This is a genomic window from Actinoplanes sp. 13 (assembly GCF_056134165.1).
Genome location: NZ_JBVYOQ010000021.1, coordinates 57,467 through 113,042 on the forward strand (window position 1 = coordinate 57,467; position 55,576 = coordinate 113,042).

55 protein-coding genes, 1 pseudogene and 2 riboswitches (2 of these 58 cut by a window edge) are annotated in these 55,576 nt (G+C 71.4%); of the genes and pseudogenes, 12 read left to right on the top strand and 44 right to left on the bottom strand.

Translation table 11 applies throughout. The annotated features are described in order from the left end of the window. The 6 genes from AC0NH5_RS31210 to AC0NH5_RS31235 all read right to left on the bottom strand — a co-directional run. Nucleotides 1-1,145, bottom strand: partial view of an ROK family transcriptional regulator gene (locus AC0NH5_RS31210; protein ID WP_474410399.1) — the 5' portion only. Its footprint begins 34 nt before the window's first position; only the first 1,145 of its 1,179 coding nucleotides appear in the window; it begins with the start codon at nucleotides 1,143-1,145; its stop codon lies beyond the left edge, outside the window. Between the two features lie 25 nt (nucleotides 1,146-1,170). Continuing rightward, on the bottom strand, nucleotides 1,171-2,427 hold the full coding sequence (locus AC0NH5_RS31215) for a sugar ABC transporter permease (RefSeq protein WP_474410400.1): 1,257 nt from the start codon (nucleotides 2,425-2,427) through the stop codon (nucleotides 1,171-1,173). After that, nucleotides 2,424-3,227, bottom strand: a complete 804-nt coding sequence (locus AC0NH5_RS31220) for an ATP-binding cassette domain-containing protein (RefSeq protein ID WP_474410401.1) — start codon at nucleotides 3,225-3,227, stop codon at nucleotides 2,424-2,426. The genes AC0NH5_RS31215 and AC0NH5_RS31220 overlap by 4 nt, the downstream gene beginning before the upstream one ends. 165 nt (nucleotides 3,228-3,392) lie before the next feature. Beyond that, a complete protein-coding gene (locus AC0NH5_RS31225; protein ID WP_474410402.1) occupies nucleotides 3,393-4,499 on the bottom strand; it encodes a sugar ABC transporter substrate-binding protein in 1,107 nt (368 codons plus the stop codon). 331 nt (nucleotides 4,500-4,830) lie between these two features. After that, a complete protein-coding gene (ybaK, locus tag AC0NH5_RS31230) occupies nucleotides 4,831-5,313 on the bottom strand; it encodes a Cys-tRNA(Pro) deacylase (protein ID WP_474410403.1) in 483 nt (160 codons plus the stop codon). Between the two features lie 52 nt (nucleotides 5,314-5,365). Beyond that, nucleotides 5,366-6,550, bottom strand: a complete 1,185-nt coding sequence (locus tag AC0NH5_RS31235) for a class I SAM-dependent methyltransferase (RefSeq protein WP_474410404.1) — start codon at nucleotides 6,548-6,550, stop codon at nucleotides 5,366-5,368. 216 nt (nucleotides 6,551-6,766) lie between these two features. On the opposite strand from AC0NH5_RS31235, the gene groES reads away from it, so the two are divergent. Both groES and groL read left to right on the top strand, forming a co-directional pair. Beyond that, nucleotides 6,767-7,081, top strand: coding sequence for a co-chaperone GroES (groES, locus tag AC0NH5_RS31240; protein ID WP_430780500.1), 315 nt, complete (start codon nucleotides 6,767-6,769; stop codon nucleotides 7,079-7,081). A gap of 72 nt (nucleotides 7,082-7,153) precedes the next feature. Further along, on the top strand, nucleotides 7,154-8,806 hold the full coding sequence (groL, locus tag AC0NH5_RS31245; protein ID WP_474410405.1) for a chaperonin GroEL: 1,653 nt from the start codon (nucleotides 7,154-7,156) through the stop codon (nucleotides 8,804-8,806). Between the two features lie 65 nt (nucleotides 8,807-8,871). On the opposite strand, the gene AC0NH5_RS31250 is transcribed toward groL, so the two are convergent. From AC0NH5_RS31250 to AC0NH5_RS31305, 12 genes are read right to left on the bottom strand one after another with little or no spacing between them, the layout of a single operon-like run. Next, on the bottom strand, nucleotides 8,872-10,629 hold the full coding sequence (locus AC0NH5_RS31250; protein WP_474410406.1) for an ABC transporter ATP-binding protein: 1,758 nt from the start codon (nucleotides 10,627-10,629) through the stop codon (nucleotides 8,872-8,874). Beyond that, the gene (locus tag AC0NH5_RS31255; protein ID WP_474410407.1) at nucleotides 10,626-12,404 is read right to left on the bottom strand and encodes an ABC transporter transmembrane domain-containing protein; all 1,779 of its coding nucleotides are present in this window, start codon (nucleotides 12,402-12,404) and stop codon (nucleotides 10,626-10,628) included. Before AC0NH5_RS31255 ends, AC0NH5_RS31250 begins: the two co-directional genes overlap by 4 nt. A gap of 42 nt (nucleotides 12,405-12,446) precedes the next feature. After that, on the bottom strand, nucleotides 12,447-12,701 hold the full coding sequence (locus AC0NH5_RS31260; protein WP_474410408.1) for a hypothetical protein: 255 nt from the start codon (nucleotides 12,699-12,701) through the stop codon (nucleotides 12,447-12,449). Between the two features lie 8 nt (nucleotides 12,702-12,709). Beyond that, nucleotides 12,710-13,762 (bottom strand): tRNA (adenosine(37)-N6)-threonylcarbamoyltransferase complex transferase subunit TsaD, encoded by a 1,053-nt coding sequence (gene tsaD / locus AC0NH5_RS31265; protein ID WP_474410409.1) that lies wholly within the window; start codon nucleotides 13,760-13,762, stop codon nucleotides 12,710-12,712. Further along, on the bottom strand, nucleotides 13,755-14,198 hold the full coding sequence (gene rimI / locus AC0NH5_RS31270; RefSeq protein WP_474410495.1) for a ribosomal protein S18-alanine N-acetyltransferase: 444 nt from the start codon (nucleotides 14,196-14,198) through the stop codon (nucleotides 13,755-13,757). Before rimI ends, tsaD begins: the two co-directional genes overlap by 8 nt. Next, nucleotides 14,198-14,896: a tRNA (adenosine(37)-N6)-threonylcarbamoyltransferase complex dimerization subunit type 1 TsaB gene (tsaB, locus tag AC0NH5_RS31275; RefSeq protein WP_474410411.1), complete on the bottom strand. Its 699-nt coding sequence runs from the start codon at nucleotides 14,894-14,896 to the stop codon at nucleotides 14,198-14,200. Before tsaB ends, rimI begins: the two co-directional genes overlap by 1 nt. A gap of 10 nt (nucleotides 14,897-14,906) precedes the next feature. After that, nucleotides 14,907-15,590: a uracil-DNA glycosylase gene (gene ung, locus AC0NH5_RS31280; RefSeq protein WP_474410412.1), complete on the bottom strand. Its 684-nt coding sequence runs from the start codon at nucleotides 15,588-15,590 to the stop codon at nucleotides 14,907-14,909. Beyond that, entirely contained in the window at nucleotides 15,587-16,036 is a 450-nt protein-coding gene (tsaE, locus tag AC0NH5_RS31285) for a tRNA (adenosine(37)-N6)-threonylcarbamoyltransferase complex ATPase subunit type 1 TsaE (RefSeq protein ID WP_474410413.1), read from the bottom strand. Before tsaE ends, ung begins: the two co-directional genes overlap by 4 nt. Beyond that, a complete protein-coding gene (locus AC0NH5_RS31290; protein WP_474410496.1) occupies nucleotides 16,033-17,100 on the bottom strand; it encodes an alpha/beta fold hydrolase in 1,068 nt (355 codons plus the stop codon). Before AC0NH5_RS31290 ends, tsaE begins: the two co-directional genes overlap by 4 nt. Next, on the bottom strand, nucleotides 17,097-18,218 hold the full coding sequence (gene alr / locus AC0NH5_RS31295) for an alanine racemase (RefSeq protein WP_474410414.1): 1,122 nt from the start codon (nucleotides 18,216-18,218) through the stop codon (nucleotides 17,097-17,099). Before alr ends, AC0NH5_RS31290 begins: the two co-directional genes overlap by 4 nt. A gap of 29 nt (nucleotides 18,219-18,247) precedes the next feature. Further along, nucleotides 18,248-19,699, bottom strand: a complete 1,452-nt coding sequence (locus AC0NH5_RS31300; protein ID WP_474410415.1) for an NAD(P)H-hydrate dehydratase — start codon at nucleotides 19,697-19,699, stop codon at nucleotides 18,248-18,250. Between the two features lie 21 nt (nucleotides 19,700-19,720). Then, nucleotides 19,721-20,089 (bottom strand): holo-ACP synthase, encoded by a 369-nt coding sequence (locus AC0NH5_RS31305; protein WP_474410416.1) that lies wholly within the window; start codon nucleotides 20,087-20,089, stop codon nucleotides 19,721-19,723. Between the two features lie 209 nt (nucleotides 20,090-20,298). Here AC0NH5_RS31305 and AC0NH5_RS31310 point away from each other — a divergent pair, with 209 nt between their 5' ends. Beyond that, nucleotides 20,299-20,586, top strand: a complete 288-nt coding sequence (locus AC0NH5_RS31310; RefSeq protein WP_474410417.1) for a hypothetical protein — start codon at nucleotides 20,299-20,301, stop codon at nucleotides 20,584-20,586. Then, nucleotides 20,583-22,049, top strand: a complete 1,467-nt coding sequence (locus tag AC0NH5_RS31315) for an alpha/beta hydrolase (RefSeq protein WP_474410418.1) — start codon at nucleotides 20,583-20,585, stop codon at nucleotides 22,047-22,049. The genes AC0NH5_RS31310 and AC0NH5_RS31315 overlap by 4 nt, the downstream gene beginning before the upstream one ends. Here the strand turns inward: AC0NH5_RS31315 and glmS are convergent. Then, on the bottom strand, nucleotides 22,036-23,880 hold the full coding sequence (gene glmS / locus AC0NH5_RS31320) for a glutamine--fructose-6-phosphate transaminase (isomerizing) (RefSeq protein ID WP_474410419.1): 1,845 nt from the start codon (nucleotides 23,878-23,880) through the stop codon (nucleotides 22,036-22,038). The genes AC0NH5_RS31315 and glmS overlap by 14 nt on opposite strands. A 247-nt stretch (nucleotides 23,881-24,127) precedes the next feature. Here glmS and AC0NH5_RS31325 point away from each other — a divergent pair, with 247 nt between their 5' ends. After that, the gene (locus tag AC0NH5_RS31325; protein WP_474410420.1) at nucleotides 24,128-24,991 is read left to right on the top strand and encodes an MmpS family transport accessory protein; all 864 of its coding nucleotides are present in this window, start codon (nucleotides 24,128-24,130) and stop codon (nucleotides 24,989-24,991) included. An 8-nt stretch (nucleotides 24,992-24,999) separates the two neighbouring features. Further along, nucleotides 25,000-26,172 (top strand): pyridoxal phosphate-dependent aminotransferase, encoded by a 1,173-nt coding sequence (locus AC0NH5_RS31330; protein ID WP_474410421.1) that lies wholly within the window; start codon nucleotides 25,000-25,002, stop codon nucleotides 26,170-26,172. Between the two features lie 153 nt (nucleotides 26,173-26,325). On the opposite strand, the gene glmM is transcribed toward AC0NH5_RS31330, so the two are convergent. The 3 genes from glmM to rplM all read right to left on the bottom strand — a co-directional run bounded on the left by glmM (nucleotide 26,326) and on the right by rplM (nucleotide 28,814). Next, nucleotides 26,326-27,678 carry a phosphoglucosamine mutase gene (gene glmM, locus AC0NH5_RS31335; RefSeq protein ID WP_474410422.1) on the bottom strand — a complete coding sequence of 451 codons (1,353 nt, stop codon included), beginning with the start codon at nucleotides 27,676-27,678 and terminating at the stop codon, nucleotides 26,326-26,328. Nucleotides 27,679-27,843: 165 nt separating this feature from the next. Further along, nucleotides 27,844-28,350 carry a 30S ribosomal protein S9 gene (gene rpsI, locus AC0NH5_RS31340; protein ID WP_474410423.1) on the bottom strand — a complete coding sequence of 169 codons (507 nt, stop codon included), beginning with the start codon at nucleotides 28,348-28,350 and terminating at the stop codon, nucleotides 27,844-27,846. Nucleotides 28,351-28,370: 20 nt separating this feature from the next. Then, a complete protein-coding gene (gene rplM / locus AC0NH5_RS31345) occupies nucleotides 28,371-28,814 on the bottom strand; it encodes a 50S ribosomal protein L13 (protein WP_122976267.1) in 444 nt (147 codons plus the stop codon). A gap of 617 nt (nucleotides 28,815-29,431) precedes the next feature. Between rplM and AC0NH5_RS31350 the strand changes: the two genes are divergently transcribed. Next, entirely contained in the window at nucleotides 29,432-30,727 is a 1,296-nt protein-coding gene (locus AC0NH5_RS31350) for a uroporphyrinogen-III synthase (RefSeq protein ID WP_474410424.1), read from the top strand. Between the two features lie 260 nt (nucleotides 30,728-30,987). On the opposite strand, the gene AC0NH5_RS31355 is transcribed toward AC0NH5_RS31350, so the two are convergent. Genes AC0NH5_RS31355 through AC0NH5_RS31375 form a run of 5 tightly spaced genes read right to left on the bottom strand, consistent with a single transcriptional unit; the run spans nucleotide 30,988 to nucleotide 36,152 of the window. Next, nucleotides 30,988-31,530 carry a GNAT family N-acetyltransferase gene (locus AC0NH5_RS31355; protein ID WP_474410426.1) on the bottom strand — a complete coding sequence of 181 codons (543 nt, stop codon included), beginning with the start codon at nucleotides 31,528-31,530 and terminating at the stop codon, nucleotides 30,988-30,990. Nucleotides 31,531-31,540: 10 nt separating this feature from the next. Then, nucleotides 31,541-32,173 (bottom strand): GTP-binding protein, encoded by a 633-nt coding sequence (locus AC0NH5_RS31360; RefSeq protein WP_474410428.1) that lies wholly within the window; start codon nucleotides 32,171-32,173, stop codon nucleotides 31,541-31,543. After that, nucleotides 32,154-32,516 (bottom strand): DUF742 domain-containing protein, encoded by a 363-nt coding sequence (locus tag AC0NH5_RS31365; protein WP_474410430.1) that lies wholly within the window; start codon nucleotides 32,514-32,516, stop codon nucleotides 32,154-32,156. Before AC0NH5_RS31365 ends, AC0NH5_RS31360 begins: the two co-directional genes overlap by 20 nt. A 43-nt stretch (nucleotides 32,517-32,559) precedes the next feature. Beyond that, a complete protein-coding gene (locus tag AC0NH5_RS31370) occupies nucleotides 32,560-32,967 on the bottom strand; it encodes a roadblock/LC7 domain-containing protein (RefSeq protein ID WP_474410432.1) in 408 nt (135 codons plus the stop codon). Then, nucleotides 32,964-36,152, bottom strand: coding sequence for a sensor histidine kinase (locus AC0NH5_RS31375; RefSeq protein WP_474410434.1), 3,189 nt, complete (start codon nucleotides 36,150-36,152; stop codon nucleotides 32,964-32,966). The genes AC0NH5_RS31370 and AC0NH5_RS31375 overlap by 4 nt, the downstream gene beginning before the upstream one ends. A 588-nt stretch (nucleotides 36,153-36,740) precedes the next feature. On the opposite strand from AC0NH5_RS31375, the gene AC0NH5_RS31380 reads away from it, so the two are divergent. The 4 genes from AC0NH5_RS31380 to AC0NH5_RS31395 all read left to right on the top strand — a co-directional run bounded on the left by AC0NH5_RS31380 (nucleotide 36,741) and on the right by AC0NH5_RS31395 (nucleotide 41,869). Then, complete coding sequence (locus AC0NH5_RS31380; RefSeq protein ID WP_474410436.1) at nucleotides 36,741-38,294, top strand: hypothetical protein; 1,554 nt, start codon at nucleotides 36,741-36,743, stop codon at nucleotides 38,292-38,294. 117 nt (nucleotides 38,295-38,411) lie between these two features. Continuing rightward, entirely contained in the window at nucleotides 38,412-38,831 is a 420-nt protein-coding gene (locus tag AC0NH5_RS31385) for a ribonuclease domain-containing protein (RefSeq protein ID WP_474410438.1), read from the top strand. A 200-nt stretch (nucleotides 38,832-39,031) separates the two neighbouring features. Beyond that, a riboswitch (cyclic di-GMP riboswitch) is annotated at nucleotides 39,032-39,106 on the top strand. A gap of 16 nt (nucleotides 39,107-39,122) precedes the next feature. Beyond that, the gene (locus AC0NH5_RS31390; RefSeq protein WP_474410440.1) at nucleotides 39,123-39,566 is read left to right on the top strand and encodes a hypothetical protein; all 444 of its coding nucleotides are present in this window, start codon (nucleotides 39,123-39,125) and stop codon (nucleotides 39,564-39,566) included. Nucleotides 39,567-39,655: 89 nt separating this feature from the next. Beyond that, entirely contained in the window at nucleotides 39,656-41,869 is a 2,214-nt protein-coding gene (locus AC0NH5_RS31395; protein ID WP_474410442.1) for a DUF5305 family protein, read from the top strand. Nucleotides 41,870-41,878: 9 nt separating this feature from the next. Here AC0NH5_RS31395 and thiC read toward each other — a convergent pair whose 3' ends face one another. From thiC to AC0NH5_RS31440, 9 genes and pseudogenes are all read right to left on the bottom strand, one after another. Then, entirely contained in the window at nucleotides 41,879-43,408 is a 1,530-nt protein-coding gene (gene thiC, locus AC0NH5_RS31400; protein ID WP_474410444.1) for a phosphomethylpyrimidine synthase ThiC, read from the bottom strand. Nucleotides 43,409-43,479: 71 nt separating this feature from the next. Then, nucleotides 43,480-44,247 (bottom strand): bifunctional hydroxymethylpyrimidine kinase/phosphomethylpyrimidine kinase, encoded by a 768-nt coding sequence (gene thiD, locus AC0NH5_RS31405; protein WP_474410446.1) that lies wholly within the window; start codon nucleotides 44,245-44,247, stop codon nucleotides 43,480-43,482. Between the two features lie 143 nt (nucleotides 44,248-44,390). Next, nucleotides 44,391-44,945 (bottom strand): annotated as a pseudogene (locus tag AC0NH5_RS31410) (thiamine phosphate synthase); the annotation flags it as partial. Further along, entirely contained in the window at nucleotides 44,939-45,688 is a 750-nt protein-coding gene (locus AC0NH5_RS31415) for a thiazole synthase (RefSeq protein WP_474410448.1), read from the bottom strand. The pseudogene AC0NH5_RS31410 and the gene AC0NH5_RS31415, both read right to left, overlap by 7 nt. Before the next feature lies 1 nt (nucleotide 45,689). Then, complete coding sequence (gene thiS / locus AC0NH5_RS31420; RefSeq protein WP_474410450.1) at nucleotides 45,690-45,890, bottom strand: sulfur carrier protein ThiS; 201 nt, start codon at nucleotides 45,888-45,890, stop codon at nucleotides 45,690-45,692. Next, the gene (gene thiO / locus AC0NH5_RS31425; RefSeq protein WP_474410452.1) at nucleotides 45,881-46,954 is read right to left on the bottom strand and encodes a glycine oxidase ThiO; all 1,074 of its coding nucleotides are present in this window, start codon (nucleotides 46,952-46,954) and stop codon (nucleotides 45,881-45,883) included. The genes thiS and thiO overlap by 10 nt, the downstream gene beginning before the upstream one ends. After that, entirely contained in the window at nucleotides 46,951-47,535 is a 585-nt protein-coding gene (locus tag AC0NH5_RS31430) for a thiamine phosphate synthase (protein WP_474410454.1), read from the bottom strand. The genes thiO and AC0NH5_RS31430 overlap by 4 nt, the downstream gene beginning before the upstream one ends. After that, nucleotides 47,529-47,639, bottom strand: a riboswitch (TPP riboswitch). (Overlaps the previous gene by 7 nt.) 34 nt (nucleotides 47,640-47,673) lie before the next feature. Continuing rightward, nucleotides 47,674-49,320, bottom strand: a complete 1,647-nt coding sequence (locus tag AC0NH5_RS31435) for an ABC-F family ATP-binding cassette domain-containing protein (protein WP_474410456.1) — start codon at nucleotides 49,318-49,320, stop codon at nucleotides 47,674-47,676. A gap of 28 nt (nucleotides 49,321-49,348) precedes the next feature. Next, entirely contained in the window at nucleotides 49,349-49,966 is a 618-nt protein-coding gene (locus AC0NH5_RS31440; RefSeq protein ID WP_474410458.1) for a class I SAM-dependent methyltransferase, read from the bottom strand. Between the two features lie 95 nt (nucleotides 49,967-50,061). Here AC0NH5_RS31440 and AC0NH5_RS31445 point away from each other — a divergent pair, with 95 nt between their 5' ends. Next, a complete protein-coding gene (locus tag AC0NH5_RS31445) occupies nucleotides 50,062-50,850 on the top strand; it encodes a hypothetical protein (protein ID WP_474410460.1) in 789 nt (262 codons plus the stop codon). Between the two features lie 128 nt (nucleotides 50,851-50,978). On the opposite strand, the gene truA is transcribed toward AC0NH5_RS31445, so the two are convergent. The 8 genes from truA to infA form a co-directional block, all read right to left on the bottom strand. Then, complete coding sequence (gene truA, locus AC0NH5_RS31450; RefSeq protein WP_474410461.1) at nucleotides 50,979-51,794, bottom strand: tRNA pseudouridine(38-40) synthase TruA; 816 nt, start codon at nucleotides 51,792-51,794, stop codon at nucleotides 50,979-50,981. A gap of 93 nt (nucleotides 51,795-51,887) precedes the next feature. After that, complete coding sequence (rplQ, locus tag AC0NH5_RS31455) at nucleotides 51,888-52,481, bottom strand: 50S ribosomal protein L17 (protein WP_474410462.1); 594 nt, start codon at nucleotides 52,479-52,481, stop codon at nucleotides 51,888-51,890. A 77-nt stretch (nucleotides 52,482-52,558) separates the two neighbouring features. Next, complete coding sequence (locus AC0NH5_RS31460; RefSeq protein WP_014440749.1) at nucleotides 52,559-53,581, bottom strand: DNA-directed RNA polymerase subunit alpha; 1,023 nt, start codon at nucleotides 53,579-53,581, stop codon at nucleotides 52,559-52,561. Nucleotides 53,582-53,665: 84 nt separating this feature from the next. Then, nucleotides 53,666-54,292, bottom strand: coding sequence for a 30S ribosomal protein S4 (gene rpsD / locus AC0NH5_RS31465; protein WP_474410463.1), 627 nt, complete (start codon nucleotides 54,290-54,292; stop codon nucleotides 53,666-53,668). 13 nt (nucleotides 54,293-54,305) lie between these two features. After that, nucleotides 54,306-54,713 (bottom strand): 30S ribosomal protein S11, encoded by a 408-nt coding sequence (gene rpsK, locus AC0NH5_RS31470; protein ID WP_014440747.1) that lies wholly within the window; start codon nucleotides 54,711-54,713, stop codon nucleotides 54,306-54,308. 17 nt (nucleotides 54,714-54,730) lie between these two features. Next, nucleotides 54,731-55,111 (bottom strand): 30S ribosomal protein S13, encoded by a 381-nt coding sequence (gene rpsM, locus AC0NH5_RS31475; RefSeq protein ID WP_474410465.1) that lies wholly within the window; start codon nucleotides 55,109-55,111, stop codon nucleotides 54,731-54,733. A gap of 182 nt (nucleotides 55,112-55,293) precedes the next feature. After that, nucleotides 55,294-55,410, bottom strand: a complete 117-nt coding sequence (gene rpmJ / locus AC0NH5_RS31480) for a 50S ribosomal protein L36 (RefSeq protein WP_014440745.1) — start codon at nucleotides 55,408-55,410, stop codon at nucleotides 55,294-55,296. A 116-nt stretch (nucleotides 55,411-55,526) separates the two neighbouring features. Then, on the bottom strand, nucleotides 55,527-55,576 hold the end of the coding sequence (infA, locus tag AC0NH5_RS31485) for a translation initiation factor IF-1 (protein WP_007073013.1). The gene runs 172 nt beyond the window's last position; 50 of the gene's 222 nt are visible here — the last part of the coding sequence; its start codon lies beyond the right edge, outside the window; the stop codon is at nucleotides 55,527-55,529.

Sequence of the window (55,576 nt, forward strand, 5' to 3'; positions counted from 1 at the left end):
AAGGCCAGCTCGGCGGCGCCGATCAAGGCGGCGTCGGTGCCCAGCTCCGGGGTGCGCAGCCGGACGTGTTCCCGGCAGGCGGGCAGGCCGACCGCGTTGAGCCGGCTGCGGATCTGCGCGGCGGCGCCCAGATAGATGTCGCGCAGGGTGCCGCCGAAGATGACGACCTCCGGGTTGAAGATGTTGACCAGGTTGCCGACACCGAACCCGAGCCAGTCGCCGACCTGCCGCAGCGCGTGCTGGGCCTGGCTGTCGCCGCGCATCGCGGCGTCCACCACCTCGAGGACCGCGTCCCGGCCGGCGCGGTCGGCCCGCCCGGCGAGCCGGAGCAGCGCGTGTTCGCCGATCTCGGTCTCCCAGCAGCCCCGCGAGCCGCAGGAGCACGGCCGGCCGTACGGGTTGACCACCATGTGGCCGACCTCGCCGCCGTAGCCGCCGTGTCCGGTGACCCGGCGCCCACCGGCCACGATCCCGGCGCCGACGCCCACGTCGCCGTAGAGGTAGATGACGTTGTCGCAGTTCACCGCGGCGCCCCGGTTGTGCTCGGCGAGCGCACAGAGGTCGGCGTGGTTGCCGACGCTGAGTCGGCCGGACTCCCCCAGCTCGGCGCGGAGCGCTGCGCCGACCGGCTCCTCGACCCAGCCGATCGTCGGCGCGAGACGGACCACGCCGTCCTCGCGCCGCACCATGCCGGCCACCGCGAGGCCACTGCCCACGCACCGGGCGCCGTCCGGCACCGAGGCGCGCATGGTCCGGATGAATCCGGCGAGCGGCTGCACCGCGTCGCCGGTGCTCATCCCGGGCGGCCGCTCGGTCTCGTGCTGCTCCAGGATCCGCCCGCCGAGACCGACGCGGGCCGCACGCACCCGGTCCACCTCGATGCTCAACGCGTAGGCGTAGACCCGGTCCGACTCGGGCCGGACGACCAGTGATGGTCGCCCGGCCCGGCCGGTCTCGCGTGGCGCCGCCTCGGTGACCAGCCCGGCGCTGATCAGTTCGGCGGTCAGGGCCCCGATGGTGCTGCGGTTGAGGCCGAGCCGGCTGGTCAGCTCCGCCCGGGACGTCGCGCCGTGCATGTGCACGTAACGAAGGAGCGTTCCGAGGTTGTGCCGGCGTACCTCTTCCTGACTGGGGCCGGCGCGCATCAGCGCACCGTCCCCGCGTTCTGCCTCATCGGTTTCCGGTGGCGGCTGCCCTGCGTCGGGCGAGGGCGTCGACGCTCGCCGCAGCGAGCAGGATCAGGCCGGTGAAGATGTACTTCTGGCCGGAGCTGAAGCCCATCAGGCCCATGCCGTTGTCGATGACCGCGATCACCGCGCCACCGATCACGGCGTTGATGATCTTTCCCTTGCCGCCGAAGAGGCTGGTGCCGCCGATGACCGCGGCGCCCACCGAGTAGAGCAGGATGTTGCTGCCACCGGTGTTCGGGTCCACCGAGCTGGCCCGGCTGACGATCAGGATGCCGCCGATCGACGCCATGAACGAACCGATCACGAAGACCGAGATGCGGATCCGGTCGACCGGGATACCGGCGCGGCGGGCCGCCTCGGCGTTGCCGCCGACCGCGTAGACGTGCCGGCCGTAGGTGGTGCGGCTGAGCACGAAGGTCCAGATGACCACCGCCACCGCGACGATCGGCACCACGATCGGGACGCCCTTGAGCGAGTTGATCGCCGGGTTGATCGCCCGCTCCTGGGTGAGCACCGCAGTCGCCGCGATCATGAGGGCCGCGAGCCCGGCGATGCGCAGCAGGACGATGCCGAGAGGGTCGGTGATCAGCTTGCGACTGGCCCGGCGGCGGTACCTGTTGAGCTGGACCGCCGCGAAGCCGACCACCGCGACGACGGTGAAGAGCCAGCTCCACAGCACCGGCATGTTGTCGTTGTTGAGTGCGCGGACGAACTCGTCGGTGATCGAGACGTTCTTGCCGCCGCCGAGCATGGTGAGCAGCACGCCCTGGAAGCCCAGGAACGCCGCCAGCGTCACCACGAACGACGGGATGCCGAGCTTGGCCACCAGCAGGCCGATCGCGAGACCGATGAGCAGGCCGGTGAGCAGGGCCGCCGGGATCGCGACGTACCACTCCATGCCCCGGTTGGTGAGCAGGATGGCCATCACCGCGCCGCAGACACCGCTGGCGAAACCGGCGGAGAGGTCGATCTCGCCGAGCAGCAGCACGAAGACCAGGCCCATGGCGATGAAGGTGACCTGGGCGGCCTGGTTGAACAGGTTCGCGAAGTTGAGCGGGCTGAGGAACGTCTCGCTGCGGGCGGTGCTGAAGATCAGGGCGAGCACGAGAAGGCCGAGCACGGCCGGGAGGGTGCCGAGGTCGCCGCCGCGCACCCGGGCCCAGTAGTCCCGGATGTGGCTGCCCACGGTGGGCTTGACGGCCTGGATGCCGCCGGCGGTCGTGGTTGTCGTGGTCACTTGTCGTCTCCCGGCGTGATGTCGACGAAGTCGGACGGCTTCTCGGGCGGCAGGCCGAGATTGCCGCTGCGTCCCCCGGTGATCAGCTCGACGATCTGGGAGTGGGTGACGTCGGCGGCCTTGACCTGCGCGGCCATCCGCCCGAGGTAGAGCGCCGCGATCCGGTCCGAGACCGCGAAGACGTCGTTCATGTTGTGCGAGATCAGCACGACGCCGAGACCGTTGTCGGCGAGCCGGCGGACCAGCTCGAGGACCTGAGCGGTCTGCGCGACGCCGAGGGCCGCGGTCGGCTCGTCCAGGATCACGATCCGGCTGTTCCAGAGCACGGCCTTGGCGATCGCCACGGTCTGCCGCTGGCCGCCGGAGAGGCTGGAGACGAGCTGGCGCAGCGACTTGACGGTCCGCACCGAGAGGCTGCGCAGCGTCTCGCCGGCCATCTCCTCCATGGTGTCCTCGTCGAGGACGATGCCGTTCTTCTTCTCCCGGCCGAGGAACATGTTCTGGACGATGTCCAGGTTGTCGCAGAGCGCAAGGTCCTGGTAGACGACTTCGATGCCCAGGGCGGAGGCGTCCCGGGGACTGTTGATCGTCACCTCCTTGCCGTCGAAGGTGACCGTGCCCGCGTCGATGTTGTAAATGCCGCTGATGCACTTGACCAGCGTGGACTTGCCGGCGCCGTTGTCGCCGACCAGAGCGGTGACCTCGCCCGGGTAGACGTTGAGTCCGACGTCGTGGAGGACCTGGACGGGACCGAAGCTCTTGTCGATCCCGCGCAGTTCCAGAAGGGGTGTCGCGGCCACGGGATGGTTCTCCTTTTTTCGGTGACCGGGTTCGTCGTGGCGCCACCACTTCGTCGTGGTTCGCCGAGGCGCGGAGGGGCTGTCGCAACCGACCCGGCGCCGCCCACGTAGTACGTGGGCGGCGCCGTCCTCAGCCGTGAAGGTGCGGGCTTGCGTCAGCTGACGTCAGCTGATGCCGGCCTCCGTGCAGGCCGCGGCGAAGGCGGCGGTGCACAGCTCTTCCTTGGTGACGTACCCGTCCGTGACGACGTCCTTGACGTTGGCCTTGGTGATCGAGACCGGCTTCAGCAGGACCGCCTTGACGTCCTTCTTCGACTCCGGGTCCTGGACGGTGCTGGTCGCGGTGGTCGGCGCCTGCTGCTTGGCCAGCGCGATCGCCAGGTCGGCGGCGGCGGCGGCCTCCTGCTTGATGGCCTTGTAGACCGTCATGCACTGGTCACCGGCGAGGATGTTCTGCAGGCCCTGCACGGTGGCGTCCTGGCCGGTCACCGGGACCTGGCCGTTCAGCTTGTTCTTCTTCAGCACCTGGATCGCCGCGTTGCCGAGACCGTCGTTCGCCGCGAGGACGCCCTTGATCTCCTTGTTCGTGGTGAGCATCTGCTCGAAGATGGTGCCGGCCTGGGTGTTGTCCCAGTCCGGGACAGCCTCGTCCGGGCCCTTGACGAACTCGTTCGCGTCGAACTTCGGCTTGATGACCGAGTCGTAACCCTGCTTGAACAGCGTGGCGTTGTTGTCGGTCGGCGAGCCGTTCAGGTACGCGACGGTCGGCTTGGTGACCTTCTTCTCGGCGAGGCAGTCGACCAGACCCTGGCCCTGCAGCTTGCCGACCTCGACGTTGTCGAACGACACGTAGTAGTCCGCACCGCCGTTGAGGGTCAGGCGGTCGTAGTCGATGGTCGCGATGCCCGCGGACTTCGCCTTGTCGAGCACGGCCTTACCGGTGCCGGAGTCCAGGTTGACGATCATCAGCACCTTGACGCCGCTGGAGATCATGCCGTCCGCGAGCGTCTGGAACTGGGTCTTGTCGCCCTGCGCGTTCTGAATGTCGGCCTCGACGCCGGCGGCCTTGAACGCGTCGGTCAGGTACTTCAGGTCGGCGGTCGCCCAACGGGCCGAGCTCTTGGTGTCGGGCAGGATCACACCGACCTTGCCGGCCGACGAGCCGCTGCCGCTGCCGGTGTCGCCACCGCCCTCGCTGTTGTCGCCACACGCGGCCATGCTTCCGGTCGCCATGAGGCCGACCGCGGCAAGGGCGAACAGTCCCTTACGCATTCCTTATGTCCTTTCGGGGGGTAAATCCGGGGCCTTGGTTCGGATTTGTCAGGGGCGGGTGCATGCGATGAAACTGCTGCTCCCCTGTGACGCCGAGGGATCAGGAACCGGTTTGTTGTGCCCGGCAACGTATTCCTCAAGTGGCCGAGAACACAAGCGGCAATGGAGGTCTATCTCGTAACGAGGGATAACAATCCGGCAACACGCCAGGTGCCCAAGCCCTCGTAGAACGCCTCGAAGATCCGCTACTGCGTCGCACGATGTAACGCTAAGTAATTTCGGTGCCGCGGGTGACCAGAAGTCGTAAGAACAGACCTTTACGGCAGGTCAATCAGCCGCGCAGCGGCGCCACCGTCGCTCCGGTGAGCCGGATCAGGTCGGCGGGGGCGAGCGAGACCTGCAGGCCGCGGCGACCGGCGGAGACGTACATCAGCTCCAGCGCGGGCGCCGAGTCGTCGATCACGGTCGGCAGCCGTCTGCGCTGGCCGAGCGGGCTGATCCCGCCCCGCACGTACCCACTGCTGCGCTCCGCGGCGGCACGGTCGGCCAGCACCGCGCGCTTGCCCCCGGCGGCCGCGGCCAGAGCCTTCAGATCCAGGTCGCCGGTGACCGGCACGACACCCACCACCAGCCGTCCCCCCACGTCGGCGATGAGGGTCTTGAAGAGCCGCTCCGGCTCGACCGAGAGGGCCTGCGCCACCAGCGCGCCGTAGTTGGGCGCGTCGGGCGACACGTCGTACGGATGGAGGGTGTGCGCCACGCCTTCCGCGGACAGCAGGACAGTGGCCGGCGTGCCGGCCGCTTTCTTGGCCATGCGCGCACGCTACTCCCGCGGGTGATCGGCCGGCACGCCCCGCACCGCGGCGTTACGACGTCGTTGTCAGCAGGGCCACCGGAGCCCCCTCGATCCGGGTCAGCACCAGGCCGGCGGCGTTCGGGCCGGCCAGTCGCAGGTCCTTGCGCAGCTGATCCGGCACCAGCGCCGAGCCGCGTTTGCGGATCTCCAGCGTGCCGACGCCACGGTCGCGCAGCAGCGCCCGCAGCCGCTTCAGCGAGAACGGCAGCACGTCGGTGACCCCGAGCCGGCGGCCGAACCGGGTGCCGGCCGGCTCGTCGGTGTAGACGTACGCGATCGCCGGGTCGGCCAGCCACCCGCCGATCGAATCGGCGAACTCGGCCACCAGGTGCGAGCGGACCACCGCCGGGTCCGGGTCGTAGAGCCAGGCGCCGACCGGGCCGACCGGCGCCTGGACGACGCCGGAGCCGGTCAGCTCGGCGACGTCCGTGCCGATCAGGGTGGCCCGGCGGGGCGCGGCCGCCAGCGGGCCGCACCAGAAGGCGGCCTCGACCAGGTCGCCGCCGACGCTCACCCACTCCCCCTCGGCGCCGCCCGGCAGCAGGGCGTGGTCGATGCCGGGGGCGAGTTTCAGAACCGTCAGCGGCACCCGGCCGGCCAGCCCGGCCACGAAGTCCCAGGGCGGCGAGTACGCCTTGGGGTCGAACACCCGGCCCCGGCCGGCCTGTCGCCGGGCCGGGTCGCAGAAGACCGCGTCGTACCGCTCCACCTCGACGGTGGTGGCGTCGGCGCAGGTCACGGTGACCAGGTGGGACAGCCCGGCGGCCTCCGCGTTCGCCGCCGCCAGGGCCGCGGTCAGCGGGTCGGCTTCCACCGCGTACACCCGGATGCCCTGCCGGGCCGCCGCCAGCGCGTCGGAGCCCAGCCCACAGCCCAGGTCGGCCAGGGTCCGGACCCCCGCCGCCGCCAGGCGCGCCGCCCGGCGGTCCGCCACCACGGCTCGCGTCGCCTGCTCCAGCCCGGCCCGGGTGAAGAACATCTGAGCCGCGTCCGGGCCGAACTTCATCGCCGCGCGCCCGCGCAAACTAGCCTGGGTCAAGGCGGCCGCGGCGAGCTCCGCGCCGATGCCCCGGGCCCGGACGGCCGAGGCGGCGGCGAGCGGCTCACCGCCGCCGACCTGCGCCGCCACGGCCAGGGCTTCCGTCCCTTCCGGGGAACGTAACTGCGACAGCAACTCAGGGGTCACACCAGGCATTCTCCACGGCGTGACAGGTTGGCACTCTGGTTGACGGAGTGCTAGTTCCGGAATAGTCTCCGGTTAGCACTCTCAACATGAGGGTGCCAGCCGCCCGGCCCGTCCGTGGCGGTTAGGCACCAGGCGGACCGGCACCCGCGACGACGGCCCCGCCCGGTGGCATGAGGCATCAGACCGGCCTGGTTCAAGGCCGGCGAAACCTGTACCCAGGAGGGTATGCCCGTGACTACCGCGACCAAGGTTGCGATCAAGCCGCTCGAGGACCGCATCGTGGTCCAGGCGAACGAGGCCGAGACCACGACGGCGTCGGGCATCGTGATCCCCGACACCGCCAAGGAGAAGCCGCAGGAGGGCACCGTCCTCGCTGTCGGCCCCGGCCGGATCGACGACAAGGGCAACCGCGTTCCGCTCGATGTGAGCGTCGGCGACGTGGTCCTCTACTCGAAGTACGGCGGCACCGAGGTCAAGTACGCCGGCGAGGAGTACCTGGTGCTCTCCGCCCGTGACGTCCTCGCGGTCATCGAGAAGTGACCTACTGACAGTGCTGACCGCCTCGGCCCGGAGTCTTCCGGACCGGGGCGGTAGTGCGTGAAGGGACCATAAATGGCGAAGATCCTGAGTTTCTCCGACGACGCCCGGCACCTGCTGGAGCACGGCGTCAACACGCTCGCCGACACGGTCAAGGTCACCCTCGGCCCGCGCGGCCGCAACGTCGTCCTGGACAAGAAGTTCGGCGCTCCCACGATCACCAACGACGGCGTCACCATCGCCAAGGAGATCGAGCTCACCGACCCGTACGAGAACCTTGGCGCCCAACTGGTCAAGGAGGTGGCGACCAAGACCAACGACGTCGCCGGCGACGGGACCACCACGGCCACCGTGCTCGCTCAGGCGCTGGTCCGTGAGGGCCTGCGCAACGTGACCGCCGGTGCCAACCCGATCGGTCTCAAGCGGGGCATGGACCAGGCCGCCGAGGCCGTGTCCAAGGCGCTGCTGGCGAAGGCCGTCGAGGTCGCCGACCACAAGGCGATCGCCAACGTGGCCACCATCTCGGCGCAGGACGCCACCATCGGCGAGCTGATCGCCGAGGCGATGGACCGGGTCGGCCGCGACGGTGTCATCACCGTCGAGGAGGGCTCGGCGCTGCAGACCGAGCTCGAGGTCACCGAGGGTCTCCAGTTCGACAAGGGCTTCATCTCCCCGAACTTCGTGACCGACGCCGAGTCGCAGGAGGCGGTGCTGGAGGACGCGCACATCCTCCTCACCACCCAGAAGATCTCCAGCATCGAGGAGCTGCTCCCGCTGCTGGAGAAGGTGCTGCAGACCGGTAAGCCGCTGCTGATCGTCGCGGAGGACGTCGAGGGCCAGGCCCTGTCCACGCTGGTGGTCAACTCGCTGCGGAAGACCGTCAAGGTCGCCGCGGTGAAGGCGCCCGGCTTCGGTGACCGCCGCAAGGCGATCCTGCAGGACCTGGCGATCGCGACCGGCGGCGAGCTGATCGCCCCCGAGCTGGGTTACAAGCTCGACCAGGTCGGCCTCGAGTCGCTGGGCAGCGCCCGGCGGATCGTCGTCGACAAGGAGAACACCACCATCGTCGACGGTGGCGGCAAGGCCGCCGAGGTCGCCGACCGGGTCGCGCAGATCCGCAAGGAGATCGAGGCCTCCGACTCCGACTGGGACCGCGAGAAGCTTTCGGAGCGGCTGGCCAAGCTCTCCGGCGGCATCGCGGTGATCAAGGTCGGCGCCGCGACCGAGGTCGAGATGAAGGAGCGCAAGCACCGCATCGAGGACGCCATCGCGGCGACCAAGGCGGCTGTCGAGGAAGGCACCGTCCCCGGCGGTGGCGCCGCCCTCGCCCAGGTCGCCAAGGAGCTCGACGGCAACCTCGGCCTGACCGGCGAGGAGGCCGTCGGCGTCTCCATCGTCCGCAAGGCGCTGGTGGAGCCGCTGCGCTGGATCGCGCAGAACGCCGGCCACGACGGTTACGTCGTGGTGGGCAAGGTCAACGAGCTGGGCTGGGGCCACGGCCTCAACGCGGCCACCGACGAGTACGTCGACCTGGCCGCGGCCGGCATCATCGACCCGGTGAAGGTGACCCGCAACGCGGTCTCCAACGCCGTCTCGATCGCCGCTCTGCTGCTGACCACCGAGAGCCTCGTGGTGGAGAAGCCGGCCGAGGCTGCTCCGGCCCCCGCCGGCGGCGGCCACGGGCACAGCCACGGTGGCCACGGCCACCAGCACGGCCCGGGCTTCTGAGCCGGGACGAGCTGACAAAGAAAGGGCGCGCCGCGTGGCGCGCCCTTTCTCGTGCCGGGCGCGGCTCAGTGCGTCTCCAGCACGCCGTCGCCCTGCCAGGAGCGCCACAGTGCGGCGTACGCGCCACCAGCCTTCACCAGCTCGTCGTGCGATCCCAGCTCGACGATCCGGCCGTCCTCCACCACCGCGACCCGGTCGGCGTCGTGCGCCGAGAAGAGCCGGTGCGCGATCGCCACCACGGTCCGCCCGCGCACCACCGCGGCCAGGGAGCGTTCCAGGTCGCGTGCGGCCCCCGGGTCGAGCAGCGCGGTGGCCTCGTCCAGCACCAGCGTGTGCGGGTCGGCCACGATCAGCCGGGCCAGCGCCACCTGCTGGGCCTGCGCCGGGGTGAGCAGCGTCGCACCGGCGCCCACCACGGTCGCCAGCCCGTCCGGCAGCGCGTCCACCCAGCCCAGGGCACGCACCGCGGCGAGCGCCGCGCGCACCTCCCCCTCCTGGACGCCGGGCCGTGTCATCGCGACGTTGTCGCGCAGCGTGCCCGCGAACACGTGGTGCTCCTGGGTGACCAGCGCGACCTCGGCGCGCAACCGGTCCGGCGCCAGCGCCGTCAGCGGGACGCCGCCCACCGTGACGCTGCCCTTGGTCGGCTGGTGCACGCCGGCCAGCAACCGGCCCAGCGTCGACTTGCCGGCACCCGAGACCCCGACCACCGCCAGCCGCTCGCCCGGGTCGAGCACCAGGTCGACGCCGTGCAGCACCTCCCGGTCCGCCTCATAGGAGAACCGCACCCCGCGAAGCTCGATCTGCCGCCCGTCCGGCTCGGCGACGTCGGCCGGCCGCGGCGGGGCCACCGCCGCCACCCCGAGCAGCCGGGCCAGTGACGCCGCGCCCACCTCCAGTTCGTCCAGCCAGGCGGAGAGCCGGTCGAGCGGATCGACCAGCTGCTGGATGTAGATGACCGCCGCGGTCAGCTGGCCCAGCGTCACCAGGTCGTATCGATGGAGCCAGCCGCCGTAGATCAGGGTGACCGCGACCGGCAGCACGTAGCTGACCTCGATCATCGGCCACCAGAAGGTGCGCAGCCGCAGCGTGTACCGCTCGGCCAGCCAGGACCGGCGCAGGTCGGCATCGGTGCGCGCGACCCGCTGCCGCTGCCGGCCGAGGGCCTCGACGGTGCGGGCTCCCTCCACCGTCTCGGTGAGTCCCTCGGTCACGTCCGAGTACGCCGCGTTCTGCCGCAGATAGCCCTGGGGCGCCCGTTTCAGGTACCACCGCGTGCCCAGCAACATGATCGGCGCCCCGACCAGCAGCGGCACCGCGAACAGGGGGCTGACCAGCAGCAGCGCGACCACCACCAGGCCCAGAGTGATCATCGCGATCATGGTTTCCGGCACCGCGAACCGAACGCACTTCGACAGCGCGTCCACATCGCGGGTGGTCCGCGTCAGCAGGTCCCCGGTCCCGGCCGCCTCCACGGTCGCCAGCGGCAGATCCAGCACCCGGCACAGGAACTCCTCCCGCAGCCGGGCCAGCACCCGCTCCCCCAACTGGGCCGAGGCCAGATAGGCGAACCGGGTCAGCACCCCCTGCAGCAACACGAAGCCGCCGAGCAGGACCGAGATCCGGTTCAGCGTGCCGGCCGGCGCCTGGGTCCGGATCGCCTCGACCAGATCACCGAGCAGCCAGGGGCCGGCGAGCGCGGCAAGGGCGGCGGCCACGTGCAGGGCGACCGTGGCCCGGAACGGTCCCGGGTAGCGGCGGATCAGGGTGCGCGCGTACCGGCGGACCCGGGCGCTGTCCGCAACCGGGAGCGGGCGGATCATGGCTGGTCCTCGCGTCGCACCATCCGCGCGTACCGCGGGTGGGAGCGCGCCAGCTCGGCGTGTGTGCCGGCGGCCACCATCCGGCCGGACTCGACGTAGCAGACGTGGTCGGCGCGGCTCAGCACGAGCGGGCTGGACGTGCAGACGACCGTGGTGCGGCCGGTCCGGGCAGCTCGTACGCCCTCCGCGATCCGCGCCTCGGTGTGCGCGTCCACCGCGTTCGTCGGTTCGACGAGGATCAGCACCTCGGGGTCGGCGACGAGCGCCCGGGCCAGGCGCAGCCGCTGCCGCTGCCCACCGGAGAAGGACCGGCCGCGCTCGGCCACCGCACTGTCCAGGCCGGCCGGCAGCTCCTCGACGATCTCGGTGGCGGCCGCCGCGTCCAGGGCCGCGGCGAGCGTGCCGCGGTCGTCCGGGTCCAGGTCGGCCCGCAGCCGGCCGGAGAAGAGGCAAGCGTCGTTCTCGGCCACCAGGATCATCGCCCGGATCGCCGGCAGCGCCAGCTCGGACAGCGGGACGCCGCCCAGCGTGCCGCCGTCCGCGTACCGGCCCAGCCGGTCAGCGATCCGAACCGCATCCGCGGGCGTCGTGGCGGCGATCGCGGTGAGCAGGCCGGCGGGGATCGCCACCCCGGACTCCGGGTCGGCCAGCTCACCGGCCGGGATCGGCGCCGGGTGCGGCGGGTCGGGCAGATCGCCCGACCCGCGCAGCATGGTCACCACCCGGCCGGCCGAGACACGCCCCCGGGTCACCTTGTCGATCACGTCGGTCAGCTGCCGCAGCGGCGCGACCAGGAACGCCGCGTACGCGTAGAACGACACGAACTGCCCCAGCGTGATGTCCCCGGCCGTGGCGGCCCGGGCGCCCAGCGAGGTGACCAGCACCAGCAGGGTCCCGGGCAGCAGCACCTGAGCCGCCTGGAGCAGCGCGTCCACCCGGGCGGTGTGCACGCCGGCCGCACGCAGCGCCTGTGACTCGGTCCTGTACCGCGACGCCATCAGCCGTTCGCCGCCGACCCCGCGCAGCACCCGCAATCCGGCGACCAGGTCGGCGGCCCGCCCGGTCAGCCGTCCCTGTCTTTCCCGGTAGGCCTCCTGCCGCCGGCGCAGCGGGGCGATCAGGAAGCCGACGGTCAGCATCATCAGCGGGACACCGAGCAGCACGATCAGACCGAGCGGGACCGAGGTCCGCAGCAGCAGGGCGGTGACCACCACGACCGCGAGCAGCGCCCCGGCGCCGCGGGAGACGACGTCGACGGACGCTCCGATGTGGTTGATGTCCGACGTGCCGATCGCCATCACCTCGCCGGCGTCGAGCCGCCGCGGCAGGGTGGACCCGAGGCGGTTCGCCTGGCGCACCACCACCCGGATCGTGCGGAACGACGCGCCCAGCCAGTTGACGATCGCGAACCGGTGCCGGCTGATCCCGGCCACCACCTGCACCGCGCCCGCACCGAGCAGCACCAGGACCCAGCCGAGCAGGGCGCGGCCGTCCCGCCGCGCGGCCGCGTCGACGGCCAGGCCGACCACCGCCGGCGCCAGCGACTGGCACCCCATCCAGAGGATCGCGAGCAGGGCGCCGGCAGCGACCGTCAGACGGGCCCGCCGGACCAGCCACCACAGGTAACCCACGGCGGACCGGGACTCCGGCAGGCCGGGCTCCCGGCCGGGTGACGAACCGTTTCCCACCAGGCAGCGAGCCCACCGGCGCCGGGCCACCGACCAGCGCCAGGATCCTGCGATCCGGGCGCGCCGGAAAAGGGTCAGTCTTCGCATCAGGCCCCGACGGTAAATCGGGGGTGCGACGACTGCGACCGCTCAGCGATCGACGGGAGTGAAATCCCAGACGTGCGGAGTGCGCGCTACCAGCTTCTCCGGCGGTGTCGGCATGCTTTGTGGAGTGTTTCGCCATTTGGTGATGACGACGATGCGCTGGTCGGTGGACGAATAGACGTCAGTCGACACATGTTGTGGCAGGACCTCCAAGCCGGGCACCGCCGTGTCGCAGACCCAGGCCAGCAGCTCGTCGAAGCCGCTGCGCGAGGCCCGCACCTCCCACATCCGAGCGATCATGATGATTCCTACCCCGGCACGCTGACCGTGGTCAAACCCATGGCGGAATCCGCCGGCAGATCGAGACGGCTGGGGGCGACGCCGGCCGCGACGAGGTGCGAGCCGAGTGCCGCGACCATCGCGCCGTTGTCGGTGCACAACTGCGGCCTCGGTACGCGTACCGCGATGCCGTGTCGCGCGGCCCGTTCCTCGGCCAGCAACCGCAGCCGCGAGTTCGCCGCCACGCCGCCGCCGATCACCAGCGTCCCGACACCGTTCGCCCGGCACGCCTCGACGGCCTTCGCGGTGAGCACGTCGCAGACGGCTTCCTGGAAGCTGGCCGCCACGTCGGCGACGGGAATCGGCTCGCCGGCCCGTTCGCGGGCCTCCACCCAGCGCGCCACCGCCGTCTTGAGCCCGGAGAAGGAGAAGTCGAACCGGTGCGCGGCGAGGTCCTTGGCCGCGGTCAGCCCCCGGGGGAACGCGATCGAGGCGGGGTCGCCGTCACGGGCCGACCGGTCGATGATCGGGCCGCCCGGGAAGCCCAGCCCCAGCAGCCGGGCCACCTTGTCGAACGCCTCGCCGGCCGCGTCGTCGATGGTCGCGCCGAGCGGGGTGACACCGGCGGTCAGGTCGTCCACCAGCAGCAGCGAGGAGTGCCCGCCGGAGACCAGCATCGCCACCGCGGGCTCGGGCAGCGGCCCGTGCTCCAGGGTGTCCACCGCCACGTGGGCGGCGAGGTGGTTGACGCCGTAGATCGGCTTCTCGGCGGCCAGGGCGTACCCCTTCGCGGCGGCGACCCCGACCAGCAGTGCCCCGGCCAGACCGGGCCCACTGGTGACCGCGATCGCGTCGACGTCGGCCAGGGTCACCCCGGCCTCGTCGAGCGCCCGCTGCATGGTCGGCACCAGGGCCTCCAGGTGTGCCCGGCTGGCCACCTCGGGGACCACGCCGCCGAAGCGGGCATGCTGGTCCACACTGGAGGCCAGCGCGTCGGCCAGCAGCGTGTGCCCGCGGACGATGCCGACTCCGGTCTCGTCGCAGGAGGTCTCGATCCCGAGGACCAGGGGCTCGTCAGGCATCGCGCATCATCACCAGGGCGTCCGTGTTGCTGGGTTGGTAGTAGCCGCGCCGGATCCCGACCGGCTCGAAATCGTAGGTGGCGTAAAGCTTCTGCGCCGGGGCGTTGTCGACGGCCACCTCGAGCAGCGTCTTGCGGGACCCGCGACGCGCCGCCTCGGCGAGCAGCGCCTCCAGCAGGACCCGTCCCACCCCGCGGCGCTGGGCCTCCCGGCGGACCGCGATGTTCTGCACCCACGACTCGTCGCCGTCCACGACGGACAGACCGGCGTAACCGAGCACCGGCCCGCCCGGCTCGTCGGTCGCGACCAGGTAGAAGTGCCGTTGGGCCAGCTCGTTCCAGAACATCGCGCCGGACCACTTCTCGGCGCCGAACAGGTCCTCCTCGACCGGGAGGATCTCCTCGATGTGCCACCAGCGCATCCGTTCGACCGACATCACGTCAGCACCGGCTTGCGCCCGGCCGGCTCGACCGCGTCGGGCCGGCGCAGATAGAGCGGGGTGAGTGGCTCGCTCGGAGCGGCGCCGCGGATGCGCGGCGTCGCGATCGCGACGAGCGCGGCGCCGGGCGGGTGCAGAAGATGTTCCTCCACCGGTACGCCGAAGACGTCGCCGTACTTCAGCGCGCCCTCCCCCGCCGCCCGGTCCACGAGCCCGTCGAGAGCAGCAACCGGTGAGCCGCCGCCGGCCACCAGGGCCGCCACGTCCGCGGGTCGGGCCACCTCCGGCCCGAACTGCCGCACACCGTCCAGATAGGTCGCGAAATAGACCTCGCGCCGCCGCGCGTCCGTCGCCACCAGCACCCGGCCCGGCCCGGCAGCCCGGCCCAGCGCGTCCAGCGAACACACCCCGTACGTCGGGATCCCCAGCGCCTGGCCCATGCTGGCCGCGGTGGCGAGCCCGACCCGCAGGCCGGTGAACGGGCCCGGGCCGAGACCGGCCACGATCGCCCCGAGATCACTCGGCCGCACCCCGGCCTCGGTCAGCGCCGCCGCGATCTCCGGGGCGAGTCTCTCCCCGTGCGCGCGCGGGTCGACGGTCCGCTGCTCGACGACGCCGAACAGACCGTCGGCGGTCACCTCGACCAGGGCCGCCGTCGAGGCGGGTGTTGCGGTGTCCAGAGCGAGAACGAGCACGCCTCCGACCCTAGACGGTGGCCCGCGGGTCCCAGTCGATGACCGGCCGGCCACCGTCGGCGAGGGCTTTGTTCGCGGCGCTGAACGGCCGGCTGCCGAGGAAGCCGACCCGGTTCAGCGGGCTCGGGTGCCCGGCCTCCAGCACGACGTGCGCCGGGTTGGTGACCAGGGCCGCCTTCTTCCGCGCGTAGCTGCCCCAGAGCAGGAAGACGATCCGCTCGTCGCGCGCGTTCAGCGCCTTGATGGTGGCGTCGGTGAACGCCTCCCAGCCCTTGTTGCCGTGCGACCCGGCCTTGCCCGCACGGACCGTCAGCACCGCGTTGAGCAGCAGCACCCCTTGACGTGCCCACCCGCTCAGGTCACCGCTCGCCGGCTTGGCGATGTTCACGTCCTCGGAGAGCTCCTTGAAGACGTTGCTCAGCGACGGCGGTTTCCGGACCCCGTCCCGCACGCTGAAGCTGAGCCCGTGCGCCTGGCCGGGACCGTGGTACGGGTCCTGGCCCAGGATCAGCACCCGGGTCCGGTCCGGCAGGCACAACCGGTATGCCGAGAAGAGGTCCTCCGCCGGCGGATAGACGGTCTGGGTCGCGTACTCCTGAGCGACCCAGGCGCCCAGCGCGGCGGTGGCGGCCTCGTCGAGGTGGGGGGTGAGCTCGGCGCGCCACTCGGCCGGCAGCAGCTCGATCAGGTTCACAAACTCTCCAGTCGGTGTGCCCAGTCGCCGCCGTGCGGGACCAGGTCGATCACTCGGGTGTCGTCGTCCAGGCGGTCGATGCGGACCAGGAGGTGCTCGTCGTTCAGATGCTCCACCAGGCCGGTGCCCCACTCGACGACGGTCACCGCGTCGTCGGCCGAGGCGTCCAGGTCCAGGTCGTCGATCTCGGCGCGCGGGTCCGGGCGGTCACCCAGCCGGTACGCGTCGGCGTGCACCAGCGGCACCGGCCCCCGGTGCACCCGGGCGATCACGAACGTCGGCGAGGTGATCGGCCCCTGCACGCCGAGCCCCGCGCCGATGCCCTGCACCAGCGCGGTCTTGCCGGCGCCGAGCGGGCCGGTCAGCAGCACCAGGTCGCCGGCCCGCAGCACGCCGGCCAGCCGCCGGCCGAAAGCACGGGTGTCGTCGACCGTCTCCAGTTTCACGTGATCTTCTCCAGGAAGGGGATCAGTGCGGCGTTGACCTGCTCGGCCTTCTCCAGCATCACCACGTGACCGCTGTTCTCCACCTTCAGCAGCTCGGCCTCGGGCAGGTGCTTGAGGATCTCCTCGGAGTGGGTGACCGGGGTCAGATAATCCCGGTCACCGACCACGACCAGCACCGGGACGCCGCGCAACGCCGACAGCGCCGGGATCCGGTTGTGGGTGTAGAGGGTCTGCAGATATTTCGTCAGCGTCTCGACCGAGGTCTTGGAGTTCATGCTCTCCACGAAGGTGACCAACGACGGACTGGGCTTGGGCTCACCGAACCCGTACCTCCGGGTGATCAGCCAGGCCAGGTCGGTGGTGGCGCCCCGGGCCCGGTCGATGGTGCCGCCGCCGAGCTGGGCCGCCTTGTTCCACAGGGGGAAGAACGGCGAGCTGAAGCGGGCCACCACGTTGGTCAGGCCGAGCCGGGCCTTGTCGAAGAGCCCGGCCGAGGTGGAGATCAGCACCACGCCGGTGACCCGGTTGCCGAACCACTCCGGGTACTGCTCGGCGAAGGCCATGATGGTCATGCCGCCCATCGAGTGGCCGACCAGGATGATGTGCCCGTCCGGGACGGTCTCCTCGAGGACCGCGGCGAGCGAGCGGCCGAGGGCGGCCAGGTCGTAGGTGCCCGACTCCAGCCGGCCGGACCGCCCGTGGCCGGGCTGGTCGTAGAAGACCATCCGGTGCGAGCCGCGCTCGGCCAGCGCCTTGCGCTGGAAATAGAAGGTCCCCATGTCCAGGGCGAAGCCGTGCACGAAGACGACGGTCGGGTCGGCGGGCGCGCCGGCCGGCTCGATGATCTCCACGTGCAGGTCGGTGCCGTCCGCAGCGGTGACCGTCACCTCGCGGTCGAACGGCTGGTCCCCGAACGGCTCGGAGACATAGGGGTCGCCGGGAGCGTTGACCGATCGGCGCACCAGGGCGCGCTCGACGGCGAAAGCGGTGGCCAGACCGGCCGCGGCGACACCGACCGCGGCCCCGAATATGCCCGCGGTCTTCGCGGCGCGCGAACGCCTCACCACGTGACGTCCCCGTCGTAGTGCCGGGGCACCCGGCTGCTGCCGAAGCGGGTGACGATCTCGTAGTTGATCGTCCCGGTCGCGGCGGCCCAGTCGTCGGCGGTCGGCTCGCCGTCGTCGCCGGGGCCGAAGAGGGTGGCGACGTCGCCGGGCACCACCGGCTCGTCGCCCACGTCGATGACGATCTGGTCCATGCAGACCCGCCCGGCGATCCGGGCGACCGTGCCGCCGACCCGGACCGGCCCGGCGCTGGAGGCGTGCCGGGGAACGCCGTCGCCGTAACCGAGGGGCACCACGGCGAGCGTGGTCTCCCGCGGTGTGGTGTAGGTCAGCCCGTAGGAAACGCCCTGGCCGGCCTCGACCCGTTTGGCCAGGGTGACCCGGGCCCGGGCGGTCATGGCCGGGCGCAGGCCGAAGGTGTTGCCGGCGATCGGCGACAACCCGTACGCCGCGATGCCGACGCGGACCAGGTCGAAGTGCGCGTCCGGCCGGGTCAGCGTGGCGGCCGAGTTGGCGATGTGCCGGTGCCGGGGAGTGATGCCGAACCGCCCGGCCACCTCCAGGCCCTCTCCGAAGGCGGCCAGCTGCCGGTCCACCGACTCGTGGCCGGGCTCGTCGGCACAGGCGAAGTGGCTCCACACGCCGGTCACCTCGAGGTCGCCGCCGGCCTGCGCCTTGGCCGCCGCCTCCAGCAGGACCGGCCAGTCGGCGCGGGTGGCGCCGCCCCGGGCCAGGCCGGTGTCGAGCTTGAGGTGGACCCGGGCCGGGCGCCCGGCCCGGCGCGCGGCGGCGACCAGCTCGTCGATCAGCGCGGGGGTGGCGGCGCTCAGCTCGACGCCGGCCTCCACCCCGTCGTGCAGGGGCAGCCCCGGGCTCAGCAGCCACGCCAGGACGGGCGCCTCGATGCCGGCCCGGCGCAGCGTGAGCGCCTCGTCCAGGGTGGCGACGCCGAGCCAGGTGGCGCCGCCGGCGAGGGCGGCGCGGGCAGCCGGGACCATGCCGTGCCCGTAACCGTCGGCCTTGACCGCGACCAGCACCTCAGCGGTAACGCGTGCACGCAGCGACGCGACGTTGTCCCTGATCGCGTCGAGATCGACGCGGACTTCGGCCTGCCACATGACTCCACCCTACTGAGGGGTACGACGATTCATCGCAGCAGATCAGCAAGGACCGGGCGCAGGGCGGACGCCACGTCCGGCGCGGTCACCGGGCCGTCGGCGGCCGCCCGCCGGCCGGCCAGCCCGTGTACGTACGCCGCGGCCACCGCCGCCCGCACCGCCGGCAGGCCGGCGGCCAGCAGCGAGCCGAGCAGCCCGGCCAGCACGTCCCCACTGCCGGCCGTGGCCAGCGCCGGGCTGCCGGTCGGGTTGGCCCAGATCTCGCCGGCCGGGCTGGCCACGATCGTCCGGTCGCCCTTGAGCAGCACCACCGCGTTCGTCCAGGCGGCGAGCCGGGCAGCGGCGCCGGCCCGGTCGGCGCCCGGCGTCTCGCCGGCCAGCCGCTTGAACTCGCCGTCGTGCGGGGTGAGCACCAGCGGGGCGTCCCGGCGCAGATCCTCGGCGTGCTCGCCACCGACCAGCATGGTGATGGCGTCCGCGTCGAGCAGCACCGGCAGCGCGGTGGCCAGCACGCTGCGCAGCTCGATGCGCGCCTCGTCGCCGGTGTCCAGCCCGGAGCCGCACACCCAGGCCTGCACCCGGCCGGCGTCGGCCACCCGGGGCGCGACGACCACCGACGGGTGCGCGCGCACCACCTCGGCATGGGCGCTTCCCGCGTAGCGCACCATGCCGGCCGGGCCGGCCAGCGCGCCGGCACTTCCGAGCAGCGCCGCACCGGGATAGCGCGCCGAGCCGGTGGCCAGGCCGACCACCCCGCGCGTGTACTTGTCCGAGGTGGCGGAGGGCTGCGGCCACCATGCCGCGATGTCGGCGGCCTCGGCCACCCGCACCGCGGGATCGGTGACGAGCACCGGGGCGAGGCCGATGTCGACCAGCTCCACCTCGCCGCAGCGGATCGCGGCCGGACCGATCAGGTGCGCCGGCTTGAGGCACCCGAAAGTGACCGTGACGTCGGCGGTCACCGCCTCGCCCGGCACGTCGCCGGTGTCGACGGCCACCCCGGACGGCACGTCCACGGCCACCACGAGCGGTCGTTCACCCGTACGCCCGCGAAGTGCTCCGAGGCCGCGCACGACGGCCGTGGCCGGCGCACGCAGGCCGCCGCTCGCCCCGATCCCGACGATGCCGTCCAGCACCAGATCGGCGCGCGTGGGCAGGTCGCTCGCGGTGAAGCCGCCGGCCGCCCGCAGAGCGGCCAGGCCGGCCAGATGGACCCGTTCCGGGGTGAGCAGCAGCGCGCGCACCTGAGCGCCGCGGCGGGCCAGCAGGGCGCCGGCAAAGAGCGCGTCGCCCCCGTTGTCGCCGCTGCCGACCAGCAACAGCACCCGGGCGCCGTAGACGCCGCCGGCCTCGTCGAGCAACAGCGCGCAGCGCCGGGCCAGGCCGGCCGCGGCCCGCTGCATCAGCGTGCCCTCCGGCAGCCGCCCCATCAGCGTCTTCTCCGCCGCCCGCACGTCGGCCACCCGCCACGCCTGCCGCATGTCGTCTCGACTTCCTTCCGTTCAGGATTCGGCCACCACCATCGCGGACGCTATCCCGCCGTCGTGCGACAGCGAGAGATGCCATCGACTGATCCCACGCTCCGCCGCCGCGGCGGCGACCGTACCGGAGACGGTCAACCACGGCCGCCCGTCCGGATCGGTGACGATCTCGCAGTCGTGCCAGCGCAGTCCCATCGGCGCGCCGAGCGCCTTGGCGACGGCCTCCTTGGCGGCGAACCGGGCGGCCAGCGACTCCGGCGAACGCGGGTTGCCGGACCGGGTGACCCGCTCGGACTCGGTGAACAGGCGGTGCGCGAGCAGCGGGGTCCGGTCCAGAGCGCGGGCGAAACGTTCCACCAGGACGACATCAATGCCGACAGACGCGATCACACCGGTCACCCTAGCCGGGGGGGCCTGCGCCGGATCTTTTCTTGCGGGTACGACCGGAGCACACCCCCCGTACCAATCGCGTCGATCCGCGCACAAGCCCTGTGGACGCTCGCCCGGGCGGTCCGCCCGGGTCGTCCACAGCGCCCGCACGGCCCACCGGCCGGCCCCTAGCGTCCTTCTCGTTCCGTCGCCCGTTCTGGAGGCCGCTGATGAATCCCGATTTCGAGGTCGACACCGAAGACCTGCGCCGAACCGCCACCTCCCTGGCCGGCGTCGCGGACCGGGTGACCGGCGTGGCCGGCTCGGCGCCGGTCCCGGCGCCCGTCCCCCGCTGGGCGACGACCGGAGCCGCCGACCTGGCCGCGACCGCCGCGAGCCGGCAGCTGACGGTGCTGGGCGGCGACGTCGAGGAGACCGCCCGGCAGGTCCGCGCCGCCGTGGCGGCCTATCAGGAGGCCGACGCCCGCGCCGCCGCCCGGCTCCGGCTGACCCGGTGAGCAGCGCCCCGGTCACCTACGCGCGCCTGCGGGCCACGGATCCGTCCCGCTGGCTGGCCGGCGCGCTGTCCTGGCGCCGGTGGGCCGCGCTCGCCGGAACGCTCGGCGCGGAATTCGCCGCGGCGGCCGCCCGGCTGCGCGCCGTGTGGTCGGGGCCCGCAGGCGCGGCGGCGACCACACGGATCGGCCGCTTCAGCCGACGGGTGGCGCTCTTCCGGCTCCTCTGCTGGCGGGTGGATCAGACGCTGAGCGAGTTCGCCGCGGCACTCTGGCGGGCTCGCGCGCTGCTGGATCGGGCGCGCGGCCGGGCGGCGCGGGCCGGCCTGGTCATCGACGAGCGGGGTGCGGTGCACGGCCGTGCCGACGACGCCGGCGCGGTCGCGATCGATCTGGCGACGGCGTGCACCGTGGCCGAGCGGGCCGACGAGGCTGCCGCGTCCCGGCTCGGCGGGCTCACCGGCGAGGCCGCTCCACCGATCGGGGCGCCGCCGTCCTGTGCGGCCACCCCGGCCGAGGCCCGGCGCTGGTGGGACCGGCTGACTCCGGCGGAACAGAACTGGGTGCTGACCACCTCGCCGGGCTCGGTCGCGGCCACCGACGGGATCCCGGTGGCCGACCGCGACCTGGCCAACCGGCTGCTGCTCGATCAGCAGCGCGGCGATCTGGACCGGATGCTCGCCACCGGCCGGGACCGGGGACGGCTGCGCGACCTGCGGAACGGCCTGGACGAGCTGGCCGCCCGGCTGGACGACGACGCCGGGCCCCGGGCGTACCTGGTGGGGCTGGACGTGACCGGCGACGGCCGGGCGGTGGTCGCGCTCGGCGATCCGGACCGGGCCGGTCACGTGCTCACCCACGTGCCCGGGATGACCTCCGACCTGGCCTCGCTCGGCGGCGAGCTGACCCGGGCCGAGCGTGTTGCGGTCCGGGCCGCCGAGCTGGGGCCGGCGGAGTCGACCAGCTCGGTGCTGTGGCTCGACTACGACGCGCCGGACTTCCTGCACGAGGCGTTCTCCGACCGGCAGGCCCGGGACGGCGCCGCGGAGCTGCGCCGCTTCCAGGAGGGACTGCGGGCCGGGTCACCGGCGGACCTGACCGTGCTCGGGCACAGTTACGGCTCGCTGGTGGTCGGCCGGGCGGCGACCGGCGGCCCGCTGGAGGCCGACCGGGTGGTCTTCGTGGGCTCACCCGGCGTGGGGGTGGACTCCGCCGCCGGGCTGACCGTCCCGGCCGGGCAGGTGTGGTCGACCACGTCGAGGACCGACCCGATCCAGTTCGTGGCGGTGCCACCGGGACCGGACCTGTGGTTCGGGCGGAACCCGAGTGACCCCGGGTTCGGCGCCCAGGTGTTCGGCAGCCAGCCGGATGCCGGACACCTGGGCTACTGGGACCGGGGGCGGCCCGCCCTCGACGCGCTGGCGACGCTGACGCTGGGCGGGCACCCCGGGGTCACTCGACCGTGACGGACTTGGCCAGGTTGCGCGGCTGGTCGACGTCGTGCCCGCGGGCGGTGGCGATCTCGCACGCCAGGATCTGCAGCGGCACGGTCGTCATCAGCGGCGCGAGCAGGGTCGGGGTGTGCGGCACCTCGATCAGGTGATCGGCGTACGCCCGGACGCTCTCGTCGCCGGCCTCCGCGATCACGATGGTCCGCGCCCCGCGGGCCCGCACCTCCTGGATGTTCGAGACGACCTTGTCCCGCATCACGCCGCGGCCGGCCGGTGACGGCACCACGCAGACCACCGGGGTGCCCTCGTCGATCAGCGCGATCGGCCCGTGCTTGAGCTCACCGGCGGCGAAGCCCTCCGCGTGCATGTACGCCAGCTCCTTCAGCTTCAGCGCACCCTCCAGGGCCACCGGGAAGCCGACGTGCCGGCCGATGAAGAGGATCGTCGAGGCCGACCTGAGGTCCCGGGCCAGGGCCCGCACATCCTCCATGCCGGCGAGCAGCTCACGCAGGTTGTCCGGGGTCTCGCGCAGCCGCGACACCACGGCGGCGACCTCGTCGGCGTACATCACGCCACGGATCTGGGCCAGGTGCAGGCCGATCAGGTAACAGGCGACCAGCTGGGTGAGGAACGCCTTGGTCGACGCGACAGCGATCTCCGGGCCGCCGTGGGTGTAGAGCACCGCGTCGGACTCGCGCGGGATCGTCGAGCCGTTGGTGTTGCAGATGGCCAGCACCCGGGCCTTCTGCTCCTTGGCGTGCCGCAGGGCCATCAGCGTGTCCATGGTCTCGCCGGACTGGCTGATCACGATCACCAGGGTGGACCGGTCCAGGATCGGGTCCCGATAACGGAACTCGCTGGCCAGCTCCACCTCGCACGGGACCCGGACCCAGTGCTCGATCGCGTACTTGGCGATCATGCCGGCGTGGTACGACGTGCCGCAGGCCACGATGAAGACCTTGTCGACGTCGCGCAGATCCTGGTCGGTGAGGCGGACCTCGTCCAGGATGATCTCGCCACGCTCGGAGAGCCGGCCGAGGAGCGTGTCCGCGATGGCCTGCGGCTGCTCGGCGATCTCCTTGAGCATGAAGTAGTCGTAGCCGCCCTTCTCCGCGGCCGAGGCGTCCCAGTCGATGTGGAACTCCTGCCCGGTGGCGGGCGCGCCGTCGAAGTCGGTGATCTCGATGCCGGCCGGGGTGATCAGCACCACCTGGTCCTGGCCCAGCTCGATCGCCTCGCGGGTGTGCTCGATGAACGCCGACACGTCGCTGGCGAGGAAGTTCTCCCCGTCGCCACGGCCGACCACCAGCGGCGAGTTGCGCCGGGCGGCGACCACCGCGTCGGGCACCGCGACGTCCACGGCCAGCAGGGTGAAGGCGCCCTCCAGCCGGCGGACCGTGCGCCGCATGCCCTCGGCGAGCAGGGCCGGGCCGTCCTCGGCGCCGGACTCGCGCAGCGCGCGCATCTCGGCGGCGAGCAGGTGCGCCGCGCACTCGGTGTCGGTGTCGCTGCGGAACTCGATGCCGGTCGCCTCGAGCTCGGCGCGCAGCCGGGCGAAGTTCTCGATGATGCCGTTGTGGATGACGGCGACCCGGCCGTCGGCGGAGAGGTGCGGGTGGGCGTTGCGGTCGGTCGGCCCGCCGTGGGTGGCCCAGCGGGTGTGGCCGATGCCGGTGCTCCCGGCGTCGATGCCGGTGCCCAGTTGCTCGGCGAGTGCCTTCTCCAGGTTCGCGAGCTTGCCCGCCTTCTTCTCAGTTCGGACCAGCTCGCTGTCGATGATGGCGACGCCCGCGGAGTCGTACCCGCGGTACTCCAGACGGCGGAGCCCGTCGATGACGATGCTCAACGCCGGACGATTGCCTACGTAACCCACGATCCCACACATGCCGGGCAGCCTAGCTGACTTTCGCTCAAACGTCATGAGCGAGAAGCAGGCTTTCGCGCATGGCATGTGATCGAAACGATAGCCGATCCTCACTTCAGGCGCACATTGGCCGGACGGACGACCCGCACGGGCGGGTGATGATCCACGTGCGGAGCTGGCGTACCGTCGACTACGGCGATTTCACGGGGAGGAAGAGGCCGGAGGAAGCATGAGCGAGCCGCAGCCGCCACGACCGCCCGAATTCAAGCCCGGACAGGCCGGCCAGCAGCCGTACGAGCCGGCCCCGGAGTACCCGCCCACCTCCCAGTTCCCGCCGGTCAACTACGCGCCGCCGGGACAGCAGCCGGACTACGGCCGCGACGAGTACCCGCCCACCGGTTACGCGCCCCCGCCGTACGCCGACCAGCCGCAATCCGGGCCGCCGCAATCCGGGCCGCCACAATCCGGGCCGCCGGGGTACGGCCCGCCCGGGTACGGCCCGCCGGGTTATGGGCCGCCGCCGCCCCGGCGGAGCAACAAACCGCTGATCGCGGTCATCCTGGCGGTCTCGGTGCTGCTCTGCGGCGGGGTGATCACCTCCGGTGTCCTGCTGGTCCAGCGGGCCACCGAGAAGGTGGAGGAGGTGGCCGCGCCGATCCTCGAGCCGACGCTGCCGGCCCTGCCGACCGACGCACCCGGCTGGCCCGGTTTTCCCGGCGAACTGCCCACCGAGCTGCCGACCGACCTGCCGACCGACCTGCCCGCTCTGCCCACCGACCTGCCGGGTCTCCCGGGCCTCGACGAGAGCCGGAAATTCACCGTGACCTACGAGGTGAAAGGCGACGGACCGGCGAGGATCATCTACGTCGAACGGCTGCGCGGGACACCCAAGGTGCTGGACAACGTCGACCTGCCGTGGAAGGTGACCACCGACATGGAGGGCCTCGCCACCGTCTCGATCATCGCCCAGCGGGTGAGCCCGGACGAGGGCTCGATCACCTGCCGGGCCACGGTCGACGGCAAAGAGGTGGTCGAGCAGACCACGAACGGCGCGGTGGCGACGACGACCTGCAACAAGCTCGTCTACAACTGAGGAGCGCCGTGACTGATCCCCTCGTGGAGCGGATGCGCCCGTTCGGCACCACCATCTTCGCCGAGATGTCGGCACTGGCGGCCCGCACCGGCGCGGTCAACCTCGGCCAGGGCTTCCCGGACTCCGACGGTCCGCCCGAGATGCTCGCCGCGGCCGCCGAGGCGCTGGCGTCCGGCGCGAACCAGTACCCACCACTGGCCGGCATCCCATCCCTGCGCGCCGCGATCGCCGCGCACGAGCAGCGGTTCTGGAGCCTGACCCGGGACCCGGACACCGAGGTCGCGGTGACCGCCGGCGCCACCGAGGCGGTCGCGGCGTCCATCCTGGCGCTGTGCGAGCCCGGTGACGAGGTGGTGTGCTTCGAGCCGTACTACGACTCGTACGCGGCCTCCATCACCCTCGCCGGGGCGGTCCGCCGTCCCGTCACGCTGCGCCCCGGCCCGTCCGGGCGCTACGAGTTCGACGTCGAGGAGTTGCGGGCGGCGTTCACCGGGAGAACCCGCCTGGTGCTGCTCAACTCGCCGCACAACCCGACCGGCAAGGTGTTCACACCGGACGAGCTGAGCCTGATCGCCGGCCTCTGCCAGGAACACGACGTCTACGCGGTGACCGACGAGGTGTACGAGCATCTCGTCTTCCCGGACGCCGGCTCGCCACACGTGCCGCTGGCCGGCCTGCCCGGCATGCGCGAACGCACCCTGCGCATCTCCTCGGCCGGCAAGACCTTCTCCTGCACCGGCTGGAAGGTCGGCTGGGCGACCGGCCCGGCCCGCCTGATCTCCGCGATGCTGCGGGTCAAGCAGTTCCTGACGTTCGTCAACGCGGCGCCCCTGCAGCCCGCCGTGGCCGTAGCGCTGGGCCTGCCGGACAGCTACTTCACCGGCTTCACGGCCGGCCTGCGGGAGCGCCGGGACCACCTGGTCGCCGGGCTCACCGACGCCGGACTGGCCGTCCTGCCGTCCGAGGGCACCTATTTCGTGACCGCCGACATCCGGCCGCTGGGCGGCACGGACGGGGTCGAGTTCTGCCGTGCGCTGCCCACGCGGTGCGGTGTCGTGGCCGTGCCCACCCAGGTCTTCTACGACCATCAGGAGGCCGGGCGCCACCTCATCCGGTTCGCCTTCTGCAAGCGCGCCGAAGTGATCGACGAGGCCGTGCAGAGGCTGAAAGCGCTGAAGTAGGAGGCGGGGCCGAGTCCGCGACACACCGGGACGCGGGGCCGGCCTTCCTCGCCGGCGGCATCGCGTCGTTGCGGGGCGGGGCGGGCCCTCCTCGCCGGGGGCATCGCGTCGTTGCGGGGCGGGGCCGGCCGTTGCGGCCGGCCCCGCGTCGACTCAGGCCGGGCTGGCCGACCGGACCTCTTCCGCGATCCGCTCGGCCACGGTGCGCGCGTTCTCCTCGGTGGCGGCCTCGACCATCACCCGGACCAGCGGCTCGGTGCCCGACGGCCGCAGCAGCACCCGCCCGGTCTCGCCCAGCTCGTTCTCGGCCAGCGCCACGGCGGCCTGCACGGTCGGCGCGGCCGCGCCGGCCTCCCGGTCACCGACCCGCACGTTGATCAGGACCTGCGGCAGCGTGTGCACCACGGCCGCCAGGTCCGCCAGGGACTTGCCGCTCGCCGCGACGTGCGCCATCAGGTGCAGGCCGGTCAGCACGCCGTCGCCGGTCGTTGCGAACGCCGGCATCACGATGTGCCCGCTCTGCTCGCCGCCGAGGGCCAGCCCCCCGTTCTGGAGCTCCTCCAGCACGTACCGGTCGCCGACCTTGGTCTCGATCAGCCGGATCCCCGCCTGCTTCATGGCGATCCGCAGGCCCAGGTTGCTCATCACGGTGGCGACCAGTGTGTCGTCGGTCAGCGTGCCGGCGTCGCGCATCGCCAGTGCCAGGATCGCCATGATCTGGTCGCCGTCGACGACATCGCCGGCCGCGGTGACCGCCAGGCAGCGGTCGGCGTCGCCGTCGTGGGCGAGCCCGAGGTCGGCGCCCTCCCGCAGCACCGCGTCACGCACCTTGTCGAGGTGGGTGGAGCCGCACTCGTCGTTGATGTTCAGGCCGTCCGGCTCCGCGTGGATCGCGATCACCTCGGCGCCGGCCTCGCGGTACGCCACCGGGCCGACCTCGCTGGCCGCGCCGTTCGCGCAGTCCACCACGACCTTGAGCCCGTCCAGTCCGTTCGGCAGCGACTCGATCAGGTGCTTGATGTAGTGCTCGGCGCCGTCCAGCAGGTCGTGCACCCGGCCGATCGCGGCGCCGGTAGGGCGGCCGATCACGCCGTGCCCGTCCTGGACGGCCCGCTCGATGCGCTCCTCCAGCTCGTCGGGCAGCTTGGTGCCGCCCGCGGCGAAGAGCTTGATCCCGTTGTCCGGCATGGGGTTGTGCGAGGCAGAGAGCATCACGCCCAGATCGGCATTGGTCTGCCCGACGAGGTACGCGACCGCCGGCGTGGGAAGCACACCGACCCGCACCACGTTGGCCCCGGCACTGGTCAGGCCCGCGACGACCGCGGCCTCCAGCATCTCGCCGCTGGCCCGGGGGTCACGCCCCACGATCGCCAGTGGCTGATGGCTGCTGTCGGCCTCGACCAGGACCCGTGCGGCCGCGACCGCGACCGAGAGGGCCAGTTCGGGGGTGAGCAGATCGCCGTTCGCGAGACCGCGAACGCCGTCCGTGCCGAAGAGTCGCCCCATGGCGGCTTCCTTTCGCCGGTGACACGCCGACCTCAAGCCTGCTACAGCGAAAGGCCGGGGAGGAGTACCGGAACGGTTGGTTGGGGAGGGAGTAAAACGGCGACGGCCGAGCACCCCTCCTCATATCGGAGGTGTGCTCGACCGTCGGTCGAACATCGCGCGAGATTAGCGCTTCGAGTACTGCGGTGCCTTACGGGCCTTCTTGAGACCGTACTTCTTGCTCTCCTTGACCCGGGCGTCCCGGGTGAGGAAGCCGGCCTTCTTCAGGGCCGGGCGGTCGTCCGGCTCGTCCACGATCAGCGCGCGGGAGATGGCCAGGCGCAGCGCGCCGGCCTGGCCGGTGATGCCGCCACCACGGAGGTTCGCGACCACGTCGAACTGCTCGGTGCGCTCGGTGGTGACGAGCGGCTCACGGATGAGCTGCTGGTGCACCTTGCTGGGGAAGTAACTCTCCAGCTCCCGGCCGTTGCAGGTGATCTTGCCGGAGCCCGGCACGATGCGCACCCGGACGATGGCCTCCTTGCGGCGGCCGACGGTCTGGATCGGACGGCCACCGGGACGCGGGGCGCGGACCGGGGCCGGCGCGGGCGTCTCGACGACGACAACCGTCTCAGCGGGCTCCTCGACGGTCTCGACGGTCTCGACGACCTCGGGCTCGGTGATGTCCGTCATGCTGCTGCCTTCTCCCGCGCTCACTGCGCGATCTGCTTGATTTCGAACGGCTGCGGCTGCTGGGCGGCATGCGGGTGCTCAGCGCCGGGGTAGACCTTCAGCTTCTTGATGATCTGACGGGCGAGCTTGTTGTGCGGAAGCATGCCCTTGACCGCGAGCTCGATCGCCTTCTCGGGGCGCTTCGACAGCAGCTCCTCGTAGCCGACCTGCTTGAGACCACCCGGGTAACCGGAGTGACGGTAGGCGACCTTGGTCTGCCGCTTGTTACCGGTCAGCGCCACCTTGCCCGCGTTGATGATCACCACGAAGTCGCCGGTGTCGACGTGCGGAGCGAACGTGGGCTTGTGCTTACCACGCAGGAGGGTCGCGGTGTGGGTGGCCAGGCGGCCCAGAACGACGTCAGAAGCGTCGATAATGTGCCACTGACGCTCGATCTCACCCGGCTTCGGGCTGTACGTACGCACAGAATTACCTTGTCTCGTCGTCGGTCTGGGGGCGCGCGCTGGCGGCGTCCGACTCACAGTCGCTCGCAGCTGTCGCACAACAGCAGGCAACAATACCCGGCCGCGCGGCGCGTGGTCAAAACAGCCATGATCAGCGCAGCCGTGATCGCAGCAGCACTGATCCAAGCAGCAACTGGTTCAGGGCTGGACCCCAAACATAGCTAGCATACTCTGCGCTCCGGACGAGCCCGACGCGGGTCGGACAAGTCACTCGATGCGTCTTAGCAGGCTCGAAACAAAAGGGACGCCGCGCCGAAATTCCACCCCGGCACGCTTCCGGACATGGCCAACGGTGCGAACCTGTCGACGACGCGACCCGGGATTGGCCGGTGCCGCGCCGGGGGGCGCACCATGGAGAGACCACCGTCAGGGTTGAGGACGGACCTGACGGTGTCCGCCGGGCCGGGCGACCGGTTCGGTGAGGAGAAGTCGCGGCGTGCCCCGGACGGAGGTACGGCGAGGAACGCAGGCGTGACATGGGAGCGGGTCTGCGCCGAGGACGGCGGGCCTCGAGCGTGCCCTTCGGTGGACCGTTCGGCCACGCCGCGACTTCTCGAACCACTCGGCCCGGGCATCGGATGATCGACCGGACCCCGGCAGACAGGCGGGCGGCGCTGACCGCGGCCGCCCTGACCGAACCGGCCGCCTCCCTCTCCGGCTACACCATCGGGGTGACCGCCGACCGCCGCAAGGACGAGTTGGCCACCCTCCTGGAGGCACGCGGCGCCCGCGTGGTGATCGCCCCGGCCCTGCGCATCGTCCCGATCGCCGACGACGCCGAGCTGCGCGCCGCCACCCGCGCCTGCCTCGACACCCCACCCGACATCGTGCTGGTCAACACCGGCATCGGCATGCGCGGCTGGCTGGAGGCCGCCGACGGCTGGGGCCTGTCCGAGCCGCTGCGCGCCGTCCTCGGCCGCGCCTATCTGGTCGCCCGCGGACCCAAGGCCCGGGCCGCCGTGCGCACCGCCGGGCTGCACGACGACTGGTCCCCCGACGGTGAGGGTTACGACGAGGTCGTCGAGCACCTCATCGGCCGGGGCATCGCCGGCCTGACCGTCGCCATGCAGCTCCACGGCGAGAGCCAGCCGGAGTACACCGAGGCTCTGCAGTCGGCCGGCGCCCGGGTGATCGAGGTGCCGGTCTACCGCTGGGCGCCGCCCACCGATCCGGCACCCCTGCACCGCCTCGTCGACCTGATCATCGGGAAGCTGGTCGACGCCGTGACGTTCACCTCGGCCGCCGCCGTCCAGGCCGTGCTCCGGGCCGCCGGAACCGCCGGCCGCGCCGCCCGCACCGGCAGCGCCCTGCTCGGCGGTGGTGCCCTGCTCGGCGGTGGTGCTTCGCTCGGAGGTGGTGCTTCGCTCGGAGGTGGTGCCCTGACCGGCGGTGGCGCCTTGATCGGCGGTGGCGAGCTCGACGGCGCCGACTCCGAGGCCCTGCTGGACGCCCTGCGCACCGACGTCCTGGCGGCCGGCGTCGGCCCGGTCACCGCCGCCCCGTTGCGCCGCCTCGGCATCCCCGTCGTCACCCCGGCCCGCGCCCGCCTCAGCGCCCTGGTCCGGGCCATCGTCGACGAGCTGCCCAAACGTGCCGTCACCCTGGAGGTGTCCGGCCACTCCCTCACGCTCCGCGGTCACGCCGCGATCGTCGACGGAGAGCTCCGTCCGCTCGCCCCGGGCCCGATGGCCGTGCTCCGTGCGCTGGCCGTCTCGCCAGGCCGGGTCCTCTCCCGGGCCGCTCTCCTCCAGGCCCTCCCCCGCGGCGCGGACGAGCACGCGGTCGAGATGGCCGTCGCCCGGCTCCGCGCCGGCCTGGCCGTCCCCGGCGTGATCCAGACCGTGGTCAAGCGCGGCTACCGCCTCCCCCTCTGACCAGCTGTGTGAACTTCCGGCTCGATACGCACCCCAACTTCACACGCAGGGGTGGGGCACCGCAGCGTGGGGAGTTCGGGCTCGATACGCACCCCAACTTCACACGCGGGGTTGGGGAGCGGGACCACTCACGCAGGTTGCCGGGTGGTGGGGAGTGGTTTGGACGCGTAGCGGCCAGCGAGCCGCCGCCCGGCCCTCGGCGTGAGCAGCGGTCTGTACCCACCACCCCGCTACGACATCGATCTTCCGATTCTGATCTTTCAGCGATCGGTGCGGATGCGGGAGTAGATCGCGAGATCGACGCGGCCACCGTGGATCACGCCGGCGCTGCGGGCGACGCCCTCGTGGACGAAGCCGGCCTTGACCGCCACCCGGGCCGACGCCAGGTTCTCCGGGGCGATGCGCAGTTCGACGCGCTCGAGACCGAACTCCTCGACGGCCCAGCGCGCCAGGCCGGCTGTCGCCTCGGTCATCAGGCCGCGGCCGCGGAATCCGGGCATGGTCCAGTAACCGATCTCGGTGACCCGGGCCGCCCAGTCGGTGCGCTTGAGATCGATCACGCCGGCGAACGCACCGTCGTGGTCGACGGCGCGGACGACGCCCTGACCGGCGGCGCGCATGCCCGGGGCCAGCTTCGTGATGAAGGTGATCGCGTGCTCCACTGTGTACGGCCGGGGCAGCGGCAACCACCGTTGCGTGACGGGGTCGGAGGCTCCGGCCACCACGTCCGCCGCGTCGGACTCACGCAGCGGACGGAGAGTCAGCCGGTCGGTCTTCAGCACCAGGTCGGGGAAGATCTCCACCGGCCGGAGCCTAGCCGACGGTGGCTGGGTGGCCCTGCTCGTGTTCGGCCACGAGGGTCGCCATCGCATGCTCGACCACTCCGATCAGCACGGCCTTGACCGAATCGCGATGACGCGCGTCGCACATCACCAGCGGCACGCGCTGCGGGATGGCGAGCGCCTCCCGAACCTCCTCCGGCTCGTAACGTGGCGCGTTGTCGAAGCAGTTGACCGCGACGAGGTACGGCAGGTGCCGGTTCTCGAAGTAGTCCAGTGGCGCGAACGCGTCGGCGAGCCGGCGGGTGTCGACGAGAACCGCCGCACCGACCGCACCGCGGATCAACTCGTCCCACATGAACCAGAACCGGGTCTGTCCCGGCGTGCCGAACAGATAGAGGATCAGGTCGTCGGCCATCGTGATGCGGCCGAAGTCCATCGCCACCGTGGTGCTGCCCTTGCCTGGCACCTTCGACGCGTCGTCGATGCCGGCACCGGCCACTGTCATGACCGCTTCCGTGGTGAGGGGCTCGATCTCGGAGACTGCGCCGACAAGAGTCGTCTTGCCCACGCCGAATCCACCTGCGACAACGATCTTCGCGGAGGTGATCTCCGTGGGATGCGTCCCCGTACGCTTCCCCGCCCCTTCAGAGCTTGCGAAGTCCACTCAACACCCTTCCCAGCAGATCCAGCCGCTCCGTGAACCCAGTCTTGGGAGCGGCACTGTGCAGCTGAAGCAGCCCGTCGGCGACCAGGTCGGCGACGAGCACCCGGGTAACCCCCAGTGGCATCCGGGTCAACGCCGACAGCTCAGCGAGCGATTGTGCTTTCGGCTCACACAGCACGGCGAGGCGGTACTTGTCGTGTCCGGCGAACCGTGCCTCCTGCACGGCTGCCGCACTGGCGATCAGGACCGCCTCGATCGGGATGTCCCTGATCGGTTCGGTCCGGCCGCGCGTGACCGCGTACGGCCGCACCAGGTTGCCCCGGGGATCGTGCGGCTCTGTCATGTCGCGGTCACCTCTTCTCCGTCAGGGCCCGTGGCCCCGGCGTCTAGTGGCTGACGGCCTCGCGTGGCGCCGGCGACAGTGCGGCGCCGACGCGTTCCACCAGGAGAGCCATCTCGTAGCCGACCTGGCCGACGTCGCAGCTGCGCGCCGCCAGGACCGCCATCGACGAGCCGTCGCTGATGGTCATCAGGAAAAGATAGCCGCTCTCCATTTCGATGATGGTCTGTTGCACGTCACCGGCGCTGAACATTCTGGACGCGCCTTCGGTGAGGCTGACCACGCCGGAGGTGATGGCGGCGAGCTGGTCGGCCCGGTCGGCCGGCAGGTCGCGGGATGACGCCAGCAAGATGCCGTCCGCCGAGACAGCCACCACATGGGCGATACCGGCGACGCTGTCGGCGAAGTTGCTGAGCAGCCAGCCCATGTCATGCATGGTGGGGGGCCTGGTCACTGTCCGTTCTCCTTAGTAACCCGTGTAGCCGGGGCGCCGGATTCGGCCACGCCGTCCGTCCGCCCTCGTTGCACTCCTCTGTGGTACGCGGAAAGGAGCCCGCGAACCTCATCGGGACTGCGACGGTTCTGAGCCCGTGGTGCGGTCTGCACCCCTCCGGGCACTAGTTGCGCCTGTGGGATCCGCTTCGGGAGACCGGATCGGGTGGTGCCGGCGTCGCGAGGTGCGGCGGCGGCGATCGCCCGGTTCCAGCCCTCGTCGGCGGCGGTGCGCCAGCGCTCCTCCGCGGACCGGGCCGGCTCCGTCCCCTGTGCACGGTCGGCCGGCTCGGTGGTACGGGCCGGCGGTTCCGCTGCGCGGGGCCTGGGGATGTCGCCGGTGGCGCGCGGCGGAGGCGGGGTGCGCAGGGGCGTGCTGGAGACCGGCGGCACGGAGACGGGCGGCGCCGAGGCCGGGGCTGCGGACGCCGGCACCGCGGACGCCGGCACTGCGGAGGCCGGGACTGCGGAGGCCGGGGCAGCGGCGAAGGTGTCCGGGGGTGGTGCGTAACCGGCGGTCGGCATGCCTCGCTGGTCGGCGACGTCGTCACCGCCGGCGAACCAGCTGTGCTGCATCTCCATCTGGATCGCCTCGGCTCGCGGCGCGGCCGGTGGCACCTCGGGAAGTAGCGGGGGGAGCGCGGCCATCGCGGCGCCCCAGCCGGGCGCGTTGACTCCGGCCGGTTCGGCTCCCCAGCCGGGGGTGGTCGCAGCGGCCGGCTCCGCGGCTCCCCAGTTGGGCGTGTTGGTCGTCGCGGGCTGGGGGGTGTCCCAGTGCGGCGTGTTGGTCGCGGCACTGTTCCAGTCGAAGGCCTCGGCCTCGGAGGCCTTCGCCGCCTCGGAGGCCTTTGCCACGACGGGCTCCGGGGTGCTCCAGCTGGGTGCCGAGACGGGGTCCGAGGCGCCCCAGCCGGGTCCCGACGTCGGCGCGGCCGCGGCGGGCAGGAGCGGCGCCGGGGGCATCGCGGGAGACGGGTCGCCGGGCCTGGGGGCACGGCTGGGCAGCGGCGGGCGGTCCGGAGTGGGCCGCAGGTCCAGATCGGACGGTTGCACAGCCGGCGGCAGCGACGGCCGGCGGATGGGCTCCGGCGACGCCGGCGCGGACCGGACCGGCGGCCGCGGCTCGGGGATCCGGGGCGGCGGGCCGGCGGTCAGCTGCGGGGGCGGTCCGGGACGGGTCCAGCTCGCCGCGCGTACCGGCGCGGAGGGCACCCCGGGCATCACCACGATCTCGGAGGGCAGCAGCACCTCGGCGATGGTGCCGCCGTCCGGGCCGGGCCGCAGCTCCACGCCGATGCCGTGCCGGGCGGCCAGCCGGGCGATCACCGCGAAGCCCATCAGCCGGAACGCTGACACGTCCACCTGGGCCGGTTCGGCGAGCCGCCGGTTGATCTGCTCCATCTGGTCGGCGGAGATGCCGAGCCCGCGGTCCTCCACCTGCACCACCGCGTGGTCCCCGGTGCGGCCGCCGTGCGCGACCACCACGGTGCTCGGCGGGGAGAAGCGGGTGGCGTTGTCGAGCAGTTCGGCGATCAGGCGTACGACGTCGTTGACGGCGGCCGCGGCGATCAGGATGTCGGTGTCGATCGTGCCGAACTCGATCCGGTGATAGAGCTCGACCTCGGACTGCGCGGCCCGCAGCGCGTCGATCAGCAGCGCGTCCTCGCGGCGCGGCGCGCCCACGTCGGCGCCGGCCAGCACCAGCAGGTTCTCGTCGTTGCGGCGCATCCGGGTGGCGAGGTGGTCCAGCTCGAAGAGGCGGGCCAGCCGCTTCGGGTCCTCCTCCAGCCGCTCGATCTGGTCGAGCTCGCCGATCATCCGGTCCACCAGTGCCTGACTGCGCCGGGCGAGGCTCAGGAACATCGTGGAGACGCTGGTCCGCAGGGCCGCCTGCTCGGCGGCGACCCGGATGGCCTCCCGGTGCACCATGTTGAACGCCTCGGCGACCTGACCGAACTCGTCGTTCTCGGTGACCGGGATCGGGTCCCGGGTCTGCGCGATGATCCTGTCGACGCCGCCATCGCCCAGGTTGTCCGCGTCCTGCAGACGGGTCACCGCGTCCGGCAGATCCCGGTTGGCCACCGCGAGCGCGCCCTCGCGCAGCCGGCGCACCGAGAGGTTCAGCTCGCGTCCCAGGTAGAAGGCGATGGCCAGGGCGGTGAGCAGCACGACCAGCACCACGATGAACTCGAGGGTCGCGCGCTGCGAGCTGTTCGAGCTCTCGTCCTCGGCGACGGTCACGACGTAGCCCTCGAGTTGCCGCTCCGCGCCGCGGAACAGCTCGATCACGTCGGTGAAGGCCTCGCTGATCTCGGAGGGGGTGGCGGCGGACGGACCGGTCAGCCGGGTCGCGAGGTTGTCGGCGACGGCCAGCGCCTCGTTCTGGACCACGGAGTCGACCAGGGTCACCTGCTGCCGGCCCGCGACGGCCCGGAAGTCCTCCAGGGCGTCGGTCCGGATCGCCCGCGCGCCGGCCAGGGCGCTCTGCCGGGTGGCGTTGAAGTCGCTGGTCGCGCGGGACACGAAGGTCACTGCCGCCTGCTCGGCGGCCGCGCCCTCGGCCTTGGTGAAGAAGGCCAGCGCCTTCAGGTTGTTCGCGGCCGAGCCGGGCGCGGTCACCTGGGTGACCACGACCTCGAAGCCACGCAGGTCGGTCAGGGTCCCGGCGTAGCGGTTGGCGACCTCGGCGACGTTGGCGGTCCGCTCGTTGACCCCGGCGCGGGCGTCGCCCAGCCGCCCGAGCTCCTCGTCGATGAGGGTGAGCCGGTCGTCGACCAGCGCCGGCGCGTCCTCGATGGCGGCGCGGTTGGCGCGGAAGATCTCGACCTGCGCGTCCACCGCCTTGACGGCCTCCCGGAACTCGGTCGCCGCGGTGTCGCGCACAGAGAGATAGGAGAGGGCGGCCATCCGCTCGTCGTGCAGCAGCCGGGTCAGGCTGGAGAGGTCGATGCCGAGCTCGGCGAGGTCGGCCACCCGGGCCGCGTCAGCCGCGCGCTCACCGACGTCGACGAGGCGGATCGTCGCCAGCGCCAGCACCGCGGTCAGTGGCAGGAACAGCAACGCGGCGAGCTTGACCCGGAGGCGTGCATCCTTCAGGCGCGGCAAGCCACCACGTCGCGCAGCCAGGCCCGAGGATCCCGTGCTCACGACATCTCCTTCGCGGTCGTCCCCGCCCCACCCGGACACCGGAGCAGGGGGCCCACCAGAGGCTGCGGTCCGGCCCCGTCCGGTGCCCGCAGCAAGGCCCGCGCCGTTTTCGGCACGGCGGCGATTTCATCAGAACGCCGGTCCCTTTGGGAAGTCTGGATCCTCCTGGAAAACGCACGGCTGTCGCAGTGATAACCGCGCGCGGAGGCGGGTCCCGGCACCGCTCCCGGCGTTGACGTGCACGAATGCCTCACCCGCAACCATCCGTAACTGCACGGTCACTGAACACCTTCGCGATTCCAACCACTATGTGGGAATTCCGTCCCGCGGCCTCGATTTCGACTGCGACTCACGTTCGCTCTCACGTTCGCAAGGATTGACGGGAAGCGACGGACTCGCTGTGCGCGTCGCACAGTGTCCACTGCGGACGGACGGCTGGCAAATTGATCCGTATGTCGCCCGCAAGTCACTCACCGTGGTGAAAGGTGAACGACGCTCATCGATGTATCAAGATCGTGACTTTAGGCTTTCTTAAGAACTGGGCGGTGGACTGGCGTGTTGCGCGGAACATTCCGTAACGTGCCCGGCATGGCATTTCGGAGCTGGGTGAAGCTGTTGGCCTCGACCGCCGTGGCAGCGGCAGTGGTCGGCGCGGGTCAACTCGGCATCGCCTACGGGCTCGGCATGGTGCGCCTGGACCTCGACCTCGACGTCACCCTGCGTGATCAGTGGACTGCTCAGCTGGCCTGGGTCGCCTGGATCACGATGACCGCTGCCGCGCTCGGCGCGATCGTCGGCACCGGCCTGCGACCCCGGTGGCGGCCGCAGCCGGTGGGCACCGTCGGCGCCCTCGCGATGGGATTCTCCGCCGGTCTCGGCGCGCTCGCCGTCCTCCCGCTCACCATGCAACCCGCCCGCTCCGCGCAGATCGACGGCGTACGACCGGTGTTCGTTATCGGTGTCTGCGCCGGCCTCGCCGCCGCGCTCGGCATCTTCGCCGCCTGGTCCGCCGCCGCCAAGGTCGGGGCCCGCTGGAGCCTGGCCACCCTGTCCGTCCTGGTCTGGATCGTCGCGCTGGTCTCGGTCGTGCCGTCGCTCCTGCCCGGCCGCACCCCGGTGGCGCCCCGGCTCGGCGTCCTCGAAGGCAGCCTGATCCCGGCCGCCGTCGTGGAGCACACCCCGTTCGTCACCATGCCCGCCCTCGCCCTGCTCTCCGGGCTGATCCTCGGCTGGGTCGCCCGCAGCCGCCGCAGGTCCACGCTCGCCGTCGCCCTCACCGGCCTCGCCGGGCCGGCGGTGCTCACAGTCGCCTACCTGATCGCCGGGCCCAGGCAGACCGCGGCCGGCTTCTCCCTCAATCCGTACTGGGCAGCGATGATCGCCAGCGGCGCCGGCGTGCTCGGCTCGGTGCTGGCCGCCGTCACGCGCGGCGCCCCCTCGGCCGACCGCGCCGAGGAGCCCGGCGAGCCGGGTGAGACCCCGTCCGGCTCACTGCCCCAGGACACCCTGCCGCTGCCCCAGCGGCAGGCGCCGAGCCAGTCGGCGATCGCCGCGGTCGCCGAGGCTGCCGCGCAGCGCCCGGAGGCGCAGCTGCGCCCCTCGGACACCGGCGTCCTCACCGCGCCGGACCGGCCGCATCCGCTTGCGGACCTGGCCAACAGCACCCCGGCCAAGGCGGTTCCGTCACCCTTCTCCTCTGGTACGGGTACGCCGTTCAGCCCGCCCGCCGGCCCGCAGGCCGTGCCGCCCGCCGGCTCGCCAGCCGTGCCGCCCGCCGTGCCGCCTTTTGCCGGCCAGCAGGCGGCGCCCGGTGTCGCCGGGCAGCCGGGTGCGTCCGGGGAGCCGCGGTTCTCCGGTCAGCGTGGGCAGTCCGGCGGTGGTGTGGCGGCGAGCCTGCGGCGCGGCTGGCGCACTCGGGACGCCTCCGAGGAGAACCCGCCGCCCGCGGCGACGCCGCCGTTCAACGGGTTCGCCGCCGCCCAGCCCGGCCCGCGGACCGGCATCGACACCGCCGAGCACCCCCGGACCGCCGCCTCGGCACAGCGCGCCGCACTGTCACCGGACGCGATTCTTCCGCCGGACCGCAACCGCCGCGGCGACTCCGAATATGTCGACTGGGTCAACGGACTCGGCAATTCCTGAATCATCGCTGAACACCGGTGGAATGATCAGACCAGGAGGTACCACGGAAACGCCCACCCGTTGACGATGGTCGATGTCCGGGTCTCATCTCCTCGACGGCATCGGAGTCCGATCAGCATGACGTCCCGCCTCGGCCGGTTCCTCTCCGGTCTCGCCCTGGTCCTCGCCTTCACCGGCACCACGCTGGTCGCCCCCGCCGTGGTGGCGCCCACCCACACCGCCGCCGCCCACGCCGCCGTGTACAACAGCTGCACCATCAGCCGCTGCTCAGCCGCGCGCACCGCCTTCACCGGCTGGGCGTCGCTCGGCTGGCCGACCACCGCCGGCTGGTACTCCTGGCCGTACGGCAACTACAACTACACCGGCGGCCGCTTCTACAACCGCGAGGGTCAACTGCCGTCCGCCACCTACGGCGAGTACGACGTCTACTCCCGCAACCGAGGGGCGGCGCGTGACGCCTACCGGATCGTCGTCAACCGCAGCACCCGCGTCGCATACTTCACCCCGGATCACTACGTGACCTTCTACAAGCTGTAACAGCGCTGACGCGCATCCCGCGGCGGCTGTCTCCGGACAGCCGCCGCGTTCGTGTCTGCCCGGTTTCCCGGCGACCGCTGCAACCCGATAGCACCCTGCACGGGCTCAGGTGCGGAATTCCGAAAAATACCTCGCCCTAAGGCTTAGCCGTGGTGGCCCACAACCGAACAACCTGGCGTAAGCAAATCGAGCATCCGCTCGGCCGACAAAGGCAAACCCGGTGCGAACCGGGGACGCAAAGCCACAGAGCCCACGCGGCTGGCTGGACTACCGACCAAGGGGAGAACAAATATGCGTAACATGATGCAGCTGCTGGGCGGCGTGGCCGTCGCTGGCGTCGTTGCCGCCGGCAGCACCGCCTTCACCGCCAACTCCGGCCTCGCCCTGGCGGGGAGCGGCACCGCGACCACCACCCAGTTCATCGGTGGCACGGTCTCCCAGACCGTGACCGGCGCAACCATCAACGCCATCGTGTACTCCTTCGCGGACGGCGCCGCAAAGACGCAGGTCAACGGCGTGACGATCACCTTCAGCGACAGCGCGGCCAACGGCAAGGCCGTCACCTTGACGCCGAGTGGCGGCGCCTACGGAGACACCAACGTGGCCGACCAGTTCTACTGCCCGGCCGTCAGCGGCACGACTGTCACGTGCGTAACGGCACTCACCGCCGACAGCGGCCACGTGCAGGCCAACTACTACAGCCGCCTGGGCGGCATGCAGATCGTCGTCGCCTAAGCCCCTCCACCCGGGGCGCTGACCTGGCATTCTGCATCAGTGGAAGCTGATCGGGGGGCCTGATCCGACGCTCTGGACGCATCATCGCAATGGCCGCCATCATCATGATGGCGGCCATTGGCGCGTGGGCCATCGGAACCCATCGCGTCTCCTACGTCGTGACCCATGGCGTCAGCATGCAGCCCACCTATCACGCTGGAGATCTAGTAGTCGTTCTGAAGGCGGAATCCTACGAAGTGGGGCAGATCGCCGCATACCATGGGTCTGGCGGGCAGGTGGAGGTGCTGCATCGGATCATCTCCGGTGATGCCGACTCAGGATTTGTCCTCAAAGGAGATAACAACGCTTCCAGCGACCCGCTGACACCCACGGCAAAGGAATTGATCGGGCGGGCGTTTTTACACATCCCTGACGGCGGTGTCTGGCTACAGCCGTTTCTCAGCCCCACCGGTCTGGGGATGCTCGGCTTTCTGTTCGTGAGCGGTGGTACGGCTACAGCCAGGAGTCGCCGCGACGTACCTCGCGGTCGCCGGAAGAAGAAAGTGAAGGGCATGTCTGGGGGGAGCGGCGGGTCCTGGGCGGCAGCGGCGACCGTGATCAAGGCGGTCAACCGCTTACATCCCGCCCTCCGCATCCTGGCCGTCGTCACCGCGCTCTGCGGCGTCATCGGGCTGGGGCTCGGGGTTCTCGGTTTCATGAAGCCGGCCACCGAAACGGTGACCAGCACCGGCAAGGCCGGCGAGTCGATGACTTTCTCCTATTCCGCCGAGGTTCCACGGTCCGCCGCGTACGACGGCACCACCGTCTACTCCCCCGACCCGGTTTTCCGGAAGCTCGCCAATCTGGTCACCCTGCGGATGAACTACACCGGCGAACCCGGCCGGATGAAGGTCGACGCCCGCCTCTCCGCGCAGAACGGCTGGCACACGACCCTGCAGTTGTCACAGGAGAAGCAGTTCGCCACGAGCGCCTACACCGACACCGTTCAGCTGGATCTTCCCGCTCTGGAGAAGCGCGCCGTGGATGCCGGCAAGGCGATCGGCGCCGACATGGGCGCGGTCGCGTTGGCGGTGACCGCGCGGGTCGAGCACGGCGACGGCTCCAGTTTCGCCCCGCAGCTTCCGCTCAATCTGGCTCCGCTGGCGCTCACGCTCGCCGGCGGCGCGGATACGTTGACCGTCGAGGGCTCCACCGCGACCAACGCGGGAACCTCGGTTCGGGATCGCAAGATCGGCGCTTTCGGGTACGACCTTCTCAATGCGCCGGAAGCCCGCCGATACGCCGTCTATCTCCTGCTGGTCGCCATCGTCGGCGCGATCCTCATCGCCATGACGGCTCTGCGTCACGTCCCGTTGCGGACCCGCGCGCAGATCGAGCGGCGCTATCCGCACCTGCTGGTTCCGGTCGAGCCGATGGCCAGCCCGCCCGGCAAGCCGGTCGTCCTCGTCGACACGTTCCCGGCCCTGGTGAAGCTGGCCGAACGCTACGGCCAGATGATCCTGACCTGGACCCGTCCCGACGGCGCCGACGACTTCGTGGTCCGGGACGACGGCATCACCTATCGCTATCGGATCACACCACCCGCACCGGAGCCGATCACAGCGGAAACAGCTCGGACCGAACCTACTTCCCCGGTACGCCGTTCCGCCCCCGTCTCCGCTCCGGTTTCCGCAGCCGCCTTGCCCGCCGCCCCGGAGCTCCCCGTTCCGCAGGCACAGGAAGCCCAGGCACAGGAAGCCCAGCAAGCACAGGAAGCCCAGCAGGCAAAGGAAAGCCAGGCACAGGAAGCCCCGCAGGCACAGAAAGCCCCGCAGGCACAGAAAGCCCCGCAGGCACAGGAAAGCCCGGAGAAGCCCCCGGAAGCCGCTGAGAAACAAGAAGCGGATAGCGAGGCCGCCGATCTGCAAAAGGCCGAGCCGATAACACCGGACCTTCAGATACCGGAGGCAAAGACGGCCACCAAAGCCGCCCCCGCGAAACGAGCCCGCCGCCCGAAACAGAAACCTGCCCCGCCCTCAGCCACCCCGGAAGCCGACACTCCGCCACAATCCGCAGGCCTTCCACCCGAGCCGAAGAAGCGTGCCCCCCGCCGCAAGCCGTCCCCCCGCAAGGCGACCCCCGCCGAAACGGCGACCCCCGCCGAAACGGCGACCCCCGCGGAAACAGAACGGGAAGCGGTGGAGGACCTGGCCGCCCGCAACGAGCAGATCGCCCCCACCGGCGAGCACCACCCGGACGACGACAGCAAGCATCCCGCCATCTTCGACTTCCTGCCGCCGTCCAAGCGCCCGCCCACCCGTTAGAACCCGGGCCTACGACGCGGGCGTCACCGGCAGGTAGACCCGCCCGCCCGCATCCACGAACTCCGACGACTTGGCTTTCATCCCCGCCGCCCGCAGCTCGTGGCTGATCTTCATGGAGCAGAACTTCGGCCCGCACATGGAGCAGAAGTGCGCCGTTTTGGCGGGCGCCGCAGGCAGCGTCTCATCGTGGTAGGCGCGGGCCGTTCCGGGGTCCAGCGCCAGTTCGAACTGGTCCTCCCAGCGGAAGTCGAATCGCGCCCGGGACAGCGCGTCGTCCCATTCCTGAGCTCCCGGATGCCCCTTCGCCAGGTCCGCCGCATGCGCCGCGATCTTGTAGGCGATCATTCCCGCTTTGACGTCGTCCTTGTTGGGGAGCCCCAGGTGTTCCTTGGGGGTGACGTAACACAGCATCGCCGTCCCGAACCATCCGATCATCGCCGCGCCGATGGCCGACGTGATGTGGTCGTAGGCGGGCGCGATGTCGGTGGCCAGCGGCCCGAGCGTGTAGAACGGCGCTCCCCCGCACAGCTCGACCTGCAGATCCACGTTTTCCTTGATCTTGTGCATGGGCACGTGGCCGGGCCCTTCGACCATCACCTGCACGTCGTACTCCCAGGCGATGTGTGTCAGTTCGCCGAGCGTGCGCAGTTCCGCGAACTGCGCCTCGTCGTTGGCGTCCGCGATCGATCCGGGCCGCAGCCCGTCACCGAGGGAGAACGTGATGTCGTACTCCCGGAAGATCTCGCACAGCTCGCGGAAGTGTGTGTAGAGGAAGTTCTCCCGGTGTTCGGCGAGGCACCACGCCGCCATGATCGACCCGCCGCGCGACACGATTCCGGTGACCCGTTCGGCGGCCATCGGCACGTAGGCGAGCAGCACCCCCGCGTGGATCGTCATGTAGTCGACGCCCTGCTCGGCCTGTTCGATCACGGTTTCCCGGAAGATCTCCCAGGTGAGGCGCAGCGGGTCGCCGTTGACCTTTTCCAGCGCCTGATAGATCGGCACGGTTCCGATCGGCACCGGCGAGTTCCGTACGATCGCCTCCCGCGTCTCGTGGATCCGCGGCCCGGTCGACAGATCCATCACGGTGTCGGCGCCCCAGCGCGTCGCCCAGGTCAGCTTTTCGACCTCTTCCTCGACCGACGAGGTGACCGCCGACGTGCCGATGTTCGCGTTGACCTTCACCAGGAACTTCGACCCGATGATCATCGGTTCTGACTCCGGGTGGTTGACGTTGGCCGGCAGCACCGCCCGGCCCGCCGCGATCTCGTCGCGCACCAGGTCGGGCGACACCCCCTCGCGGGTCGCGGCGAACTCCATCTCGGGCGTGACGATGCCGGCGCGGGCGGACGCCAGTTGGGTGCGCCCGGTCCGCCACGGTTTGCGCAGCGGCGGCAGCCCGGCTGACGGGTCGCTGCCCGGCCCGGACGTGTCGTAGAGCCGCACCGGCGGGTTGTCGCCGGTCAGCACCACTTCGGTGAACGGCACCCGGATGTCCGGACGGGTTCCTTCGACGTAGACCTTGCGTCGCATGGACATACCTCCCCAGATAGTGACGAAACCGGCACAAGACGGCAGCAAAGGATTACGACAACGCCTGCCGGAGCCTGTTAGACGGACCAGCCGAAGTGGTCCAGCGGACCGGGGCCCGCGCCCAATCGCCAGGCGCTGCCACCGACGAGTCCGCGGCGGACATAGGACTTCGCGGCCCGGACCGCGGCCGGCACGGAATCACCCTCGGCGAGCCGCACCGCGATCGCCGACGAGAACGTGCACCCCGACCCGTGGTTGTTCACCGTCGCCACCGGATCGCCGGGCAGCAGCACGGTCTCCCCCTCGAAATGCAGCACGTCCAGCGCCAGCTCGCTGCCGGTCACCACGACCGCCCGCGGCCCGAGCGCCGCGAGCTCGGCTGCCGCCGACACCATCTCCTCGGCCGTCTCGATCACCCGGCCGAGGAGGGCGCCGGCTTCGTGCCGGTTCGGGGTCAGCACGCAGGGGTACGCGCAAAGCACTCCCACCACCGACGCTTCTCCCAACCGGCTCCCCGCCGTGGCCACCAGCACCGGGTCGACGACCAGGTTCGGCAGTTCCGCGGCCCGGGAGGCGATCACCTTCGCCACCGCCGGATCCGAGATCATCCCGACCTTGACGGCCGCCACCGGCAGGTCCGTGAGGACCGCGTCCAGCTGCGCCGCCACAGTCTCCGCCGGCACCGGGTGGATGGCCGTGACGCCCAGCGTGTTCTGCGCCGTGATCGCCGTGAGCACCGACGTCCCGTACGCGCCCAGCGCCGCGAACGTCTTCAGATCCGCCTGGATCCCGGCACCGCCGCCGGAGTCCGAGCCCGCGATCGTCAACACCACTCGAGGCGTCATCACAACTCCCGTCTCCCCCGATCGGTCTGCACGGCTGTCCCACCCCGTCCGACACCAGCCGGGGAGCCGCCCAGGTCTGCCTCGGCCGCCCGGGAACTACTTTTAAAGCCCGCCGGCGCAGGGCGGGAAGGCGCGGCGGATCGGAAGGCTGAGGCCAGCTCACGGGCGGTGCGCTCCGGGTCGGGCGACCGCATCACCGCTCCCATCACCGCGATCCCGGCCGCCCCCGCGGCGGCGCACTCCGCGGCCCGCGCCGCCGACCCGATGCCACCGAGTGCGAGCCAGGGCACGGGCGCGCGCAGCTCGGCGGCCCCCGCCGCCCCGAGCGCCGGCCCGTACCCCGGTTTGGACTCGGTCGCATAGACCGGCGACACGGTCACGTAATCCACTTCGGACAGCTCCTCGCTGCCGTGCCACGACCGCCCCACCAGCGGGACCTCCGGCGGCAGCGGATCGGCCCCGGCGAGATGCACGGCAGAGCCGCCGAGCGGATCCGGTCCGGCCACGATCAACCGATCGGCCGGCAGCACGTCACGGAGGCGCCGGGCGAGAGCGGTGCGCAGGTCGTACGCAAGATCGCGTTCCCGGAGAACGACCCAGGCGGCGCCGCCGCGGACCGCCGCCCGGACCACCTCGATCAACGGCCCGGCAGCGGACCGCCGGTCGGTGAGCACGACGAGCCCGCCGGGCGTCACCACACCGGGATCCCTTCGTCCGGAGTGGACGCGACGGCGTGGAAGCGCCGTGGGATGCGCCCCGCCGACCGGGCCAGCCGGCCGGCCGCGACCGCGTGCCGCATCGCCGTCGCCATCGCCGCCGGGTCGTCCGCGCGGGTGATCGCGCTGGCGATGAGCACCGCGTCGCAGCCGAGTTCCATCGCGAGCGCGGCGTCCGAGGCGGTGCCGATGCCGGCGTCGAGCACCACCGGCACGTCGACGTTCTGCCGGATCAGCTCGATGTGGTGCGGGTTGGAGATGCCCAGGCCGGAGCCGATCGGCGAGCCCGCCGGCATCACCGCGGCACAGCCCGCGTCGGCCAGGCGACGGGCCAGGATGGGATCGTCGCTGGTGTACGGCAGGACCGTGAACCCGTCGAGGACCAGCATCTCCGCCGCCCGCAGCAGCTCGACGCCGTCCGGCAGCAGGGTCCGCTCGTCGCCGATCACCTCGAGTTTGATCAGGTCGGTCTCGAACGCCTCCCGGGCCATCTGCGCGGTCTTCACCGCGTCGCCGGCCGTGTAGCAACCTGCCGTGTTCGGCAGGATCCGCACGCCGAGCCGGTCCAGCATCGGCAGCAGGCCCGGTCCCGCGGCCTCGACCCGGCGCAGTGCGACCGTGACCAGGGTGGTCTCCGACGCCCGGATGGCCTCCTCCAGCGCGGCGAGGCTGTTCGCGCCGCCGGTGCCGAGGATCAGCCCGTTCTCCGGAAGAAACGTGCCCATGTCAGCCACCCTGCGCCGCGGTCAGAACCTCGATCTTGTCGCCGTCGGCCAGGTCGACGGAGGCCCACGCCGAGCGCGGCACCACCGTTCCGTTGACCGCGACCGCCACGCCGCGGGTCGCCTCGGTGATCTCGGCGACCAGGGCCGCGACCGAGCACGTGCCGGGCCGGCTGTCCGGCCGTCCGTTGATCGTCAGGCGCATCCGAATCTCCCGGGTCCGAAGGGTTCCAGCAGGGGATCAGCCGTCCCGGTGAGCACCAGGCCGGCGATGAGCCGCGCCGTGATCGGCGCGAGCAGGACGCCGTTGCGGTGATGGCCCGCGGCCACCACCGTCCGGCGGGTGTCGTCGAGGTGTCCCAGCAGCGGTGCGTTGTCCGGGGTGCCGGGCCGGTGGCCGGCGGTCACCTCGGTGATCTCGTGTTCGGCGAGTCCCGGCACCAGGTCGAGGGCCGCCCGCAGCAGGTCGTGGACGCCACCGGCGGTGACCGTCCGATCGGTGCGCTCCTCCTGGGTGGCGCCGATCACGATCTCGCCGTCGGCGCGCGGCACCAGATAGACGTGCCGCCCGTCGGCGGCGCCGTCGATCACGTGCCGGAGCACGCCGGGCTCGCCACGGAGGCGGACCATCTGTCCCTTGACCGGGCGGACCGGCAGTCCGGTCAGGGCGGCGGTTCCGCACCCGGCCGCCACGACGACCACATCGGCCTCGCAATCCAGTTCGGACACCGTGGCGATCCGTCGCGGCTGGATCCGGCCGGTCAGCCGCTTCCGCAGTGCCGCGACCACCTTGCGCGGGTCCACCTGCCGCTCGGTCGGCGCGAACACCCCGGCCCTGATCCGTGGCGACAGCGCCGGTTCGAGGTCACGCAGCTGCGATCCGGTCAGCGGGCTCAGCTTCTGGTGCTTCCACTCCCGCACCGCCTCGGCCACGTCGTCCGCGGTCAGCGCCACCCCGAGCGTTCCGGCGTCGTCGTAGCCGACGTCCCCCAGCGCGGCCGCATAGTCCGGCCACAACGCGTTCGAGGCGTCGAGCAGCCGGGTGAGGTGCGGATATTCGAAAGTGGACTCGCCGCCCGGCGCCAGCATCCCGGCCGCGACGTGCCAGGCCCCGTCGGCGCCCTGCGGCGACGGGTCGTGCACCGTGACGTCGGCCCCGCCGTCGAGCAGTTCGGCGGCGACGGCGAGCCCGATGATGCCGCCCCCGACGACCGAGACGCGCAGCCCATGCCCGCTCGCGGCAGGACCGCGCAGCCCGCGCCCGCTCATGGCAGGACCGCCAGGAACTCCGCGACCGCTCCCTTCGGATCCTCGGCGAAGGCGGCGACCGCCGCGACGCCGTGCACCGCGAGCAGCGGCACCCGTTCCGCGGTGATGCCGCCGATCGCCAGGACCGGCGTGCCCGGAACCGCCTCGGCGACGGCCGCGATCGCGGCCGGCCCGAGCGGTGGTGGCAGCCCGTCCTTGGTGGAGGTGGCGAACGCCGGCCCGACCCCGAGATAGCTGGCGCCGGCCGCGACCGCCGCGCGGGCCGCTGCGGGGTCACGACAGGTGGCGCCGACCACGGCTGCCGAACCGACCACCCGGCGAGCGGCCTCGACCGGCAGATCGTCGGCGCCCACGTGCACGCCGTCCGCTGCCGCGGCGAGCGCCACCCCGATCCGATCGTTGACCAGCACCATGGTCCCGGCCGGCCGGCAGACCGACACCGCCGCGACGGTCAGCGCGTACGCCGTCGCGTCGTTGCTCTTGACCCGGATCTGGACCGCCACGTCCGGCAGACCGGCCACCCCGCGGACGACGTCGAGCGAGTCGGTGATGACGTGGATGCGAGGAAACACCATGCGCATGACGCACTCCTCCCTGCGCCGGCATTACCCGGATCAGGTTCGACGGTCGGGGGCGGCGTCAGCCCCCCTCTCAGCCCGTTGCCCGGGCTCCCGTGGGGTTGGTTGTAACGGGACCATAACCCGTCGGTGACGAGAAAACTAGCGCACGTCCCAGACCGGCTCTGGCACCTCGACGACCTCACCGTCGCTTCTGAACAGCACGAACCGATCGAAGGACCGGGTGAACCAGCGGTCGTGCGTGACCGCGATCACCGTGCCGTCGAACGCCTTCAGGCCCTCTTCCAGCGCTTCCGCCGAGGCCAGGTCCAGGTTGTCGGTCGGCTCGTCCAGCAGCAGCACCGTCGCACCGGACAACTCCAGCAGCAGCACCAGGAAGCGGGCCTGCTGTCCACCCGAGAGCGTCCCGAACCGCTGGTCGCCCTGTGCGGCCAGTTCGTACCGGTTCAGCGCCTTCATCGCCCCGGCACGATCCATTCCGGACCGGTGCTCGTCACCCCGCCAGAGAATTTCGACGAGGGTCTTCTCCAGCAGCTCGGGCCGGTCGTGGGTCTGCGAGAAGTGGCCGGGGCGGACCCGCGCGCCGAGCCGGGCCCGGCCCTCGTGCGCCACGTGCGCGAGCGGCGCGCCGTCGACCGGTTTGTGCTCCAGGTCGGGCTCGGTGCCGCCGGCCGCGAGCAGCCGCAGGAAGTGCGACTTCCCGGTGCCGTTAGCGCCGAGCACGGCCACCCGGTCGCCGTACCAGATCTCCAGGTCGAACGGGAACGTCAGGTTCTCCAGCTCCAGTTGCTCGCACATGACCGCCCGTTTGCCGGTGCGGCCGCCGCGCAGGTTCATCTTCACGGCCTGGTCCTTCGGCGGCAGCGGCGGCGGGCCGGCCTCCTCGAACTTGCGGAGCCGGGTCTGCGCGGCCTGATAGCGCGAGGCGAGCCCGTCGTTATACGCCGCCTTGTTCTTCAACGTGAAGACCAGCTCTTTGAGCTTCTCGTGCTCCTCGTCCCAGCGCCGCCGCAGCTCCTCCATCCGCTCGTGCCGGTTCGACCGGGCTTCGTGCCAGGAGGCGAACCCGCCGGGATGCGTCCACGCGCCGCCGCCCTCGACGGCCACCACCCGGTCCGCGGTCTCGGCCAGCAGCTCCCGGTCGTGCGAGACGTAGAGCACCGACTTCGGCGACTCGCGCAGTCGCTGCTCCAGCCACCGCTTCGCCGGCACGTCCAGGAAGTTGTCCGGTTCGTCCAGCAGCAGCACCTCGTCGGTGCCGCGTAACAGCAGATCCAGGGCGAAACGCTTCTGCTCGCCGCCGGAGAGGGTACGCACCACGCGATGCCGCGCCTCGTCCCACGGCTTGCCGAGGATGGCCACCGCCACCGTGTCGAACAGCACCTCGGCCTCATATCCGCCGGCCTCACCCCAGTGGGTGAGCGCGTTGGCGTACGCGATCTGGCTCTTCTCGGTCTCGTCGAGAGCCGCGGCGGTGCGCCGGAGCTGCTCGCCGGCCGCCCTGAGCGCGGGCGCCACCAGCGAGAGCGCCATGTCCTCCAGGGTGCGGTCGTCGCCGATCATGCCGATGAACTGCCGCATGACGCCGAGCCCGCCGGACCGTGCGATGCCACCGCCGTGCGCCGGGATGTCCCCGGCCACCATCCGCATCAGCGTGGTCTTGCCGGCCCCGTTCGGTCCGACGAGCGCGACCTTGGCCCCCTCGCCGACGCGGAACGACACGTCGGAGAAGAGCTCCCGGCCGTCCGGGAGCACGAAACCGACGCCGGCGACATCCACGTAACCCATGCCCGGCATCCTCCCCGGCAGGCCGGTGCTAGTCAGCCGAATTTAGTGAGACCCGCAGCACCCGGAAGCCCTTCTGACTGGCCACACGCTCGACCGTCCAGCCGTTCCCGACCAGCCAGGTGTGCAGCGAATCACCACCCAGGTTGCGGTTGATCACCAGCCACGCGACGCCACCCGGCGCCAGGCGCGGCAGCCACCGCTCCAGCAGGGCGTGCAGCTCGGCCTTGCCCACGTGGGTGGGCGGGTTGCTCCAGATCTGGTCGAACCGGACCTCGTCCGGCACCTCGTCGGGCGCGGCCACCCGGACCCGGCCGGCCAGGCCGAGCGAGGCGGCGTTCTCCACGGTCAGTTCCCGCGCCCGGGAGTTCACGTCGACCGCGTAGACGGTCGCCGCCGGCGCCTCGCTCGCCAGCACGCAGGCGATCGGTCCGTAACCGCAGCCCAGGTCCAGCAGCGTGCCGCCGGTGCCGGGGCCGGGCAGGCCGGCCTTGCGCAGCAGCACGGCCGTGCCGGGGTCCAGGCGCCCGGCCGAGAACACCCCGGACGCGACCGCCAGCCGGTAGTCCCGTCCGGCGACACTGAACTCGATCCGGCTGCGCCGCATGGGCGCTTCGGGCTCGGCGGAGAAGTAGTGGTCGGCACTCACCAGCCAAGTCTCCCGCCGCCGGGTGACGGGTCACCCGGCGGGGTGGCGGACACGCTGTGCGTTCATAGATCAGCGTGCGCGCCTAGCTTGAGCGCATGCGGTACGCCACCCCGACGCGCTCCGCCCACCGCGCCACCCCGGCCGGTGCCCTCGCCCTGCTGGTGAGGCATCCGGGCCCCATCGGTCAGCATCGCTACCACCCAGGGCCCCGCACCCGGCCGATCCGGCACGCCCGGCGAGATCCGCAACACGCCGCCCATCTGCTCACCCACGGCCTGGCCGCACTGATCGTGCTCGGCATCTTCGTGATGCTGGGCGTCCTCATCGTCGCCGACGAACGGCGCGCGCCGGCCGCCGGCCGATCGGCTGCGGACGTCGACCGGGCGCTGGCCTCCCGAGCGGTCGATCCGGCGCCGTTGTCGGAGGCCGAGGTCTTCCCTGCCGGCTCCGCGGCCTATCGCCTGACCAGTACGGACGTCAGGGCCGACTGCGAAACAGCGGTCAGCGGCGCCCTACGGCCGGCTCTTCGGGGGTACGGGTGTTCACAAGCGGTCCGGGCCGCGCTGCACGTGCCCTACGCCGACTTCCGGGTGACCGCGGGAATCCTCAACCTCGCCGATGCGGCGGCCGCCTCGGCGCTCGGCGCCCAGGTGCACGACCTGGTCCGGTCCGGTGACGGCGGCTTCACCGACCTGGCCGGCGCGGAGACCGGTCTGGGCACCCCGGTCGGCTGGCGCGCTCGCGGCCACTACCTGATGTATTGCGTGATCACCGGCCCGGACGGCGAACTGGTCCCGGCGAACGACCCGGGGGTGCAGCGCGTCAACGAGGAACTGCTCGACACCCACCTCAGCGACGCTGTCCTCACCCGCCGCGCTTCCTGACCCCACCACCAGCGTGTGAAGTTTGGGTGCGCATCGCACCCGAAGTCCCCACGCGGCCCCAAGCAGTGTGTGAAGTTCGGGTGCGGAGCAAACCACAAGTCCCCACGCAACTCCCGTCCGCGGGAGTTTCAGGCGCGGAGGCGGCGGGTGGCTTCGGCGCGGGCGGCGTAGTCGGTCTCAGCGGGATAGCCGACAGCCACCAGCGTGAGCCCGTGCGCGGGCGCCACCGTCACCTCGCTGGAGCGTTCGCGCAGCGTCAGCAACCGGGCCGGCCACTCCGGCTCCCGGCGCCCGTCACCGACGGTGAGCATCGCTCCCACCAGGCTGCGAACCATCGCCTGGCAGAACGCGTCCGCCTGCACCGTGGCCACGCAGATCCGGTCCGGGTCGCGGCGCCAGTCCAGCCGGGTGATCGCCCGGATCGTGGTGGCGTGCTCCTTGCGCTTGCAGAACGCGGCGAAGTCGTGCTCGCCCACCAGCCCGGCCGCGGCCGCGTTCAGCCGGTCCAGGTCGAGCCGGCGCATCCAGCCGAGCGTGTCGTGCCGGCGCAGCGGCTCGGGGCCCCACGGGTCGTCCGAGACGCGGTACTCGTACCGGCGGAAGGTGGCGGAGAAGCGGGCGTCGAAGTCGGCGGGGACGGGCGTGACGGCGCGCACCCGGGCGTCCGGCGGCATCAGCGCGGCCAGCCGGCGCAGCAGTGACCCCTCGAGTTCCGCGTACCGCTCGGCGGGCAGATCGATGTGGCAGACCTGGCCGGTGGCGTGCACCCCGGCGTCGGTGCGGCCGGCCACGGTCAGGCCGAGCGGCGTGTCGGCGCCGGCCAGGCGGCCCAGGGCCTCGGTGAGGACCCCGGCGACGGTACGGCGTGCGGGTTGCGCCGCCCAGCCGGAGAAGTCGGCCCCGTCGTACGACACGTCGAGTCGAAGCCGGATCGATTCCGTCATTTCGGAGCGCGTCCCCCCGTACCAGAGATGGGTTCTGAACAGCGAAAGACCCGGCACCCAGAGTGGGCGCCGGGTCTTTGCACGTGGTGCGGATCAGGCCTTGGCGTCGGTGTCGTCGCCCTCGGCCTGGTCGCCCGGGCCCTCGGCACCCTTGTCGCCGGACGCGTTGACCGGAGCCTCGGCGTCCTGGTCGGCGTCGGTGTCGGTGTCGGCGGCCTTGGTGGAAGCGCTCGTGGGCGCCTCGTCCTCGGGCGCCAGCGCCTCGACCTTGGCCTGCTGCGCGGCGGCCTTGCGGGCCTCCTTCGACGGGCCGGTGGTGGCCGCGACCTGGAGCTCCTCGACCAGCTCGATGATCGCCATCGGAGCGGCGTCACCCTTGCGCGGGCCGATCTTGGTGATCCGGGTGTAGCCGCCGGGGCGGTTGGTGTACCGCGGAGCGATCTGCTCGAACAGGGCGTACACGACGTCCTTGTCCTTCACGACGGTCAGGACGCGACGCCGGGCGTGCAGGTCACCGCGCTTGGCCTTCGTGACGAGCTGCTCAGCCAGCGGGCGCAGCCGCTTGGCCTTCGACTCGGTGGTCTTGATCTTCCCGTGCCGGAAGAGCTCGGTGGCCAGGTTGGCCAGGATGAGCTTCTCGTGTGCCGGGCTGCCGCCGAGGCGGGCACCCTTGGTGGGCGTGGGCATTCCTGCTCCTTGTGAAGTCTCTTGCAGTGCGGCGGAGCCGCCTCAGGCAGGCAGTGTTATGGCGCGGCAGCCGGGGCTTACAGCTGCTCGGTCTCGCGGTAGTCGTCGGTGTCGTAATCCACGTCGCCGAACGAGTCCACGACGTGCGCCGGGTCGAAGGACGGCGCGCTGTCCTTCAGCCCCAGGCCCATTCCGGCGAGCTTCATCTTGACCTCGTCGATCGACTTCTGACCGAAGTTCCGGATGTCGAGAAGGTCGGCCTCGGTACGCCCGATCAGCTCACCGACGCTGTTGATGCCCTCACGCTTGAGGCAGTTGTACGACCGGACGGTGAGGTCCAGCTCCTCGATCGGCAGGGCCAGGTCGGCAGCCAGCTGCGCGTCCTGCGGCGACGGGCCGATGTCGATGCCCTCGGCGGTCTCGTCCAGCTCCCGGCAGAGCCCGAAGAGCTCGACCAGCGTGGAGCCGGCCGACGCCAGCGCGGTGCGCGGCGAGATCGACGCCTTCGACTCGACGTCGATGATCAGGCGGTCGAAGTCGGTGCGCTGCTCGACACGGGTCGCCTCGACGCGGTAGGTGACCTTGAGAACCGGCGAGTAGATCGAGTCGACCGGGATCCGGCCGATCTCGGCGCCGGCGCTCTTGTTCTGCGCGGCCGTGACATAACCACGTCCACGCTCGACGGTCAGCTCCATGTCGAGCCGGCCCTTGCTGTTCAGCGTCGCCAGCTTCAGGTCGGGGTTGTGCACCGAGACACCGGCCGGGGGCTGGATGTCACCGGCGGTCACGTCGCCCGGGCCCTGCTTGCGCAGGTACATGCTGACCGGCTCGTCGTGCTCGGAGCTGACGGTCAGTTCCTTGACGTTCATGACCAGCTCGACCACGTCCTCCTTGACACCGGGGATCGTGGTGAACTCGTGCAGCACGCCGTCGATCTTGATGCTGGTGACCGCCGCGCCCGGGATGGACGACAGCAGCGTGCGGCGAAGGGAGTTACCGAGGGTGTAGCCGAAGCCCGGCTCCAGAGGCTCGATGGTGAACCGGGACCGGGTCTCGCTGAGCGACTCCTCCGAGAGGGTCGGCCGCTGGCTGATGAGCACGCTGTTCTTCTTTCTGTCAGGCCAACCGCTATTTGATGGCCGTCGGGATTACCCGGCGCCGGTGAACCGGCGCCGGGTAAGGCATTACTTCGAGTAGAGCTCGACGATCAGCTGTTCCTGGACCTGCGTGTCGATGACGGCGCGGGCCGGGAGCGAGTGAACGAGGATCTTCATCTCGGCCGGGATCGGCTCGAGCCATGCCGGCACCGGCCGGGATCCGGCCTGAGCCTGCGCGACGACGAAGGGGGTCATCTCCTTCGACTTCTCGCGGAGCGAGACGATGTCGTGCTCCTTCACCCGGTACGACGGGATGTCGACCTTGACGCCGTTGACCAGGAAGTGGCCGTGCTTGACCAGCTGCCGGGCGGCGTCACGGGACGCGGCGTAGCCGGCCCGGTAGACCACGTTGTCGAGACGGGTCTCGAGGATCTGCAGCAGCACCTCACCGGTCTTGCCGGGCTTGGTGACAGCCTCCTCGTAGTAACCGCGGAACTGCTTCTCGAGCACGCCGTAAACGCGGCGGGCCTTCTGCTTCTCGCGGTGCTGGAGCAGGTACTCGGTCTCCTTGGTCCGACCACGGCCGTGCTGGCCGGGCGGGAAGGGACGCGACTCGAACGGGCACTTCGGCCCGTCGCACTTGCTGCCCTTCAGGAACAACTTCATCTTCTCGCGGCGGCAGCGCTTGCAGTCCGCACCAGTGTAACGAGCCATGTCTATATCTCCCTCAGACCCGGCGGCGCTTCGGCGGACGGCAACCGTTGTGCGGCTGCGGCGTGACGTCGGAAATCTGCCCGACCTCGAGGCCGGCGGCCTGCAGCGAACGGATGGCGGTCTCCCGGCCGGAGCCCGGACCCTTCACGAACACATCGACCTTGCGCATGCCGTGCTCCATGGCACGACGGGCGGCCGCCTCGGCAGCGAGCTGCGCGGCGAACGGGGTCGACTTGCGGGAGCCCTTGAAACCGACCTGGCCGGAGGAGGCCCAGGAGATGACAGCACCGGTCGGGTCGGTGATCGACACGATGGTGTTGTTGAAGGTGCTCTTGATGTGCGCCTGCCCGTGGGCGACGTTCTTGCGTTCCTTGCGCCGGACCTTCTTTACAGCGGCCCCTGCGCGTGCCTTCGGTGGCATTAGTCAGTGCGCTCCTATTACTTCCGACCGGGCTTCTTCTTACCGGCGACCGTCCGCTTCGGACCCTTGCGGGTACGAGCGTTGGTACGGGTCCGCTGTCCACGCACGGGCAGGCCCTTGCGGTGGCGGATGCCGGCGTAGCAGCCGATCTCGACCTTGCGGCGAATATCAGCGGCGACCTCGCGGCGCAGGTCGCCCTCAACCTTGAAGTTGGCCTCGATGTAGTCGCGGAGCTGGACCAGCTCCTCGTCCGTGAGGTCCTTGGCGCGCTTGTTCAGGTCAATCGCGGTAGCAGTCAGTGCCTCGACGGCACGAGTGCGACCGATGCCGAAAACGTAAGTGAGCGCGATCTCCATCCGCTTCTCGCGGGGAAGATCCACGCCGACGAGTCTTGCCATAAGTGGGCGTACTCCTCAGGTGTCTCACGGAGGTCTGTGCCCGTTCCGTCCCGCCTGCCCGGGCGGGCCCCGGCCTCCGACCGGGGGTGTGGCCGCGTGCCACCCGGGTAGTTACTCCTCGGATGATCACCGCAGCCGGAACGAGCTTGTGCTGGTGGTACGGATCCTGCGTCGAGGCTTTATCAGCCCTGGCGCTGCTTGTGGCGCGGGTCGGTGCTGCAGATGACCATGACCCGGCCGTGCCGCCGGATGACCCGGCAGTTGTTGCAGATCCGCTTGACGCTCGGCTTGACCTTCACGGTTTGCCTTAACTCTCAGTCAGACGGGATGGTGGACACCCCGCGACCCCGGTGTTGAACCGCTCCTCCCTGGCTCCGACCCGCTGGCGCCGAACCATCGCCACAGTGAGGAAGGCTCACTTGTAGCGGTAGACGATTCGCCCACGGGTCAGGTCGTACGGCGAGA

What these genes read in the sequence shown, in the direction of transcription:
- AC0NH5_RS31225 (WP_474410402.1), bottom strand. Translation starts at nt 4,499, where the DNA reads ATGCGTAAGGGACTGTTCGCCCTTGCCGCGGTCGGCCTCATGGCGACC.
- ybaK (WP_474410403.1), bottom strand. Translation starts at nt 5,313, where the DNA reads ATGGCCAAGAAAGCGGCCGGCACGCCGGCCACTGTCCTGCTGTCCGCG.
- AC0NH5_RS31235 (WP_474410404.1), bottom strand. Translation starts at nt 6,550, where the DNA reads ATGCCTGGTGTGACCCCTGAGTTGCTGTCGCAGTTACGTTCCCCGGAA.
- groES (WP_430780500.1), top strand. Translation starts at nt 6,767, where the DNA reads ATGCCCGTGACTACCGCGACCAAGGTTGCGATCAAGCCGCTCGAGGAC.
- groL (WP_474410405.1), top strand. Translation starts at nt 7,154, where the DNA reads ATGGCGAAGATCCTGAGTTTCTCCGACGACGCCCGGCACCTGCTGGAG.
- AC0NH5_RS31250 (WP_474410406.1), bottom strand. Translation starts at nt 10,629, where the DNA reads ATGATCCGCCCGCTCCCGGTTGCGGACAGCGCCCGGGTCCGCCGGTAC.
- AC0NH5_RS31255 (WP_474410407.1), bottom strand. Translation starts at nt 12,404, where the DNA reads ATGCGAAGACTGACCCTTTTCCGGCGCGCCCGGATCGCAGGATCCTGG.
- AC0NH5_RS31260 (WP_474410408.1), bottom strand. Translation starts at nt 12,701, where the DNA reads ATGATCGCTCGGATGTGGGAGGTGCGGGCCTCGCGCAGCGGCTTCGAC.
- tsaD (WP_474410409.1), bottom strand. Translation starts at nt 13,762, where the DNA reads ATGCCTGACGAGCCCCTGGTCCTCGGGATCGAGACCTCCTGCGACGAG.
- rimI (WP_474410495.1), bottom strand. Translation starts at nt 14,198, where the DNA reads ATGTCGGTCGAACGGATGCGCTGGTGGCACATCGAGGAGATCCTCCCG.
- alr (WP_474410414.1), bottom strand. Translation starts at nt 18,218, where the DNA reads ATGTGGCAGGCCGAAGTCCGCGTCGATCTCGACGCGATCAGGGACAAC.
- AC0NH5_RS31300 (WP_474410415.1), bottom strand. Translation starts at nt 19,699, where the DNA reads ATGCGGCAGGCGTGGCGGGTGGCCGACGTGCGGGCGGCGGAGAAGACG.
- AC0NH5_RS31310 (WP_474410417.1), top strand. Translation starts at nt 20,299, where the DNA reads ATGAATCCCGATTTCGAGGTCGACACCGAAGACCTGCGCCGAACCGCC.
- AC0NH5_RS31325 (WP_474410420.1), top strand. Translation starts at nt 24,128, where the DNA reads ATGAGCGAGCCGCAGCCGCCACGACCGCCCGAATTCAAGCCCGGACAG.
- glmM (WP_474410422.1), bottom strand. Translation starts at nt 27,678, where the DNA reads ATGGGGCGACTCTTCGGCACGGACGGCGTTCGCGGTCTCGCGAACGGC.
- rpsI (WP_474410423.1), bottom strand. Translation starts at nt 28,350, where the DNA reads ATGACGGACATCACCGAGCCCGAGGTCGTCGAGACCGTCGAGACCGTC.
- AC0NH5_RS31350 (WP_474410424.1), top strand. Translation starts at nt 29,432, where the DNA reads ATGATCGACCGGACCCCGGCAGACAGGCGGGCGGCGCTGACCGCGGCC.
- AC0NH5_RS31365 (WP_474410430.1), bottom strand. Translation starts at nt 32,516, where the DNA reads ATGACAGAGCCGCACGATCCCCGGGGCAACCTGGTGCGGCCGTACGCG.
- AC0NH5_RS31380 (WP_474410436.1), top strand. Translation starts at nt 36,741, where the DNA reads ATGGCATTTCGGAGCTGGGTGAAGCTGTTGGCCTCGACCGCCGTGGCA.
- AC0NH5_RS31385 (WP_474410438.1), top strand. Translation starts at nt 38,412, where the DNA reads ATGACGTCCCGCCTCGGCCGGTTCCTCTCCGGTCTCGCCCTGGTCCTC.
- AC0NH5_RS31390 (WP_474410440.1), top strand. Translation starts at nt 39,123, where the DNA reads ATGCGTAACATGATGCAGCTGCTGGGCGGCGTGGCCGTCGCTGGCGTC.
- AC0NH5_RS31395 (WP_474410442.1), top strand. Translation starts at nt 39,656, where the DNA reads ATGGCCGCCATCATCATGATGGCGGCCATTGGCGCGTGGGCCATCGGA.
- thiC (WP_474410444.1), bottom strand. Translation starts at nt 43,408, where the DNA reads ATGTCCATGCGACGCAAGGTCTACGTCGAAGGAACCCGTCCGGACATC.
- thiD (WP_474410446.1), bottom strand. Translation starts at nt 44,247, where the DNA reads ATGACGCCTCGAGTGGTGTTGACGATCGCGGGCTCGGACTCCGGCGGC.
- AC0NH5_RS31415 (WP_474410448.1), bottom strand. Translation starts at nt 45,688, where the DNA reads ATGGGCACGTTTCTTCCGGAGAACGGGCTGATCCTCGGCACCGGCGGC.
- thiS (WP_474410450.1), bottom strand. Translation starts at nt 45,890, where the DNA reads ATGCGCCTGACGATCAACGGACGGCCGGACAGCCGGCCCGGCACGTGC.
- thiO (WP_474410452.1), bottom strand. Translation starts at nt 46,954, where the DNA reads ATGAGCGGGCGCGGGCTGCGCGGTCCTGCCGCGAGCGGGCATGGGCTG.
- AC0NH5_RS31430 (WP_474410454.1), bottom strand. Translation starts at nt 47,535, where the DNA reads ATGCGCATGGTGTTTCCTCGCATCCACGTCATCACCGACTCGCTCGAC.
- AC0NH5_RS31435 (WP_474410456.1), bottom strand. Translation starts at nt 49,320, where the DNA reads ATGGGTTACGTGGATGTCGCCGGCGTCGGTTTCGTGCTCCCGGACGGC.
- AC0NH5_RS31445 (WP_474410460.1), top strand. Translation starts at nt 50,062, where the DNA reads ATGCGGTACGCCACCCCGACGCGCTCCGCCCACCGCGCCACCCCGGCC.
- truA (WP_474410461.1), bottom strand. Translation starts at nt 51,794, where the DNA reads ATGACGGAATCGATCCGGCTTCGACTCGACGTGTCGTACGACGGGGCC.
- rplQ (WP_474410462.1), bottom strand. Translation starts at nt 52,481, where the DNA reads ATGCCCACGCCCACCAAGGGTGCCCGCCTCGGCGGCAGCCCGGCACAC.
- rpsD (WP_474410463.1), bottom strand. Translation starts at nt 54,292, where the DNA reads ATGGCTCGTTACACTGGTGCGGACTGCAAGCGCTGCCGCCGCGAGAAG.
- rpsK (WP_014440747.1), bottom strand. Translation starts at nt 54,713, where the DNA reads ATGCCACCGAAGGCACGCGCAGGGGCCGCTGTAAAGAAGGTCCGGCGC.
- rpsM (WP_474410465.1), bottom strand. Translation starts at nt 55,111, where the DNA reads ATGGCAAGACTCGTCGGCGTGGATCTTCCCCGCGAGAAGCGGATGGAG.